Origin of the sequence: Bartonella sp. HY761, assembly GCF_026743145.1 — a bacterium.
Lineage (GTDB): Bacteria > Pseudomonadota > Alphaproteobacteria > Rhizobiales > Rhizobiaceae > HY038.
In genome coordinates this window covers 576,714-634,384 of the sequence record NZ_CP104887.1, presented here as the reverse complement: position 1 = coordinate 634,384, position 57,671 = coordinate 576,714, and the positions used below count along the sequence as shown (strand labels likewise).

Sequence of the window (57,671 nt, the reverse complement as noted above, 5' to 3'; positions counted from 1 at the left end):
TGCCCCGCAATTAAAATATCAATATCTCCACCGATTTTTTGCGCTGCAAGCAATGTCTTTGCCGTTTGTTCGGAAAGGTTTACATTATCATGTTCAGCTAAAATAAGAATTGCCATTTTCATCCCTTCCTTAAAAAATTCCGGCTTCATTTTTAAGTTTAGCTACCAACTCTTCAGCGCTTGTAACCTTAATACCTGCTTTGCGCCCCTGCGGCTCTTCAACTTTTAAAACGCTTAGACGTGGGCTTGCATTAACACCAAGTTCTTCAAGACTCAATTCATCAATTGTCTTTTTCTTCGCCTTCATAATATTAGGAAGGGAAGCATAGCGCGGCTCATTCAAACGAAGATCGACCGTTAAAACGGCGGGCAGCGTCACTGCAATTGTTTCAATACCGCTATCAACTTCGCGGCTAACAATTGCCTTATCACCAGCCATTTCCAATTTTGAAGCAAAGGTTGCTTGCGGCCATGCCAATAATGCAGCAAGCATTTGACCGGTTTGATTGCTATCATCATCAATTGCTTGTTTGCCAAGAAAAACCATATCAGGCTTTTCATTTTGAGTTACGGCCTTTACCGCTTTAGCTACATTTAATGGTTCAACAACATTATCGGTTTTAACCAAAATGGCGCGATCTGCCCCCATAGCAAGACCAGTACGCAAAACATCTTGGGCAGCTTGCGGCCCGACAGACACCAAAACCACTTCATTAAAATTCCCGGCTTCCTTTTGGCGGATCGCTTCTTCTACTGCAATTTCATCAAAGGGATTCATCGACATTTTAACATTGGCAAGGTCAACACCTGAACCGTCACTTTTTACGCGAACTTTAACATTATAATCAACGACACGCTTCACACAGACCAAAACCTTCATGTTGGCATTATCCTTTCCAATTAGGGTTTACATAGTGCGCCAATATATGAAATATTACTGACAAAGATGCCACATTTATGGCTTATAATATTTCCAACCGAAACCTTACAATAGCAAACCTACTAAACCCATTCTGATACCCTATGTAAAGCGTGAAATATCTCTTTACATAACTCTTTTTGTACAAAACCACCCTTTTTTAGGAGAATTTTAATCAAGTTTTCAGCTACAACCTTTAGTGAAAGAATGATACATTTAATTTAAAGGCGCAAATTGAGTTGCCAAATTAAAAATTATTCAAATAAAAATTATTTTGCCGGAAAACTAATTAATTTAACATTAATCAAGCGCTTGAGTATTTAAAATTAAGCTAATAAATTGTAAGACTGCCAAAGCGGACAAAACAATCAAAAACCAGTATATGCTTTATATTTCTTTGTAAAAGTGGAATTAGTTTAATTTAATTAGGAATCTTGATTAATAAAAAAATTAAAAATTAAATATACTTTCTAAATTAGGCATAAAAAAGAAAATTTATTTAATGTAATTTCTAATTAAATCAATAATTTATTTAATTTTATAATATTTTGCATATAAATAAATTCTATTCAGTCGGGAATTATTTATGTTTACTATAAGACAAATGCGCTATTTTGAAGCTTTAGCCACAATTCGGCATTTTGGCGCCGCTGCTGATAAAGTTGGAGTATCACAACCAGCATTATCAGTACAAATTGCCGAAATGGAAAAAGCAATTGGCCTACCCCTTTTTGAGCGTATGCCAAAAGGCGTTATATTAACGACTACTGGACGTGACTTTTTGCCGATTATTCGTTCTATATTGAAGCAAGTGAAAACTCTTGATGAAATGTCGTCGCTGTATCGCGGTCCCTTTCATGGGATTTTACGTATTGGCATTATTCCCACTCTTGCTCCTTATCTCTTACCTAGCCTTTTACCTGTAATCAAACAAAACTACCCCAATCTTTCATTAGAATTACATGAAGCGAAAACAACGACATTAGCAAGTGAATTAGCTATCGGCAATTTAGATTTAGCACTGGCTGCCGAACCTTTTCCTATAGATGCTGTAAAATCTAAACACTTATTTTCTGACCCGTTTTACCTTGGCACCTCGAAACAAGAGCAGCGTTACAATAACGGCGTAGATAATGTCGATGATATAGATATTACACAATTACTTTTACTTGAAGAAGGCCATTGTTTACGTGATCAAGCGCTCGATATTTGCAGCGCCAATAATTATTTACAAGAATATGGTGCAACCAGTCTTACCACGCTATTGCAATTAGTTGCTAATGATTTTGGCGTAACGCTTATTCCACAAATTGCTTGTATCGATGATAGCAATTTAAAAAATTTGAAAATTTTAAACTTCAAACATAGCCATCCTAAACGTGACATTTCATTATTTTGGCGAGAACGCAGTCCTCGCGATAAGGAATATGAACAATTTGCCGAAATTTTGATCAATGTGGTAAAGCCATTACAAAAGAAAGCAAATCAAAATATACAACTACAAGAATAATGTCTTTAGCAAAAGTGATGAATAGTTTTGAATAAAAAGTGCTCATTGCAAGCACATCTTAATTAAATTTTTAAAAAAAGCTATCGGTTAATTTACCCAATAGCCCAATTTATTATATATGTTTTGTCATCAAAAATAATTAATGCATTATGCCCTTGCCAAACTACATTTAAGCGCAATATGGCAAGGGTTTATTTATGCAGTTCCCGGTTAATTCAACGTGAAGCTAACACCGGCACCAACACCAAAATCACCACCGGCAGATGTAGCTGTAACATTAGCACGTACTTTACCTGTTTCAGATGTATAGCCAGCACCTACTGCAAAAGCACCTTCACTCTTCCAGAAGCCACCACCAGCTGCAATACTTATCTTGCCAGGGGTTGAATCAAAACGTAAGCTAGAGGCTGCAAGTCCGATAGCGGCAGCTTGTCGTGCTTCTTTACGAACATCATTAATACTACCATTGAGCTGATTAAACTTAGCATCGGTATAATAATTAGCTTGTTCAACCGAATTCTGAGTCATGCTTTCAATTCTCTGATCTGTATAAGCTTTGGAGTCATTAAGTGTGACTTGCATTTGCTCCTTGGTATAATCATAAAGCTGACCACCATTTACCGCCTGCTTTGAATCTTTCTCAATCTTGCCATCTGCCACATTATTTATAACAACTGGCTTACTGGCATCAGCTCCTTTCAGACTAATTGAATTGGTTTTATTACCATTTTCGTCCTTATCATAGGTTACAGCATTAGTTGCCACATCATTGACGTTACTTTGAATTTGGTCAATCCTTTGATTAGTATCCCAAAGCTGTCCACCATTTACTGCATCTTTTGAGTTTTGAGCGATTGTACCATTTTCTACATTAACAATCTTATTTGGTTGGTTATTCTTGGATCCGGCATCATAACCTCCAGCACTTTCGTCATAACGCAAGGCATCCTCATCTGGACCCATATTATCTATTTGGCTTTGCACATCACTGACACGTTGGTTAACATTATCAATACTACTGCTAACGCCAGTAAGGGCATCACCAACATTTCCATAATTTGCGGTGGTCTTATTGCCGCTTGTATCAATTTGACTAATCAAAAAATTAGGGGCGGTCCAAGTACCATTAACAAAGGCTGCACCAGCACCTAGGAAACTTGCTATCTGACTATTTGATGAGTAAAGTTGTCCACCAGTTACTGCATCACTAGAATTTTCTTCCAATGACCCATCTGCAATATTCGTTATTTTACTCTTGGTTACTTCACCATCAACTGTACGGCCTGCGTTAAAAGCACCTGCTGTATCATCCCAAAGCAATGCATTGGAACTAAGATTGCTTACATTGCTACTAACTGCTTCCACCTTATCATTTACAACATTAATGTTGGTATCCAACTGAGTTAATGCACTGTCAACACTATCATAAGTAGAAACTAATGAACCAGAACGCAACATCCGCGCATCATTAGCAACGATGGTTGAAATCTGAAAGCTTGGCAACACACCATTGGCAAGATCAGCACCACCACCAAGTGCACTTGACGTAAGGTTCGCAACTGAGTTTATACTCTCATTGGTCGAATATAATTGCGAACCATTGATAACATCAGTTGAAGTTGCGCTTATATCGCCTGCCGCAACATTGGTGATTTTACTAGCTGTTGCTTCACCATTGTCATTATTGCGAGAAGCATTAAACGCATTTATCGTCGTATCCCATTTAAGTGCATCTGTGTCTATACTATTAATCTGCCCTTTAATTGCATTTAAACTTGTATCAACACCGCTAAAAGCTGAACTTACATTGTCATAAGCTGTCCCTTGAATGCTAAAGCTTGGCGCTGTACCATCTGTAATATCACCACTGCCAAGTGCAGCGTTAATATTTGTAGCATGGTCATTAACCTTGCTATTAAGCGCAGTTACATTGCTATTGGTCGTTGCCAAATTTGCATTGGTTGTATCAAGATTAGTATTCGTCGTTGCCAAATTGGTATTGGTTTCGTTTAATTGCTTACCAGTTACTGCATCTGTTGAAGTTTCTGATAAGGTTGCATCAGCAAGATTAGTTACTTTCTTACTCGCAGCATTAATACCTGATGTTGTCACACTTGGACCATCAGCAATTGTAAGACCAGTTGCGGTAAGGGCTGTTGAGCCATCACCAACAGTGATTGCAAGACCATTCGTATTCAATAAAGAATTACCGGCTTTAACACTGCTTACATCAATATTTTCTGCAAGTTCAAAGCTGATATTGTTGTTGTCTGTTCCTTTTGTAACCAACAAATTACCAGAACTTCCAGCACTAAAATCAACGGTTGCACCATTACCAATCTTGGTAGAATTTTCACCACCAACGGAAAGGCTCCAAGAAGCGCCGCTGATTGCATCACTTAACTGACCATAATTTACCGCGTCACTATCAGCAGTACCATTGGCAACGCCAGTAATTTTTTGAGCTGAACCGTTACGGGTCGCCGAAAATACACCGCCGCTATATTGTAAAGCATTGGCTTGAAGGCTAGCAATATCAGTAGAATTTGTTGCAATATTGGTGGTGTTGGTTGCAATATTATCCTTATTGGTTGTGATTGCGCTATCAGCTGCAGATAATGCAGCAGCAACGCTGTTCTTTACAACGCCTTGAATGCTAAAGCTTGGCGCTGTACCATCTGTAATATCACCACTACCAAGTGCTGCGTTAATATTTGTAGCATGGTCATTAACCTTGCTATTAAGCGCAGTTACATTGCTATTGGTCGTTGCCAAATTTGCATTGGTTGTATCAAGATTAGTATTCGTCGTTGCCAAATTTGTATTGGTTTCATTCAATTGCTTACCAGTTACTGCATCTGTTGAAGTTTCTGATAAGGTTGCATCAGCAAGATTAGTTACTTTCTTAGCTGCAGCATTAATACCTGATGTTGTCACACTTGGACCATCAGCAATTGTAAGACCAGTTGCGGTAAGGGCTGTTGAGCCATCACCAACAGTGATTGCAAGACCATTCGTATTCAATAAAGAATTACCGGCTTTAACACTGCTTACATCAATATTTTCTGCAAGTTCAAAGCTGATATTGTTGTTGTCTGTTCCTTTTGTAACCAACAAATTACCAGAACTTCCAGCACTAAAATCAACGGTTGCACCATTACCAATCTTGGTAGAATTTTCACCACCAACGGAAAGGCTCCAAGAAGCGCCGCTGATTGCATCACTTAACTGACCATAATTTACCGCGTCACTATCAGCAGTACCATTGGCAACGCCAGTAATTTTTTGAGCTGAACCGTTACGGGTCGCCGAAAATACACCGCCGCTATATTGTAAAGCATTGGCTTGAAGGCTAGCAATATCAGTAGAATTTGTTGCAATATTGGTGGTGTTGGTTGCAATATTATCCTTATTGGTTGTGATTGCGCTATCAGCTGCAGATAATGCAGCAGCAACGCTGTTCTTTACAACGCCTTGAATGCTAAAGCTTGGCGCTGTACCATCTGTAATATCACCACTACCAAGTGCTGCGTTAATATTTGTAGCATGGTCATTAACCTTGCTATTAAGCGCAGTTACATTGCTATTGGTCGTTGCCAAATTTGCATTGGTTGTATCAAGATTAGTATTCGTCGTTGCCAAATTTGTATTGGTTTCATTCAATTGCTTACCAGTTACTGCATCTGTTGAAGTTTCTGATAAGGTTGCATCAGCAAGATTAGTTACTTTCTTAGCTGCAGCATTAATACCTGATGTTGTCACACTTGGACCATCAGCAATTGTAAGACCAGTTGCGGTAAGGGCTGTTGAGCCATCACCAACAGTGATTGCAAGACCATTCGTATTCAATAAAGAATTACCGGCTTTAACACTGCTTACATCAATATTTTCTGCAAGTTCAAAGCTGATATTGTTGTTGTCTGTTCCTTTTGTAACCAACAAATTACCAGAACTTCCAGCACTAAAATCAACGGTTGCACCATTACCAATCTTGGTAGAATTTTCACCACCAACGGAAAGGCTCCAAGAAGCGCCGCTGATTGCATCACTTAACTGACCATAATTTACCGCGTCACTATCAGCAGTACCATTGGCAACGCCAGTAATTTTTTGAGCTGAACCGTTACGGGTCGCCGAAAATACACCGCCGCTATATTGTAAAGCATTGGCTTGAAGGCTAGCAATATCAGTAGAATTTGTTGCAATATTGGTGGTGTTGGTTGCAATATTATCCTTATTGGTTGTGATTGCGCTATCAGCTGCAGATAATGCAGCAGCAACGCTGTTCTTTACAACGCCTTGAATGCTAAAGCTTGGCGCTGTACCATCTGTAATATCACCACTACCAAGTGCTGCGTTAATATTTGTAGCATGGTCATTAACCTTGCTATTAAGCGCAGTTACATTGCTATTGGTCGTTGCCAAATTTGCATTGGTTGTATCAAGATTAGTATTCGTCGTTGCCAAATTGGTATTGGTTTCATTTAATTGCTTACCAGTTACTGCATCTGTTGAAGTTTCTGATAAGGTTGCATCAGCAAGATTAGTTACTTTCTTAGCTGCAGCATTAATACCTGATGTTGTCACACTTGGACCATCAGCAATTGTAAGACCAGTTGCGGTAAGGGCTGTTGAGCCATCACCAACAGTGATTGCAAGACCATTCGTATTCAATAAAGAATTACCGGCTTTAACACTGCTTACATCAATATTTTCTGCTAGTTCAAAGCTGATATTGTTGTTGTCTGTTCCTTTTGTAACCAATAAATTACCAGAACTTCCAGCACTAAAATCAACTTGGCTTCCAAGGCCAACATTGCTTGCATCACCGCCACCAACGGATATGTTCCATCCTTGGGCAGCATAAGCACGCATTTGTTTGAGCTGTGCGATATTAACTGCATCAGTATCATTAGTACCTGCTGCAAGACCAGTAATTTGTCTTGTTATGGTTGAACCACTGCCAACACTGACTGAACCTGTGGTACTAACCCAAGTACCACCAGTCGTTGTAGATGCTGCGTTGCTGAAAGGATCAAAACCTGATACGCCAGCATCAATCGAAGCGATAGAATTTGCCCCAAGAGCAACGCCACCGACGATTGAACTTTGAGCACCATCACCAATTGCTATAGATAGATTTTTTGACGCAGAAGATCCTCTGCCAATGGCTAACGCCGAAGTGCCAGCTGCACTTGATTCACCTGCTATGGCAATAGCATCATCTCCAGTTGCAGATGCGCCCTTCGTTGCATTGCCGCCAAGTGCTACTGCACCTGCACCGCTAGCAATTACCCCAGCATCGGAACTGCCGTTGGCGGTAGAACCCAATGCTGTCGCATTAATACCTGTAGCTTGCGCGTTGGAACCAATAGCAATCGCGTTTTTTACTGACGCATAAGATAAGGTACCCAAAGCAAGAGCATCAGTGTCCAATGCCTGTGCCGACAAACCAAGCGCGATCGTGCCGCCCGCATTTGCTACCGAGCTCTGCCCCATCGCAATACTTGCTGTACCATTAGCTTGTACATTCATACCAATAGCGGTTGAAGACACGCCTAGAGCTTTGGAATTACAACCAACGGCAAAAGAGTTAACGCCATATGCATTGGTTTTATTATTAACTTGTGCGCTATTTGCAAAACCATGGAAAGTTACATTGCCAAATGATTGCTCCGCGCTTTGATAACTAATTATACCTGAATTAGCTGCCGCGTTCGAAGGGTCGGCATAGTCTCGGCTAACCGATTGAGAACCAAAGCCATACATTCCGCCCAAATAGGTACTCGCATCCGTACCATAAACGCCAGAATAAACAGTATCACCAGCAAAAATAGAGCAATCACCGTCACCCACCATAGCGATACCTGTGTTACTTGTATTAGCGCCACCACCACCGCTAGAACCAGGTCGTGTTTGTGGGGGCGAACTTGCAGCTATACCACTATCTGATATTGCAATAGCAGCCTGTGCAGTTCCAACCTGAAATGATGTGAAACAAACACCGGCAGACAACAATGCAGCAGCAGCTTTCTTTATATCAAACCGAGGGAAATAACTATTGTTAAGCTTGACCGCAGAAGCACTAGATGCCAATTTTTTCAATTTAATGTTTGTGGAATTTCTCATGATAACATCCATTTCTATGATCAAAGCGCCAATAATTGTAACCGCATAACATTTATCGCATTTCAACAACAAAGTATTAAATCAAAAAAAACGCAAATTTTTAAATAACTAAATTATAATCTACTGAAAACGAATTATTTTTCAAATATAACCTTAACTTTATTTAAATTAAACAAATATTTTAAAAAGAATATATTTTGATTAAAATCTAATTTATTAACGACTTAATTATAATTAACTAAATCATTTATTTACGACCGATTTTTTTGATTTAATAACAAATGAACGTCTACAAAGACATTTGGTTCCATTTTTTTTAAGAAACTTATAACACTATTTTAACTAGCAATTTAAAAGACTAAATCGCCAACAAAATTGGACACTAAAATGAAGAAAAATACTTCACCCTAAAGCTTTGATAAGGTGTAAAAAGTGGGGGCTTCCATAACAAGATTTTATGGATATTAAATAATGCGATTAAGATTTTACATATTTAAATAGGATGTACCGGTTTAAATGGGAGATTCCGGCACGGTGCGAATATCGACAATTTTTTCAATGGCCTATTTGAAAACCACTACATCTTAGCAAGCAGGAAATGTTTTCGCAAAAATTTTAATTGAACTCTTAAACGAAAAAAGGCCCCTCTTGAAAAAAGGAGCCTTTTCAATAAATATAATTTTTAAAAGAAAAATTTTAAATGCCAACACAAACGCTGGATGTAAAAACCTACTTACTTTTTAAAAATAGCAATCATATATGTAAATTGCCAATCTATTTTTTATCAGTTAAATTAAGCGAAGTAACAATGACACAGCTCGTTTCGGATGCAGGCATAAGCATTACATTAAAATTATTGGGTAGTTTGAATACTGCAGTTGCAGTCAAATCCTTAAGGCGTTCACTACCTGCGGGTAATTGCTGTGCAATTTCACCACATGATTGCATTTGCAAAATTGTCCGTGTCAAAACACCAGCACAGCCATTAGGTGTTGGAGCAGCAAAAACAACGCCTGTACCACGGCCATTAGTAGATGTATACACCTGTCCGATCAACGCGCCAATTGGATTTTCATCAGCGCCCTGTTGGCTACCTGTATAAATTGCATCATAAGTTGAACCGCTAATAACTGCATCACCCAGATTAGAGAAAAGCGCTGCACATTTTTTGGCACCAATTTCCTGGGCTTGTTTGGCAAATTCATTATTAATCATATTTGTTGCATTGCCTGTTTGCGGCTCGGTTGCAGCTGGTGCTTGTGGTGTGGTTGAGCCACTCAATTTATCGGCAACCAAAAATCCAGCAATACCAATAAGAATAAGCACTAGTAGAATAAGCCAAAATACTGGCTGAGCCAAAAATGACTTTTTCTTGGGTTTGGTTTGATAGATAGAAGATGGCGAATTATTATTTTGATCTGATGTCATTTTTTCCTGCTTTCCCCCCGACAATATCCACAAAGCGGAATGCAACCAAGGGCAAAATATGTGCAATTTTTTAAATCTTAAACAAAATTAAAAAATAGCATCAATACAAATAGAAGAATTATTGCAATAAGCGATCAGCAATCACTCCAATTACCTTTCACTTTTACAAATTTATCTCGCAACAAATGTTATAATCTAGAAACCTTGATACTAATTTCAATGTCTAATAACCATAGACAAAAAGTATTTATGTCAATATGCTTTTAGACTTATTTAACAAGTAATCCAACAACTACTTTATCGATTGCACTGCTTCTTTTAGGCCTTTCAATGGCGCATAAAATTGAAAATTACTGCCATCTTGCAACGGATAAGAAATAAACGCCATCGCTCCTGTATCAATTGCTGCGCTAAGCACTGGTCCAACCCGCGTCTGTGCTAGACAAAGCGATTCATTACAATCAACATAATCGATATTTACTGGCTCCTTGCGATTTTGAAAGAACATTTGTATTGGCTTGGTTTTATCAGCTGTCGGCAATGCCCGAAGCAAAAAAAACGGCTGCCCATTATCACTCGCAGCTAGCGACCAACTAAAAACCACATTGCCTGTGCGATCGACAATTGATTGCGTAACATTGCAAACCTGCTTTTTAGCAGGCAAGTCCTCGTCACAGATAAGCGTCCAATTATTAAATTGCATAATCGCACGGCGAATCTGACCAGGTTCACCATCGGGCACTGAAAGCTCAGGCGGATGAGGAAAGTAGTTTTGTTCTGGCTGTTGTGAAAAGCTTTCGCCTCCCCCCATTAGGGAGAAGGCGAGAGCGATTATTGTAAATTTAAGTTTTTTCAAAACCATAATTAATTCAAGGTTATGCTTACACCTGCACCAACACCCCAATCGCCGCCAGCTGTTGTTGCGGTAATATTAGACCGCACTTTACCGGTTTCAGAGGTATAACCCGCACCGAATGCCAATGCACCTTCGCTCTTCCAGAAGCCACCACCGGTAGCTACGCTGAATTTACCTGGTGTATCATCATAACGCAAGCTAGCAGCGGCAAGGCCGATTGCTGCGCCACGACGGGCTTCTTTACGTGCATTTGTAATGCTAGTGTTAAGCTGGTTGAACTTCGTATCTGTATAGTAGTTAGACTGTTCTACAGAATTTTGTACGATGTTGTCAACACGCTGATCAGTGTAAGCCTTCGATTCATTAAGTGTAACTTGAGCTTGCTCTTTGGTGTAATCATAGAGCTGGCCACCATTAACTGCCTGTTGTGAACCTTTTTCAATCTTGCCATCAGCAACATTATTAATGGTTACTGGCTTGCTTGCATCAGCACCCTTTAGACTAATCGAGTTGGTCTTGTTACCGCTTGCATCCTTGTCATACATGACAGAATTATTGGCAACATCGTTAACATTGGTTTGAATGCTATCGATCCTCTGGTTTGTATCCCAAAGCTGACCACCATTGACTGCGTCTTTCGAACCTTGTGCAATTGAACCATCTGCAACATTAACAATCTTGTTAGGCTGATTGTTCTTTGCACCAGCATTATAGCCACCAGCTGTCTCATCATAACGAAGAGCATTTCCATCTGGGCCCATATTGTTGATCTGGTCCTGAACATCAGTCACGCGTTGGTTAACATTGTTGATGCTGCTATTTACACCACCAAAGGCATCATTAACATTGCTATAGGTACCGTTGGTTTGTGTACCATTTGCACTCACCTGGCTAACGATGAAGGTTGGAGCAGTCCAAGTACCGTTGGTAAAGGCTGCACCACCACCAAAGAAGCTAGCGATTTGGCTGTTAGAGGAGTACAATTGTCCCCCTGTTACAGCGTCACTAGAGCCGGCAGTAAGTGAACCATCAGCGATATTGGTAATTTTGCTCTTGGTTGTTACGCCATCCTTGGTATGGTTTGCACTAAATGCACCAGCTGTTTCATCCCAAACCAATGCGTTATTGGAAAGGTCTGTAACTGTTGCCTTAACATTTTCAACCTTGGTGTTAACAGTGTTAACATTGGTGTTGAGCTGAGTAAGCGCATCGCCAACATTATCAAAGTTAGTAACAGTGTCACCATCAGCAAAAGCTTCAATACCAAATGCACTAGCTGAACGAGTGGTTGCACCAGAGCCAATTGATGAAATCTGATAGCTAGGTGCTTTACCGTTTGCCAAGTCTGCACCGCCACCAAGAGCAGCAGATGTAGTATTAGCAATGGTTGTGACACGAGTATTTGTGGTAAATAGCTGCGAGCCATTAATTGCATCCGTCGAAGTTGCACTAACTTCGCCTGCAGCAACATTGGCGATCTTGCTTGCAACTTTAGTACCAGTACCATTGTCATGAGCTGCACTGAATGCACCCAATGTAGCATCCCACATAAGAGCGTCGTTATTAATACCAGCAATCTGACCCTTAATATCGGTAAGATTGGAGTTAACGCCGCCAAATGCTGAGCCAACATCACGATAAGCTTGGCCCTGAACATTATAGGTAGGCGCAGTGCCACCGATAATGTCAGCCCCACCACCAAGATAGGTGGCTACGCGTTCTGCGTGATCATTAACAGTCGTTCTAACCGCTGCAATATTGGTGTTTGTTGTAAAGAGTTGCGAACCATTTACAGCATCAGTTGAATCTGCAGCTACACGACCTGACTTAACATTGGTGATCTTACTTGCAACTTTCGTACCTGTACCATCATCATGGGCAGCGCTAAATGCACTTAAGTCACTATCCCACTTCAAGGCATCTGTATTGATACTTGCAACCTGATCTTTAATATCAGTCAAGTTTGCATTAACACCACCAAATGCTGCACTAACATTATTGTATTTAGTACCTTGAACATTGAAGCTTGGTGCAACGCCGTTTGCTACATCTGCACCACCACCAAGATATTTATTGGTATTTTGTGCAACTGTATTAACACGGTCTGTAACACTTTCTACATTCAAATTGGTTGCATTAAGCTGTGAGCCATTAACTGCATCGGTTGAAGACGCATTAACATTGCCTTCAGCAACACCAGTAATACGGCGTGCAACACTAGTACCAGTAGCATCAGGACGGGCAGCATTGTAGGCACTTAATGAACTATCCCACATCAAAGCGTCTTTATTGACGTTAGCGATCTGGTTTTGAACATTAGTAAGGCTTGTATCTACACCGTTAAATGCATCACCAACATTGCGGTAAGTGTCGCCCTGAACCTTATAGGTTGGTGCTTCACCAGTTTGAACATTGGCACCACCACCAAGATAGTTAGAGGTGTTGGTTGCAATATTGGTCAAACGCAAGCTCGTGTCATTAACATCTTGCTGAGTTTTCCAGAGCTGTGAACCAGTTACAGCATCGCTAGAGTCAGCTGACAAAGTACCGTCTTGAAGATGTGTAATCTTACTATTGGTCTTTGTGCCTGTACCCTTATCACGAGCCGCATCATATGCACCCTCGCCAACACTCCACATCAATGCACTATTGTTGATTGTGCTGATCTGGCTGTTAACATTGTTAAAGGCTGCATCTACACCACCAAGTGCTGAACCAACATTATCGTAGGTACCGCCTTGTACTGAATAGCTAGGTGCTTGACCCGTTTTCACATCAGCACCACCACCAAGATAGCTGCTGGTATTTGCTGCAACTTGGTCAATATTGCTGTTGGTTGCGAAGAGCTGTGAGCCATTAACTGCGTCTTTTGAAGTAGCTGACAAGGTTGCATCAGCAACATTTGTAACTTTCTTCGATGCCGCATTAATGCCTGAAGCTGTTACACTTGGACCATTGGCAATTGTAAGACCATTGGTATCAATGCTTGTATTACCAGCTTTGATGCTATCTGCAGTTACATTGGTTGCAGCTACATCTGTTGCAGTTACGCTATCAACAGTGATGTCTTTGGCAAGATCAAATGTCACATCACGACCATTAGCCGATTTGCTTACATTGATGTTGCTGCCGGACTTCAAGTCAACGCTGTCACCAGCACCCACTTTCGTGGAGTTTTTACCATCTGTTGACAAGTTCCAACCAGAATTGCTTACAGCTGTATCCAATTGGCTCTTATTAACTGCATCAGTTGCTTCGGTACCATTCGCAACATTGGTAATACGTTGTGCTGCACCATTACGGCTTGCACTAAATGCGTTTAGACCATCATTCCACTGCATGGCGTCGCGCTGCAAGGTTGCAATGCTTGTGCCGTGACCAGTTAAAGTTGAATCAACCGCAGTCAATGCACTACCAACATTGTTAAAGCTGTTGCTACCGATATTATAGGTCGGCGCTGTACCACTTGCTAAGTCTGCACCGCCGCCAAGATAGAGGCTGGTCTTATCAGCAACACTTGCGATACGTGCCTGATTAGCAGTCACTTCCTTATTGGTTGCGAAAAGCTGTGAACCCGTTACCGCATCGCTAGATGTTGCAGACAAGGTTGCATCGCCAACATTGGTGATTTTACCGTTAGAAGTGTTACCTGCAGCATCGGTACGCTGTGCGTTAAATGCATTTGTTGTTGCATCCCACTTCAAGGCATCAGTGCTGATGCTTGCAACATCATTCTTAATGCTGTTTAGGCTAGTATCAACACCACCAAAGGCAGAGGTAGCATCACTATAAGTAGTACCCTGAACCTTGAAGCTTGGTGCAACACCTGCTGCTACATCTGTTGTGCCACCAAAATACTTATTGGTGTTACTTACTGCTGTACCAAGACGGGTATCAACATCAGCTACACGATTTTGAACATTGGTAACGTTAGTGTTGGTTGCATTGAGTTGAGCTCCGTTCACCGCATCAGTAGATGTTCCTGATAAAGTACCAGCAGCTACACCAGTAATCTTCTGCGCAGCACCACCACGTGTTGCATCAAATGAATCTGTACCATTCCATTGCAATGCATTGGTCTGAAGACCTGTAATTGCTGTTGTATTGCCTTCAATTGCTGTTTTGTTAGCAGCGATTGCAGTTTTATTAGCAGCTACATTGGTGTTGGTTGTGTTGAGCTGGCGACCAGTTACTGCATCAGTTGATGTAGTGCTTACATCACCATCAGCAAGATTGGTTACCTTCTTCGCACCTGCATTGATACCTGTGCTGGTTACACTTGGGCCATTGGCGATTGTTAGACCGTCATTGTTGAGTGTAGCTGCACCAGTTTTAACACTGGTAAGATCAAGGTCCTTAGCAATATCAAAGCTTACAGCATTGCTGTCCGCAGTCTTTGACACAGTCAAGTTGGTGCTGCCTGCACGTAGGTCAACAGTACCGCCATTACCGATTTTGCTGCTATTTGCACCATTTGCTGTCAAGTTCCAACCAGTTTGGCCGATCTTGTCATTCAACTGTGCAACGTTAACTGCATCGGTGTTATTAGTACCAGCTGCAACATTGGTAATCTTCTGTGTACCAGAACCATGACTTGCGTCATAAGCACCGAGTGAAGAATTCCACTGTAGAGCGTCAGTTTGCAGAGCTGCAATTGATGTAGCCTGACCAGTAATACTGGTGTTAACTGCACTAAATGCATCCGCAACATTATTTGCGCTACCGTTTTGTGTTGCAAAGCTTGGTGCTGTACCTGCTGCTACATCTGTTGTGCTACCAAAATATTTATTGGTGTTGCTTACTGCTGTACCAAGACGGGTATCAACATCAGCTACACGATTTTGAACATTGGTAACGTTAGTGTTGGTTGCATTGAGCTGAGCTCCGTTCACCGCATCAGTAGATGTTGCTGATAAAGTACCAGCAGCTACACCAGTAATCTTCTGCGCAGCGCCACCACGTGTTGCATCAAATGAATCTGTACCATTCCATTGCAATGCATTGGTCTGAAGACCTGTAATTGCTGTTGTATTGCCTTCAATTGCTGTTTTGTTAGCAGCGATTGCAGTTTTATTAGCAGCTACATTGGTGTTGGTTGTGTTGAGCTGGCGACCAGTTACTGCATCAGTTGATGTAGTGCTTACATCACCATCAGCAAGATTGGTTACCTTCTTCGCACCTGCATTGATACCTGTGCTTGTTACACTTGGGCCATTGGCGATTGTTAGACCGTCATTGTTGAGTGTAGCTGCACCAGTTTTAACACTGGTAAGATCAAGGTCCTTAGCAATATCAAAGCTTACAGCATTGCTGTCCGCAGTCTTTGACACAGTCAAGTTGGTGCTGCCTGCACGTAGGTCAACAGTACCGCCATTACCGATTTTGCTGCTATTTGCACCATTTGCTGTCAAGTTCCAACCAGTTTGGCCGATCTTGTCATTCAACTGTGCAACGTTAACTGCATCGGTGTTATTGGTACCAGCTGCAACATTGGTAATCTTCTGTGTACCAGAACCATGACTTGCGTCATAAGCGCCAAGTGAAGAATTCCACTGTAGAGCGTCAGTTTGCAGAGCTGCAATTGATGTAGCCTGACCAGTAATACTGGTGTTAACTGCACTAAATGCATCAGTTACGTTATTTGCAGTGCCGTTTTGGGTAGCAAAGCTTGGAGCAACTCCACCAGCAACATCAGTTGTGCCACCAAAATATTTATTGGTGTTGCTTACTGCGGTTGCTAGGCGATTTGTAACATTGGTTACATTGGTGTTGGTTGTTGTCAACTGACCAAAGTTTACAGCGTCACTAGCAGCAGTGCCGTTTGCTACACCAGTAATCTTTTGCGCAGCGCCACCACGTGTTGCATCAAATGAATCTGTACCATTCCATTGCAATGCATTGGTTTTAAGACCAGAAATATCTGATGTATTGGCGTTAATTGCTGTCTTATTGGCAGCAATTGCTGTCTTGTTAGCTGCTACATTGGTATTGGTTGCAGATAATTGATCAAAGTTGACTGCGTCACCTGTTGCAGTACCTGCTGCTACACCAGTGATCTTTTGCGCTGTACCATCACGAGTTGCATTAAATGCATCTGTGCCATTCCATTGCAATGCATTGGTTTTAAGACCAGAAATATCAGTGGTGTTGGTTGCAATTGCTGTTTTATTAGCGGCAATTGCTGTCGTATTAGCTGCAACATTAGTATTGGTTGTTGTCAACTGACCAAAGTTAACCGCATCACTAGCAGCAGTACCTGCAGCAACATTAGTTACTTTTGTATTGCCTGCATCAATGCCAGTCTTGGTTACGCTTGGACCACCAGTGATGGTAAGACCATTGGTATTGAGTGTAGCGTCACCAGTCTTAACACTTGTAAGATCAAGATCTTTAGCAATGTCAAAAGCTACAGTGCTGCTATCGGTTGCCTTAGCAATGGTAAGATTGCTGCTGCCTGCACGAAGATCAACAGTACCACCATTACCAACTTTACTTGCATTAGAACCGTTAGCAGAAAGGTTCCAACCGGTTGAGCTGATAGCTGTCGTTAACTGGCCCACATTTGCTGCATCAGTTGCACTTGTACCAGCAGCAACATTTGAAATGCGCTGTGGTGCATTACCACCATGACTTGCATCATACGCACCAAGTGAAGAACTCCACTGTAGAGCGTCGGTTTGAAGAGCCGCAATTGATGTAGCCTGACCAGTAATGCTGGTGTTAACTGCACTAAATGCGTCGGTTACATTATTTGCAGTGCCATTTTGAGTAGCAAAGCTTGGGGCAACGCCGCCAGCCACATCTGTTGTACCACCAAAATACTTATTGGTATTGCTTACAGCTGTTGTTAGGCGATTTCCAACATTTGTTACATTGGTGTTGGTTGTTGTCAACTGACCAAAGTTAACCGCATCACTTGCAGCAGTACCTGCAGCTACACCAGTAATCTTTTGTGCAGCACCATTACGTGTTGCATCAAATGAATCTGCACCATTCCATTGCAACGCATTGGTCTTAAGACCAGCAATGTCAGTTGTGTTGGCAGTAATTGCAGTCTTATTAGCAGCAACATTTGTATTGGTTGTTGTCAACTGACCAAAGTTAACCGCATCACTTGCTGCAGTGCCATTTGCTACACCAGTAATTTTTTGTGCAGCACCATTACGTGTTGCATCAAATGTACCAGAACCATCCCATTGTAGAGCATTGGTTTTAAGACCGGCAATATCAGTTGTGTTGGTAGCGATTGCATTCTTATTGGTGGTAATTGCAGTGGTATTGGCAGCAACATTGTTGTTTGTTGTTGTCAATTGACCAAAGTTTACAGCATCACTTGCTGCAGTGCCTGCTGCTACACCAGTAATCTTTTGTGCAGCACCATTACGTGTTGCATCAAATGAATCTGTACCATTCCATTGCAATGCATTGGTTTTAAGATCAGTGATATCAGTTGTATTGGCTGTAATTGCTGTTTTATTGGCAGCAATCGCAGTCGTATTAGCTGCAACATTATTATTGGTTGTTGTCAATTGGCCAAAGTTAACTGCATCAGTTGCAGCTGTACCTTGTGCAACATTGGTAATTTTTTGATTACCAGCATTAACACCAGTTGTGGTAACGCTTGCACCACCAGTAATAACAAGACCAGTATTATCAAGCTTAACATTACCAGCTTGGATACTATCAAGATCAAGATTACGTGCAATATCAAAAGTTACGTCATTGCTGCCTGTTGCTTTAGCAATAGTCAAATTGCTGCTGCCTGATTTTAGATCAACCGTAGCGTCTTTGCCAATTTTTGTCGAATTAGCATTATTTACGGAAAGATTCCAACCAGTTTGACCAATTTGCTCATTCAATTGACCAAGATTAACAGCATCATTGGTGTTAGTACCATTAGCTACATTGCTAATTTTTTGCGGTGCATTCGAACCATGGCTTGCATCATAAGCACCAAGATTTTGGTTCCATTGAAGAGCATTGGTTTGAAGCGCAGCAATTGATGTGCCATGGCCTGTCAAGGCTGTATCAACTGCACCAAATGCAGAGGTTACGTTGTTGGTTGCATTGCCTTGGATGGTAAAGCTTGGTGCAGTACCTGCAGCTAAATCTGTAGAACCACCAAAATATTTATTGGCGTTACTAACAGCTGTACCAAGACGAGTATCAACATCAGTTACGCGGTTACCAACTGCAGTAACATTTGCATTGGTTGCGTTAAGCTGTGCACCATTTACAGCATCGGTTGATGTTGTAGATAAAGTACCCGCTGCAACATTAGTAATTTTTTGTGCTGAGGTTGTACCATGACTTGCATCATAAGCACCAGAAGTCGCATTCCACTGAAGTGCATCAGTCTGAAGACCTGTGATTGCAGTCTTATTTGCATTAATTGCATTTCTGTTGGTTGTAAGAGCAGTATCAACAGAAGTGAATGCATCGCCAACGCTATTTTTAGTTGCGCCCTGGATTGTGAAGCTTGGCGCAGTACCGCCAGAAACTGAAGCCCCACCACCAAGATAACTATCGACGTTAGAAGCATAAGTTCCAACTTTGGTATCAAGAGCAGTAACGCGGTTACCAACAGCAGTTACATTGGTGTTGGTTGCATTCAGTTGCTTACCGTTAACTGCATCAGTTGATGTAGTTGATAACGCACCATCAGCAACATTGGTGATTTTTTGTGCTGTACCACTACCATGGCTTGCATCATATGCACCAGAAACGGCGTTCCATTGAAGTGCATCTGTTTGTAGGCTAGTAATTGCAGTCTTGTTTGCAGTTACATTATTATTAGTAGCGTTAAGCTGAGCACCATTTACTGCGTCAGTTGAAGTTGCTGACAATGTGCCTGCTGCAACGCCAGTGATTTTCTGAGAACCGCCGTTACGAGTTGCATCGAAAGCACCTGTACCATCCCATTGCAATGCGTTGGTTTGAAGAGCGCCAATTGCATTAGTATTAGCTGTAATTGCTGTCTTATTAGCAGTTACATTGGTGTTAGTTGTATTAAGTTGAGCACCATTTACTGCGTCAGTTGATGTTGCTGACAATGTACCTGCTGCAACACCAGTGATTTTCTGAGCTGCACCACCACGATTTGCATCAAAGCTATCTGTACCATTCCATTGCAAAGCATTTGCCTGAAGATTTGCAATATTAGCATTACTTGCAGCAATTGCAGTCTTGTTGGCAGTCACATTGGTATTGGTTGCATTAAGCTGGGCACCATTAACAGCATCTGTTGATGTTGTTGACAAAGTACCAGCAGCAACATTGGTGATTTTTTGAGCTGTACCACTACCATGACTTGCATCATAAGCACCTGAAGCAGAATTCCACTGTAGAGCATCTGTTTGCAAGTTAGTAATAGCTGTTTTGTTGGTAGCTATTGCATTTTTATTGGTAGTAAGTGCGGTATCCACGGCTGAGAAAGCATCACCAACGCTCGTTTTAGAAGCGCTTTGGATGGTATAAGTAGGTGCAACACCAGCAGCAACATCAGCACCACCACCAAGATAAGTGCTTACATTATTAGCCTGTGTAGCTACTTTTGTATCAAGCGCAGTAACGCGATTGCCAACAGCGGTTACATTGGTATTCGTTGTATTGAGCTGTTTGCCATTCACCGCATCTGTAGATGTAGTTGATAAAGTACCATCAGCAACATTAGTGATTTTTTGCGCTGTGCCTGTACCATGACCTGCATCATAAGCACTTAGATTTGCATTCCATTGCAATGCATCACTTTGAAGAGCCGTAATTGAGTTCTTATTCGTGGTGACATTGGCGTTTGTAGCATTAAGCTGAGCACCATTTACAGCATCAGTTGAAGTTGCAGACAAGGTACCTGCAGCAACACCTGTGATCTTTTGTGATGCATTATTGCGTGTAGCGTCAAAAGCACTTGTGCCATCCCACTGCAATGCATTGGTTTGAAGACCGCTAATTGCTGTCTTATTTGCTGAAACATTGGTGTTGGTTGCATTGAGCTGAGCACCATTTACAGCATCAGTTGAAGTTGCAGATAATGTACCTGCAGCAACACCTGTAATCTTTTGTGCAGCACTATTACGTGTTGCATCAAAGGAATCTGTGCCATTCCATTGCAATGCATTGGTTTGGAGATCAGTAATAGCTGTCTTATTCGAAGCCACATTGGTATTGGTGGTATAAAGCTGAGAACCATTGACGGCATCTTTTGAAGCAGCAGATAATGTACCTGCAGCAACATTAGTAACCTTCAATGAAGCTGCATCAATGCCAGTTGCTGTAACACTAGGACCATTAGCGATAGTTAAACCATTATTATTAATAGTTGAATTACCAGCGACAAGACTATTTGCTGTAACAGCACCAGTTGCAGTAACACTGGTGAGGCTCAAGTTCTTTGAGATATCAAAAGTAATATCATTAGTTCCAGCAGCACGAGCAATTGTTAGATTGCTACTACCAGCCAACAACTTAACCGTTGCACCATTACCAATAGCAGTGCCTGCTTCACTACCAACTGCCAAACTCCAAGCAGAAGAATTAATCGCATTGGTTAACTGGCCATAGTTAACAGCATCTGAACTAGCAGTACCATTTGCTACATTGGTGATTTTTTGAGCTGAACCACTACCATGACTTGCGTCATAAGCAAGGGAAGCACTATTCCATTGCAATGCATCAGTTTGCAATGCAGAAATATTAGTATTTTGCGTAGTCAACGTTGAGTTAACTGCACCAAAAGCAGAATTTACGTTGTTGTAGTTAGCGCCTTGAATAGCAAATGTTGGCGCAGTACCTGCAGCAATATCTGCACCACCACCAAGATAGGTGCTAGCGCGTGTTGCATAAGTACCAACCTTAGTATCAAGCGTGCTAACACGGCCATCAACGGTCGTTACGCGACCATCAACAGCAGTTACATTAGCATTTGTTGTATTAAGCTGCGAACCGTTAACTGCATCCTTTGATGTAGCAGATAACGTACCATCAGCAACATTGGTAATTTTTTGCGCAGATGTTGTACCATGACTTGCATCATAAGCAGATGATGTTGCATTCCACTGTAGAGCGTCAGTTTTAAGACCTGTCAATGTTGTATCAACAGCTCCTAAAGCAGCACCTACATTGCCATAAGCTGTACTTTGAATTGTAAAGCTTGGTGCAGTACCAGCAGCAATATCTGCACCACCACCCAAATAGGTGCTAGCGCGCGTTGCATAAGTACCAACCTTTGTATCAAGCGTGGTAACGCGGCCATCAACAGTTGTTACATTTGCATTGGTTGCAAACAATTGTTTACCTGTAACTGCATCGGTTGAAGTTGCAGACAATGTTGCATCAGCAAGATTAGTTGCTTTTTTACCAGCATTATCAATACCGGTTGTTGTAATGCTTGGGCCACCTGAAATGGTTAAGCCCGTTCCAGTTAAGCTTGTTGTCCCAGCCGTCGCACCAGATCCAACTGCAATCGCAACACCACTGGTTGAAACCTTTGTGTTACCAGTAGTTACGCTATCAATGCTAATATCTTTAGCCAAATCAAATGAAAGATTTGTGCCGCTTTTAGCAACAGTTAAATTTGTGCTTCCTGCACTGAAATCTACAGTTGCGCCGCCGCCAACAGATGTTTTGCCGGTTGCATCGCCATTAGCGGACACATTCCAAGCAGAACCAGACTGAACGGCCTGCAACTGGCTATAATTAACCGCATCATTGGCACTGGTACCATTCGCAACATTGGTAATTTTTTGAGTTGTTTTTGTGCCTGTACCAGCTGAATCATAGCTAGCATCAAATGCTTTTGTGGTTGAATTCCACTGCAGAGCATCTCTTTGCAAGTTAGAAATATTACTAGCGTTGGTGGCAATATTTGTTTTGTTTGTTGTAATTGCTGTATCAACAGCTGAGAAAGCATCACCAACACTGGTCTTAGATGTACCCTGAATTGAATAGCTTGGTGCTTTATTATTTGCAATATCTGCACCACCACCAAGGAAGGTATTGGTACGAGTTGCATACGTACCAACCTTAGTATCAAGAGTAGATACATTCGTATTAGTAGTATTTAACTGCGAACCGTTAACAGCGTCTTTTGATGTAGTCGAAAGCTCACCATCAGCAACATTAGTGATTTTTTGAGCAGTCTTTGTACCTGTACCATCCTTATCATAACTTGCGTCAAAGGCTGATAAGCTTGAATTCCATTGTAGCGCATTAAGATTAAGATTATCAAGTGCACTATCAACTGATGCAAATGCATCGCCCACACTGCTCTTATTCGCACCTTGAATGGAATAAGTAGGCGCAGTACCAGCACCAACATTAGCACCGCCACCCAAATAACTACTAATGCGTGAAGCATTGGTGGTTGCTGTGGTATTGGTTGCAAAAAGTTGCTGACCAGTCACTGCATCAGTTGACGTTGCAGACAAAGTTGCATTTGCAAGATTGGTTGCAGATTTGCCTGCACCATCAATACCAGTCGTTGTAATAGACGGGCCATTGGCGATTGAAAGACCAGTACCAGTCAAACTTGTTGTGCCTGCCGTTGCACCAGAACCAACCGTGATAGCAAGACCACTTGTTGTTAACTTAGAATTGCCAGTCGTAACACTTGTAATATTGATATCTTTAGCAAGGTCAAAAGTTACATTATTATTATCTGCACCTTTTGATACAAGCAAATTCGTACTACCTGCACTTAGATCAATAGCGCCTGCTACACCAACATTGGTTGAATTTTCACCGCCTGCAGTTAAATTCCAGCCCTGAGCTGCATAATCACGTAATTTGCTAAGCTGTGCAACATTAACCGCATCAGTACTAGCAGTACCAGCAGCAAGGCCAGTAATTTGGCGAGTAACGGTTGAACCATCACCAACGCTTACCGCACCATTTGTGGCAACCCATGCACCACCAGTTGTAGCTGATGCCTTATTTGTGAAAGGATCAAGACCAATGCCGCCAGCAGCTGTTGAGGCTTTAGAAGATGAGCCGATAGCAACACCACCGCTAGCTGTAACAGAGGCTGAATTACCAAGAACAAAGCCATCAGCTACATTGACACTACCATTATTACCAATGATACGAGCGCCAGCGCCAGCTGTACCGATATTGCCATTATTACCAAAAATACCGGCATTAGCGCCAGCAATCGTATTATCATTACCTAAAGAGTAAGAGCCATCGCCTGTAATCGTGGTTGGATCACCAATCGCACCAGATTTTGCGCCACTTACAGTGTTTCCGACACCAATAGCAATAGATGAGGCACCACTTGCCGTTGAACCATTACCAACAGAAATAGCGGAAGCTCCACTTGCAGTTGAACTTAAACCAATAGCAACGGATGACACACCACTTGCAACGGATTGACCCGCAATAGCGACAGAATCTGCACCGGTTGCCTGCGCACCTTTCGTGGTATTACCACCAATAGCAGTTGCACCAACCCCACTTGCTAAAACGCCAGCATCAGTACTACCGTTTGCAGTAGAACCAAATGCTGTCGCACTAATACCTGTTGCCTGAGCATTTGCACCAATCGCAATTGTATTTCTAACAGTCGCACTAGAGAGGGAACCCAAAGCAATAGCATCTGCAGCCATAGCCTTTGCAGAAATACCCATAGCTATAGTACCACCAGCATCGGCTATGGCGTTTTGCCCCATAGCAACACTGCCAGAACCATTTGCTTGAACATTACTACCAAGAGCAGTTGACGAAATACCACGAGCTTTCGCGTTACAACCGACAGCATACGAATTAACACCAAAGGCTTGCGTCTGATTTTCTTGCTGATCAACCCGCCCCATATTTAGGCCATTACTGTAATTCTGACCGGTACCAGCATTATACCAAACCTGCACACCAATATTTAAAGCAGTATTTGAACCAGCATTTGCATTTACTCCATAGCCCGCTGGCGTGGTTTGAGAGCCAAAACCCAACATACCGCCACCATAATTGGCATCCACACCATAAACACCACCATATGTATCATCACCTGTAAAGACAGCACAGTCACCATCTCCAACCATAGCAATACCGTTATTACTAGCCGACGAACCTCTAGTAGTACTAGTCTTATAAGAACTTGTACCCACCTGAACAGGAGCACTATTATCTTTAGTGGCAGAACCACCAAAGCTAGTCGTCCAATCTGTCATCACGATAGCACCTTGAGCCACCTCAACTGTAGAGCTCAGAAATCCAGCACCAACAGACAACACGGCTGCCGCTGCAAGACCAACACCTGCAACGCCAGACAATAAGCCTTCGCGACGACGATGACGATTTTCAACTGCTAAAGAAGGATTTTTATTCTTAATAGTTTTTGTCATTTAACCCACCCAATGTAGATACACATATAAAATTCTTAACTACGTACTTACGCAGAAACTCATAAATAAAATTAAGTCAGTGCAACCCAAGACACTCCGCCAAGAACACACTTGAACTAGACTCACTTAAGCATGCTGAATCACAAATGCGTGATCCTTTACACTCCAACACTCGCAAAACGCCGAAAACCTCGAACATAGCCGCGAGCACAACTTCACTTTCATAAAGTTACAGCTGTGTATATTCCATTAACATAATTTAATATTTCATGCAATATTGCATAATAATACAAATACATAATAAATATATAATATAAAAATAAAAACGGATTGGCAATTAGAATAAAATGTTAAATAAATACATATATAAATAAATAGATAATTAGATATCAAAACTCCAAGGGATTAAAAATCAATAAATATATAAAACAATACATAAATATCATTTAAATTTATAAATAATATGGAAAATTAATTAATAATATTAGAACATTAAAATTATTTAACTTGAAAACTATTTTCTTATTATGAAACAAAGCTAAATTGGCACGAATTTTTCTTAAACGCGCAACTTTAAATTTGGTTCCCAAAAAAATTTTTTTTCAAGATTTCAACAAAAAAAAGCCATCGTGACATAATGGCAACATAAATGTCTCGATTTGCCACAATCAAAGCCAATAATGGATTTTGTCGTCGCAATAGCTCGGCAACAATGCGCTAAGGCATCGCCCCAAAATAGCTAATTATAATTGGGTTGAAATTTGCTCGATTTTTCTAGCAAAAAATCTAAGCTGTATTGATCGAAAGAGACTTGTTCAACCTACCAACAACCATATTAAAGAACCAAATTTAAAAGGGAGGTAAAAAACGATTTTTGCGGCCTTATGCAAGTAGGCTAACGTTTTTCTAGCTGTCTTTAAATTTGAAAAAATAAATTCCATTATCTTGGCTAGCAGCTTAAGTCATTATTGCAGTCTTGGTGCTTTCCCATCTTACCACTCAAGAACCTAGCCATAATAACAAAAAAAGCCCCTTTCAAAAAAGGGGCTTTTTAAATGTTGTACTAAAATTTAATTTTCAACGTGCTTTATAAGTTCAACCATATCATCAATATCTAGATTTTGCTTTAAGAATTCAGGATTATCGGGCAACTTAATATCTAAACCCAATTTACGCTCAAATTCTAGATTACCTTCTGCCATGGCAAAATCCATTACATGACCAGCCTTTGTCCCATCATCAGAAATGAAATGAACATGAAACTGCGAAACAGAAATGGTTGAAAAATAACTTGGAGAAAAAAAGCCAATCAGTGTGCCAGAAACATTTTTCAATTCATTAACCACTTGATCTGACACAACTTCTAGTACAGATTTATAAGGTTTTTTTTGCTCCAAAGGGCGGCGAATTTTAATTCTATCAAAACTACCTTTATATTTTACCGCCAAAAATATATTATCAAATTTCGTATACGACGATAAAACATCATGCAATTGCTCTTTGGCAACATTTTTTATAGATATGTTTTTTTCCGCATTAAAACTGGTTACTTGCGCAAAGGGTAATTTTTCTGCTGAAGACATGGTACGAACGATGCCGTCGCCACGCGCTTCTATCATTTTTCCATCAATAATAATGACTTCGCCTCCAAACGCATGAGAGCAGCCTAGTCCAAAATCGCCGCTTTTAAGAATAGTTTCAGCAGAAAATACACCATCATATAGTCCAGACATTAAAGCATTAACTGTAGAAAACTGAGAAATAGCTTTGGTCATAATTTTTCCAATTCAGAATTTGACTTATCCAATTAAATACGACTAATCACACCACTAATTAATTGTTCATATAGCAAAGACTAGACATTCAGTTAATTAGAGCTAACACCGTCAATTGCTATAGGAATAAGCACCGCCATTTAAATGGCATTTACCAATTTTAACAGCTTGTTATTGCTAAGGTAATTTCTTTTTGCTGCAAATTGAGGTATTTTGGTAATCGTTTCTATTTCCAATATAGCTATATTTTTTCGACCATCAATTTAATAAATTTCAATCTTGATTTAGTGGGATTTAACCTAGAATGAAAAATATACCTCTAAATTTACTCAATATTTTCGCGATATCTGCACGTTTGCAGTCTTTCAAGCTTGCTGGTGAAGCACTGTTATTGACAACAAGTGCTGTTAGCCAATCAACTAAAAAACTAGAAGATTTGCTCGGAGTGCGTTTATTCATTCGCAATTCCAACAGTGTTGAATTAACTGCAAAAGGCCAGGCCTTATTATCCTTTGTTAACGCAGGGCTACAAGAGATTGAAAAAGGCATAGATCACATCACCAACAAAGAGCACTTCATCACTCTTTTTTGTCCACCGGGCTTTGCCAATTTTTTAATGCAGCCTATAATTCTTGAACTACTAGAAAAAGGTTACGAAGATATTCGGCTTATCACCAATGAAGAAAAAGACGTTCTGGACATAAAAAATTACGATGTAGCTGTTTTTCTTGATGAAAAAGCAGCCCACATTTCTCACGCTTTAGATTTGGGACCAGATTATTATTATCCGTTCTGCCATCAAAATATCTATGATAAAATCAAAACGATTGAAGACTTTAAACAGTTTATACTTATTCGCAATGAATTTGCCCGAACAACTTGGGAAGAATGGTTAAGTTTTAACCATATACCAATCAATATAACAAAATCCATGACGGTTAACCGTGCATCGCAATTGGTATCTGCTATTGAAAATGGAATGGGTATTGGCCTTGAATCAATTCGAATTTTATCTCCAAAACTAAAATCAGGCGAATTTAAACTATTAGAATTTGACGGACTTAAACCTATCATAAAACATATGACATGGTTAGCCATTGCCCCCCATAATACTCATAATAAACCAATCAACCATATCGCCCAAATGATAATTAGCCAGTGCTCCACTGACAAAGATGGTATTTTGATAAGCTCTAGGTCGGAACACAATGGTAATTAATCGAAAATAAAATGAATAAGTGAGTAATGTTAAGCTATGTCTATTTTGAAAAAATCGACACGAAAGCTAATCCGCAATAAAAAACCGCAGCTCTTTTATATTTTTGAAGAGCAGCCGCCAAGCGCTATTGATTGTATGAGCGCAGTCTATAATATTTTTTCTCATTATCCACCAGCGCGCGGTCGCGGCAATTATTGTCGAACCTGTGCAAGCGACGAATTTGTTGAAATTATCGTTGAAGCATGCAAATCCCCCAGTAAAGCACCAGCAAGTAGCTTTAGCGGGATTTATTGGGAAGGCCCCCATTGTATGGGTGGCATATGCAATATAAAATTTTGGCTGCCGCGCACCGTTGAAACATATATATTAACGCCAGTCGATAATGGCATTTTTACAAACATAGTTGAGCGTTATCAAAGCATAGGACTGTCTCTCTGGCCTTTTGATGAGCAGGAGGTTTTGCGGCTTACTTTTTGCCGCGCACTGATTAATTTTGTTGAAAGCGGCAACCCTGCACCGTTAAACGGCACATTATTAACGAAAAGCCGCGACAGATGCAAAGAATTGCAACAACATGCCGATATTTTTACCATGATTATTGGCATGCTCATCTATTTGCGTATTGAGCCAAAAGGCATTTTTGCTTACTTAAAAGCCCATCAAAATGAAAATATTGATTTTTTCCTATGCCGAGAGATAAGTGATGATTTTTTAAGCATCGATGAAGAAGCCTATTATAATGCTGAAACAATCAATAACAATGACAATTTAAAACTTTTAACCAAGCTATTAAACAGACGGGCACGCACTGCCCTTTTTAATGCTATTTGCATTGAAGACTTATTTGATAAATTGGATAAATATGAAAAATTAGGTAACACAATTTTATGCCAATATATCGAAAATGCCTTGCAAGACTATAATAGTCAAAAATCTAATAATGAAGATTTAAACGAAGATGATGATAGTTTATTATTGCACAAACTGTTAGATACTGCATTATAATGAAATATTTTAATTATAGTAGGCGTAATAAAATGCCAAAATCTTTATTCTATACCTTTGATATACAACCACCAAACGCTCATGAATGTATGCTTAAAATTTACGAGGCTTTTGCTGATTACAAACCTGCCGTGGAACGAGCACAATACTGCCCAACTTGCACACGTGATGATTTTATTGAAACGATAGCCAAGGCGAGTAAATCACCCCATACCGCACCCGTTGATAGCTTTTGCGGGGTTTATTGGGAAAACCCAACCTGCATGGGCGGCGCGGACAACATCAAATTTTGGCTGCCGCGCACCATTGAAACCTATATGCTGACATCGCTACAACACATGCCATATAGCGGCATACATGAAATATATCAAAATCTTGGCCTTTCAGCTTGGCCAGATCATGAACAAGAGGTTTTGCGCCTTACATTTAGCCGTGCCCTCATAAATTTGATTGAAACTGGCGACCCCTCGCCGCTAAAGGGCGAATTATTAGATAATCAAGATGATAGGCGTTTAGCTTTACTGCATATAAGCGATATTTTTGTGATCATTATCGCGACTTTAATCTATCTACGTGTCGAACCAACAAATATTTTCAAATATCTTTTAAACAATGATGATGCGCGCGTTGATTTTTTCCTGTGCAGCGAAATAAATTACCCTTGGCTTAGCATGGAGCACTTGGATAGGTTTTCTAAGCAAATTTATATTAATAATGATGACTTAAAACATGTGACCGAAATATTAAGTAAACGTGCGCGAGCAAGCCTATTTCAATTAATATCGAGCGATGATCTCCAGCAACTGTTAAAAAAATATAAGGCGAAAGGCGACGAAATATTATGTTGTCAAATTAAACATGCCCTGCAACAATATGAACAACAAAAAATCATTCAAGATGATAAAGACCAAATCGCAGATGAAAGGACTTTGCGTCACTTATTGCAAAAATTCCCTTGTGAAAAAGACTTATCCGCTTAAATTGACTATTTATCATCTTCAAAGGAACAAATATGCAGCAAGTCTTTTACCCATTGGATTTATCGCCGCCCTCGGCCGAAAGCTGCATGCACGCCGTTAAACAAGGCTTTAGCCAATATGCGCCCTATCGTGAACGCCATGATTTTTGTGACTCTTGCATAGCTGAAGAAGTCTTTCCTGAATTTCAAAATGCAATTGATCACCCCAATACTGCAAAACCTTGGGTTTACGAACTCTTTTTTCATCAACATATTGATTGTGTCGGCACGATTAATAATTTAAAATTCTGGCTACCACGCACATTAGAAACATCAATTTTAGATTCCAATAAACACTTTACCTTTGAAGTTTTTGAAAAATACAAAAGTCAAAATATCGGCTTTTGGCCTCCTCACGAAACAAAGGCACTAAGACAAGTTTTTACGCGGTCTTTAATTGGCGTGGTTGAACACATAGATGCGGCACCCTTAGGGCCCCAGTTGCCTGATTTTGCCTCCAATGATTATGACAAAGCTTGGCCGGCCAATTTTGCCTTGCAAGCCATTATCGGCAGTCTCATTGCTTTACGCGTTAATCCGCAAGATATCTTTGCCTATGTTTTTACGCATTGCGATGAGCGGATTGATTATTTTTTAGCGCACATCATCATTGTTGAGATGGAACCATGGTGGCTTGGTGATTTAGAGAAAGGATTACCAGATAATTTAACTAATTATGATAAGGTCAATATATTTTTAGATCAAAATGCCATGCAAGCTGTTTTAAACCATGTATCCAAGGACTATTTAGCCCAACAATTGATTAAATACCAAACAGCTAAAAACCAACTTTTGGTACAAAACTTCGAGCTTGCAATTGGATATTATGATGAAAGAAAAAAACGCCTTCAATTAATAAGTCAACAAAACGGGGAAGAGTCTATTTTAAAATTAATTCAACAAGGTTAACTTTCTATACCAGCATAAAGGCAGCAAAACATTGAACAATAAACAAACCCTTTTTTACCCATTAGATTTATCGCCGCCCTCGGCGGAAAACTGCATGCACGCCGTTAAGCAAGCCTTTAGCCATTATCAACCTTGCCGCAAGCGCGAGGATTATTGCGACACATGCGTTTCAGATGAAATGCTTACACAAATAATAGACAGCATTGATAATCCCGATTGTGCTGATAACTTAGCCTGCCGTCTGTTTGTTTATGAATGTAGTAGCTGCGTTGGCGGAATAAATAGCTTTAAATTCTGGCTGCCCCGTATATTAGAAAAATTGATACTTGATGACCGTGTTGGTTCTGCTTTTAAAGTTTTTGAAAAACTCGCTTGTGAAAATGTCAGTTTTTGGCGCCAATGCGAACAAGATGCCTTACGCCAGTTATTTTGCCGTTGTTTGTTAAATTTCATTGCCCATAATGATCCTGCGCCGCTTGGTCCTGCCATCGGCCAATTTAAAACCAATGATTATACTACAATGCGTCCAATAGCATTTAGCTTAAAAGCAATTGTTGCATGCCTTATTTATTTGCGTGTTGCCCCTAGGGAAATTTTTAATTATCTATTTCAACAGCGTGACGAAAGAATTGATTGTTTTTTTGCTGACTTTATCGATGACCCGCTGTCAGCATGGTGGTTATTTGGCCTTGGTGAAGATTCACCTATAAACCTGCCAGAAGGCCTATCCGATACCGATATTGCGCTTATCTATTTACATCAGCTTGCACATCACAGCTTTTTTGAAATTATTTCAAAACCGTATTTAGAACAACAGCTTATGAAATATAAGACTGATGGAAATAGCCTATTATATAAAAATTTAACATATGCGCTAGAATTATATGATGAGACAAGTAGCTCTATCCCATTGATACGCAAAAAAGATGGTGAAGAAGCGATGTTAAAACTATTAGCCGAAAACTAGCGGTAAAATCCTATATGGAAAAAGGGCAGTGATTTTAAGTCATCAAATCCATAAAACTTGCCTAAAACTCCTTTCAATTAAGGCACAATCTTAAGCTGAAAAAATACGACCTAACAAGTCAAAATAACGACATATTTATATGAATAATTTCTTGCTATTCCAATAAAAGGGTATAGGATTTATTCGGGAGGCACCTAGTAAGAGGGCCTAATGTTTAAGTCACTTTATAATCTTTATGAGAGATTTTCTCTCTTCGTTCCATTCCGCGTTATTCCCGGTTTTTTTTGTGTTGTGGTCTATTGGGGGCTTATTTTTACACCCACACCAACTGGACTAACCGATGATGCATGGCATTTTGTTGCAATATTTGTATCCGCAATATTAGGCATTATTTTAAAAGTTATGCCTATTGGCGTCATGTCAATGATTACAATAGCTGTTGTGGTTCTTTCAAGGGTTACATCGCCCACATCAAAAGAGGCTGTTGCAGATGCCCTTGCTGCCTTTAACAGTCCCCTCATTTGGCTGATTGTGGTTTCAATCATGGTGTCACGTGGCTTAATCAAAACGGGACTTGGCGCCCGCATTGGCTATTATTTCATCCGCCTTATTGGTAAGAGGACTTTAGGCATTGGATATGGACTTGCATTTTGTGAATTGCTATTAGCACCCTTTACCCCAAGCAATACGGCGCGTGGTGGTGGTATTATACATCCTGTCATGCGATCCATTGCTGCGGCCTTTGATTCAAGCCCTGAAAAAGCGACGCAAGGCAAAGTTGGTACATATCTTGCTTTGGTAAATTATCATGCCAATCCAATCAGCTCAGCCATGTTTATTACAGCAACAGCTCCCAATCCGCTTGTGGTAAAATATATTAGCCAAGCAACCGGTGGTAGCCTATCCTTATCATGGAGCAGTTGGGCATTATGCATGCTTTTACCCGGCCTCATCGCAATGATCGCTATGCCATTTGTAATTTATCTCATATCCCCGCCTGAATTAAAGCATACACCAAATGCCGTTACCTTTGCTCATGGCGAACTTACAAAACTTGGATCAGTTAAAAGCTCTGAGATTGTGATGCTAATAACTTTCGCAATTATGCTTTTATTATGGGCAGGCGTTCCAGCCGCAATATTTGGCGATTCTTACCTCTTTGATCCAACTGCTGTTGCTTTTGTTGGTTTAGTAATTTTATTGCTAAGCGGCACATTATCATGGGATGATGTTTTAAAAGAAAAAAGCGCGTGGGATACATTGATTTGGTTTGGCGCTCTCGTAATGCTTGCCGGTCAACTTAATAAGCTTGGCGTTGTTGGATGGTTTTCAGATGGCTTGCGTACTGCAATTGAAACAAGTGGTATGAGTTGGCCAGCCGCAATGGCGATCCTTATTCTTACCTTTATGTTTTCTCACTATGTATTTGCAAGTACAACAGCCCATATCAGCGCCATGATGCTGGCTTTCTTAACCGTTGGCGTGCACCTTATCCCAGCAGAATATATCAATTTATTCATGCTGTTAATGGCCGCGGCATCAGCAATCATGATGTGTCTTACCCATTATGCCACTGGCACATCACCGATTATCTTTGGTTCAGGTTTTGTCACTTTAAGTCGTTGGTGGACTGTCGGCTTCATCATGGCGGTAGTAAATCTTGCCATTTTCGCAATAATCGGCGGAGTATGGTGGAAATTCTTGGGATATTGGTGATACCTTCCCCAAAAAAAGCGAGAGCATTTGCACCATAAGTGTCTCCCCAAATGCTTTAAATCTCTATTTTTTAAAGGCGCTTCACTCTTTTTGTAAGCGCCTTTACCTTGTTTGTAAACAACCAGAAAAGCTTAATTACGGTCTTCTTGCTTTTTCTTTGATGAACGGCCATCAAGTTCCCTATAAACTTCCGTCAATTGCGATTGCGGTGCTGCACATCTTTTGGTAGCTGCCATTTGAGTTAAAACACCATTGCGGTTACGCAAAGCTGCGATTTCAACCGCTTCAGGCGATTTTGGATCCATAAAGAACAATGCTGGGAAAAATACAATGCTAGCAGCCCCAAGAGCGACATTTTTGCCGCGCCCTACATTGCGCTCATGCAAAGTTGCTTTCACCTGACGCTCATTGGCTTCGAACTCGCGAGAAATTCCTGCACAATCCATGATGCTATCGGTTGGATTGGTAATAGCAATTTCCTTGGCAGCACGCCCACCACAACCTGCTAAGGTTGAAAGCGAAAAACCAATAACCATTGCCGACACAGCACATTTTTTTAAATTCATCTTTATCCCCAGTAGAATATTGAAATAGTTTTGTTAAGCGTAGAAATATTAAAGCAAACTAGGTCTTTAATTATAGCTCAAGAAATTGCAGTAAAACTTAAACACAATGCAATAATAAAAGCACCCAAAAGCCTTATGTATATCGTCATTTTGAAAACGTTTTTCTTCATTTACTGTAAGATTAAGAAATTGTAAATTATTTTATAAAGACACAACCACTGTTACACAATATTTCAGCTATTAAAACAAGATCTACACTCTAAGCTTTGCGTTTATTGCTAAAAAATTGCGTCAAAAGATCAGATGATTCCTGTTCACAAAGACCAGAATAGACATCTGGGCGGTGATGACAGGTTGGTTGATTAAAAAAAACCGGTCCATATTCGACAGCGCCGCCCTTTGGATCACTTGCGCCATAATAAAGCCGGCGAATTCGCGCAAAAGAAATGGCGGCTGCGCACATAGCACAAGGCTCAAGCGTTACGTATAAATCGCATTCTGGCAAGCGTTCACTTGACAGTGCTTCACAAGCCATTCTTATTGCACGGATTTCAGCATGTCCCGTTGGATCAAAAACATGGCGGGTCAAATTATGGGCTTTGGCTATTAATTTGCCTTGATGAAAAATAACCGCGCCAACGGGAACCTCATCCAGTTCAAATGCAAGCTTTGCCTCTTGCAAGGCAAGCTCCATAGGTGTGCTTTGTTTTTTGCTTGTAACAACCATATTTAAGTTAATTCAGCCATTTATTGTTCATTTCAAGCAATAGCAATAAAACATATTATAAAAGCTGTGAAGAGCTTGCTAACAAAATAGCGCAGGCCTATGGGTTTAACTTGTTTAAGCTACGCTTTTTGCGGGGCTTATACTACGCTTTATTTTTTCACCTGATGGCATAACAACACCAGTTGCATTATCTAACCAACCAGTAACCAATTCAAGTGCTTGGAAACGTTGGCGCTCAAAAGGCCCTGGCATAGATAAATGAGCCGCTTTGCTAGCACAAAAACCAAAACGGCGATAATAATCAGCATCACCAACAAGAAGAATAGCACCATGCCCTAAGAGCTTGGCGCGTGAAATAGCTTCAACCATCAAGCGCGCGCCAATGCCCTGCCCTGCAAAATCTTGACGAATAGCAAGAGGACCCAATAAAAGCGCATTGATCAAACCACCATTTTTATTTGCCAAGCAGATATGCCAAAGGCGAATGCTGCCAATAAGCATACCGCTTTCATCACGCGCAACAAGGTTTAACCCAACAGCCGGCAAGCGATTTTTACGAATTTTTTCTGATGATTTGCGTTTACGGTTTGCCCCCATCACACTATCAAGCAAAGCTTCGCGCTGTGAAACTTCATCACAGCGTTCATCATCAATAATAATCTTTGCACTTGCACTGTTGTTGATAAGTGCTGCATCACCATTATTTGAAATACTTTTTAAGCTTTGAGCCAACATGTTCGATCGCCCTATAAGATGACATGTCAAAAGAACCGCAAATCACCTTATTGGTAATTTACAAGACAAATGCATATAATTTTTTTAAATATTAAACTTAACGCCCCACTTTTGCGTGAGGCGTTTAAGGTTGATCACAATAGAAATTACTGCTCACTTAAAGAGCAAAATCTCTAAATCACGTAAGAGCGGATAGGTTCAAAACCATTAAATGCAATAGATGCATAAGTAGTCGTATAAGCACCTGTACCCAAGATCAACAATTCATCACCAATGGTCAAGCTTAAAGGCAATGGATAAGGTGTCTTTTCATACATAACATCGGCAGAGTCACAGGTTGGGCCAGCAAGCACGCAAGGCGCAGTTACATCACCATCATGAGGCGTTACAATTGGATAGCGAATAGCTTCATCCATTGTTTCAGCAAGACCGTTAAATTTACCAACATCAAGATAAACCCAACGTTGCTCATCATTAGCCGACTTTTTAGAAATCAACACCACTTCGGTGCGGATAACCCCTGCATTACCCACCATGCCACGGCCTGGCTCAATAATGGTTTCTGGAATACGATTGCCGAAATGCTTGCTTAAAGCTTCAAAAATAGCATTACCATAGGCTTGCGCAGTTGGTACATCTTTCAAATAGCGGGTTGGAAAGCCACCGCCCATATTCACCATTTGCAATTTAATGCCTTCTTTAGCAAGCGCTTCAAACACACCAGCCGCATCAGCCAAAGCACTATCCCATGCATCAAGATTGGTTTGCTGTGAGCCAACATGGAATGAAACACCATAGGCGGATAAACCAAGCTCATCGGCACGGCGCAACACATCAATTGCCATGGCAGGCACACAACCAAATTTGCGTGATAGCGGCCATTCAGCCCCTTCACCATCGGTTAATACACGGCAAAACACTTTTGCATCGGGCGCAACACGGGCAATTTTTTCTACTTCTTCAACGCAATCAACAGCATAGAGCGAAATACCCAAAGCATAAGCACGAGCAATATCACGCTCTTTTTTGATGGTGTTGCCGTAAGAAATTCGCTCTGGTGATGCACCTGCATCCAAAGCCATTTCAATTTCTTCAACTGAAGCTGTATCAAAATTAGAACCCAAATCAGCCAAAAGGCGCAAAATTTGTGGCTCTGGATTAGCCTTTACAGCGTAAAAAATACGCGATTGCGGAAGTGCTTTTTCAAAACCGTGATAGTTTTCGCGCACAACATCAAGATCCACGACAACGCATGGGCCTTCTGGGCGGCGGGTTTTAAGAAAATCAAGAATGCGTTGTGTAGCCATTGGAACTCTCCACTTTTGGTTTCCAAATGTAAAGCATCGCAGCCCTTTGTCATCAAGGGGCTGTAAAACTTCAGAACAAAGTGCATGAAATCCTCCCATTTTAAAAAATAGGATAGAATTCAGGCGATGAAGGAACAGCGCGGCGACCGCATTGTTCAGCTTTGTCTGCCTCTTATTGGAATTGGAAAACCATTTCCGCAATGAAGGCAATGAGGGTGTGCCTCTACAGTATTTCCGGCTTAGCCGTATCACTAGAAAGGCCCGCACCGTCGTTGCTTCGAGATGTCCTCGCTCTTTTGGTTGGCCAATGAGAGCGACTGGAGCGGTTAGTTCCAGGTACCTTACCGATTACCCTCACCATTCGAGGAACCGGCGGACACCCATAGGCTCGTGCGACTTTGGGCAATTGCCATATAGTCATAAAAAAATGACTTTTCAATGACAATTTTTCAAATTTGGGATTTTTTTTTAAATTTAATTTTCAGACCTTGCTAAATATCAGAAAAACATAAATAATTTAATTTTTCAACTATATTTTAGTATTAAACAAGCAAACTAAAGTATAAAACTATTTCTTTCATGACAAGCAATATTTACGTAAATGTATATTTTTTTGCAAAATAATAAGTTGCAAGCAATCAATATCTTATGGTCAAAAAACAATGGTATTTTTAACGGGCTATAGCAGAAAATCTCCCCTTAATAGCCCGCGCTTTTTTCACCATATCATGCACCTTAATCCATCAAAGTGCGTTTATTAGAGCGCATTTCGATCTGATTGGATCAGATCCGCGCTCTAATACATTGTTTACACCGCGTTTTTTGTCCGAAAACCGCTTCACACTTTTCGGAAAACGCTCTAATCAGTAAGTTATAAAATTAACTGCATCAATACCAAATCAAGCCATTTGCCAAATTTTATACCAACCTGCGGCATATGCCCTGTAACCTTAAAACCAAATTTTTCATGCAAGGCAATTGAGGCCTTATTTTCAGCTTCAATTCCTGCAATTAAAACATGGACATTGTTATTTTGCGCTTCCTTAATCAAAGCGCCAAGCAAGGCTTTACCAATACCCTTGCCCCGGGCATTCTTATCAATATAAATCGATAATTCACTTGAATGAACATAGCCGGGGAACTGGCGAAATGGACCATAACTTGCATAGCCACAAGTTATGCCGTCAACCTCAGCAACCAGTACCGGAAACCCTGATTTTTGCCTGTCCTGCAACCATGATTTGCGGTTTGCAATATCAACCACATGCTCGGTCCAAATAGCATCACTATTTAAAATTGCTTCGTTAAAAATATCGGTAATAACTGGCAAATCATCCTCAGTGGCGGCGCGAATATGAAGCATATAATCTTTCCCCTTTAAATTAAGAAATAAAATTATACAGCATTTAAAAATGACGCAAGGAGTTTTTAATAATCAATTAAAAATCATCGGCCTCAAAGCGGCTCTACAAGTGCACCCAATATGCCGACGCGGTGAAACTCATGTCTTATATGACCCTGTAACCGCGCTAATATTCACGCGCAGCACGCAATTTTTTGCTATTGGTGCTATCTAAACTATGGGCAACTACCGATAGAACAATTATCAATAAATCATATGAATGTCAGAACCCATTAATTATCATAAATAACGACTTACGAACTGTCGGCTATTTTTAATGACAAAAAATACTTATAAAAAGCTTTGTGGATCAATATCAATTTGTATCCTTACCGAGCCACGTGGTGGTGGCGCGGTTGCAATGATGGCTTTAATAAAGCTTTGAATATCAGCGCGTTTTGAGCCATGAATAAGTAAGCGAAAGCGGTGGCGACCTCGAATAATCGCAAGCGGTGCCTCAGCCGGTCCAAGAACACTGATTTCATTGGTTTTTGGGGCGGCTTGACGCAAGAGCCTTGCATAATTTCCAGATTCTTGCCGGCTTTCAGCTGAAATAATAATGGCCGCCAAGCGCCCAAAGGGAGGCAAGTGATCACGCTCACGCGCTGCAATTTCGCGCTCATAAAAGGCTAGTGCATTACCCGATATAATTGCCTGCATCACCGGATGGCTAGGCTGATAGGTCTGAATAAGCCCTTCTGCCGCTGCACCTGAACGCCCAGCGCGTCCTGTTACCTGCGATAAAAGTTGAAAAGTGCGTTCAGCCGCGCGCGGGTCACCATTCGCAAGACCAATATCAGCATCGACCACGCCAACAAGGGTCATGTTGGGGAAGTGATGGCCTTTAGCGACAAGCTGTGTGCCAATGACGATATCTACTTCACCCTTGGTCACTGCTTCAAGTTCTAGGCGCAAACGTTTGACACCGCCAATAAGGTCGGTCGAAAGCACCAGAATACGCGCATCGGGAAATTCTGCCTCCGTTTCCTCGGCAATCCGTTCAACGCCCGGACCACAGGCAACCAAATGGTCAAATGTTCCACATTCGGGACAGCTTTCCGGCGTTGGTACGTGATAACCGCAATGGTGGCATAATAATTCACCACGAAAGCGGTGCTCCACTAACCAGCTTGAGCAATTGGGGCAGGAAAAACGGTGTCCACACACACGGCAAAGGGTTAGCGGCGCATAGCCACGCCGATTAAGAAATAATAGGCTTTGCTCACCCTTTTCAATAGTCTTATGAATAGATTCAATCAGGCGCGGCGATAAAAAATGGCCGCTCGCTGGTGCGTTTTTTCTTAAATCAATTGCATGAAGATCAGGCATTGCAGCAGCAGCAAAGCGACTGGTAAGCTTAATTTGCTTGTAACGCCCTTGCAGCGCATTAACCTGACTTTCAACTGATGGTGTTGCCGATGATAAGATGACCGGAACTTTGGCAATAGCACCACGCGCAACAGCCATATCACGCGCATTATAAAAAACGCGATCTTCTTGCTTAAAAGCAGCATCATGTTCTTCATCAACAATAATCAGCCCAAGTTGCTTAAACGGCAAAAATAAAGCAGAACGCGCGCCGGCAACCACCTTAACTCTGCCTTCTGCCACTTGCCGCCAAACCCGTTCGCGTTGGCGCGGCGACATATCAGAGTGCCATTCAGCAGGTGGCGCACCAAAACGCGCATGGAAACGGTCAAGAAATTGTTGGGTAAGGGCAATTTCAGGCAAAAGAATTAAAACTTGCCGGCCAAGCTCAATCGCACGCGCAACCGCCTCAAAATAAACCTCGGTTTTGCCAGAACCGGTGACACCATCAAGTAAGGTGGTGCTAAAAGCATTATCAAAAACCGCAATTTCCAAAGCATCGGCAGCGTATTGTTGGTCTTGTTCAAGCTTTGGTGGCGAATAAGCAGGATCAGGATCGGCAACAACGGCAGGCGGTGGCAGCTTTACTTCATCAAATAGGCCTTGCGCAATAAGCCCGTCAATAACGCTAGTGGAAACACCCGCAGCATGAGCAAGGCCGGATTTTGTCCAAGGTAAGCCATCTTGAATATGGTCTATCACGCGTAATCGCGCCGGAGTTTGCCGTTCAACTTCATTCCCATTCCAGCGAAAACCTGTAATCATCGGCTCTGGCTCAAAAGCGGTTGGAACACGCAAGGCCATGCGTGCCACCATACCGGGCGGCGATAGCGTATAATTTGCAACAAATTTGATAAATTGTAAAAGCTCGGCTTTTATTGGCGGGCAATCAAAAACTTGATGTATTGCCTTTAACTTTTTTATCGGTACATTATCGGTTGCATCATCGGTAACAAGACCCGCCACCTGTCTTGGACCAAGCGGCACTTGCACAATAGAGCCAACCTCAACATTCATGCCTTCCGGCACGGCATAGCTATATGGCCGCTCAGTCGGTACAGGAATGAGCACAGATACATTTTTTGTTGGTTGAAACAGATCGTTTGTCATATGGCCTTTATGATACACATGCTTTTTGTTTGAACAAAGCTTTTATCGATTAACTAAAGCATTTTCATAAAACTGGAAAGCGGTTTACGCTATAACAAACTGAGATTTTTATCCATGTTTATTTTGAATGATAAAAAACATCAAAACGCAAATATAGTAATTTATATAGAAATGATTATGGAAAAACAGAATAAGAATATTATTGGCATTAAGACCTATAATTGTGTGAATTAAATTATCATTTAATAAATTGTTGTCACCACAAGGCTATCCTTGTAGGTGCCGGATATTGGATTATTTGCTTCAGAGGCACGTATAACCGCTTTCACTTTAACTGTTGTCGAGTTGGAGGTTGTCGTTCCTTGATGAGAGTTACTACCCTTGGTGGTTCCCCACTCAGTTTGAGTGTTGGGCAGGTAAATATGATAGGGTATTGCTTTATTGCGATCTTCTATACCATCCTTGCTCACAAAATACATTTTTCGTGCGTTAATATTGCCAGATTTACCGCCATTAATTTGTATTTCATAAGGAGCATTCACATTGCACTTAAGATTTACTGCGCCATCCTTATCTAAATCACTAACAATACCCACATAGTCACCAAAGTTAATATTGGTGACGGATACGCTACATCCTGCTAAAACCTTAGCCGTAACAGTAAAAGATTGTTCCGTAAAATTATTACCAAGAAAATCAGTACAGCTATTAATGATGCTCGGTATGATTGGTTCTATCGCAGAAATAAGACTAGAAGCGGGGCCAGACCAGCTGACAAAGACAAAAGTATTTGAATAGGTGCCCACGGGCAGATGAGCTTGCTGGGACGTGCTAAGTTGCATGCTAATGTTAAAATTTTCCTCAAGATCAATAGGATTCAACAAACTATTGCTGGTAACGCCACTTTTTTTAATCGGGTTCGGTACGGATCTCCTCCACCAAGCAAGCCAGTGCCTAATATTGTCGGACTTGTTGGAGTTGATCGATCATATACCAATAAATCAATAGATTGTGTCGGGTCCAATGTACCATTAGCTCTCTGCAGATAAAGCTTTCGCGACGTTTGACTAATGGAAGCAGATTTAAGCCCTACACACATATCGGCATAATAGGTATAGGGCCCAAAAAGAATAGGGCCCCAAAATGCTAGAGTTTGACATCGAATACTCATATTTTGAGAATTGATCATTGGTTGAGAGCTTGAAAGTGGATTAATAGTACCAAGATTTATGACACCCAATGGTGCTACCAAATTACAGCTTGCAACATTACCAAGAATCGACGCTTCTGATTGATTTATAAATGGTAAATTATTAATAGGAATAAGCATAAGCATAGATAAAAAATAATTAAATATAAATTTATGATTAAAATATTTGTAATTCATTGTTTTATCTTTTCTTGTGTGGTGTTAATTTGCCTATTATTTATTGAAAGCGCATTTGTATATTTTGCTATACATTATTGATTATTTTGCGCAGGCCTTATCGTCTTGCATGAAATAGTTTGCAAACCAGCATTGATGCCGGTTGCAATATTATCCAACAATACTGCTTCGCAGATACTGCCATCAATTTTCATAATATGAAGAGTTGCGGGAAGCTTCACTTTGGTGAGGGGAATAATGACAGAGCCATCATAGCCAATGTCAAATGCAATATCGGTTCCAACGACTTGCGCAAGCGATCCTACCTCGACAAAATTTCCATTGGTCTCTTTAAAGGAGACGTAAAGATACTTATTGCTGCCACTACCGCCAAAATTGACAATAACCCCGGTCATTTGCGCAGGCCGCACCATAATTTCGGTTGCCTCAACAATGGCATCTTCTGGCATGGTTTCCATATCGAGGGCGATACTCGTCGTATTATAGGAGCTAAGATTATGGGCTACATAGCGACCATTGCCCCAAGTCTTACCAGAGTTTTGATTGTCTACCATAACACCAACGCCACTAATGCCTGCATTGATAACCGCAAATGCATCATTAACGCGCTGCGTTGGAATGAGTGTCCCGTCGGCAAATACGATGCCGCCATCAGCTGAAAGTGTTGCACGCCATTTATCATCATATTGGTCAACTGATGCAGAAAGCAAAGCAATGCTAGTGCGATATTGTCCTTCCGCCCTTCTGTTGGCACCTTTACCTTCTGAATCCTTAATCGACCAACCGACGTCGCCAACATTACTACCAAGATTTTTATAAATGCGCGTATCAATTCTTGTACTATTATAATCATTATTGACACCGGTTGAAACGCCAATACCATTATCAAATCGATAAGAAAGACCTGCAAAAAAGCTATATTTTTTATCGTCATTAAGATTTTTAAAACCAGCTGCATAGCCGTTTAATTTGTTGCCAAAGGATCTATTGGCGGAAAGGCTAATGAACCGGTTGCTATTTTGATCATGATAAATGGTTTCGGTAAAGTTGACGGTTATGTTTGTTGGGTCAAAATGCAAACTAGTACCCCAAGACAGCTGATTAATTGCTTTTGGCAATTGCCCAAAGCGTTGCGAACTATAGACAGCGTTTAAATTATCTAGATTAAAGCTATTGCCTGACAACCGTTCATTTGCTTTTCTATCAACAATCAATGCCATATCATTAAAATCGCCAAAGTTGCGCTGGATTAAGCCAGTTATCACAATGCCCCAACGCTGAAATTGGACACTGGCATTTAACTGTTGCCCTATTTCCTTCTGATAGTTACTTGCTGAGCCGGCGAGAGACAGTTGTGCAAAATCGGCTATGGTAAAGATGGCTCCTATGCCGCCATTATAAAAGCTGGATCCTATTTCACCGTGGCCTTCAAGAGTTAAACGATTGGTTAAACCATAACGGAAAGTGCCCGAAACAAAGAAATCTTTTGTGTAGTCAGCTGACTCACTGCCATAATTACGTCGTGGTGTTCCAGCTTCTAGTGAAAAATCCCATAAACCACGTGCTAGTAAATCGGCAGACGCATAAAAGGAAAGATTTTGCACGGTTTCACGTCCTAATGCATCTCGCAATACAAGGCGAGCGTTATTAGGGCCACTTAAAACAGGCATATCAGTTAGAGAAAAGGGACCTGATGGCACGTTTTCGATAGAACGCTGTGCAGTATTTAAATAAAGGTCGACTGAAGATGGGACAGCCGCAGAACCCGTAAGTTCTGGCAGCGCCATGGTAACAAGATTATCTCTGAGTGAAAAATTTCGCCTTAATTGTATGCCACCAAGACGGGTGGAGCGAGACCAAGCGAGGCTGCGGGTGATCACATCGCCGATTTGATAAGTGAGCATACGTTTTTCATCGGAAAAAGTCCAATAACTATCTAAGTGAATAAATTGAGTTTTATCACCATCAAAACCTTGTGAAGAATAACGAATAAGTTCTGATGTATAAAATGTACCAAATTTCCCTGTAATGCGGCTATCGACCGTTGCTGAAATGCCTTGAAAATTCCAAAGATTGTCAAATTTGTTATTACCTGAATCAGCATAAATACTATAATTAAATAAAGCAGCTAAATCCGACTGGGGCTTAATTCCATTTTCATCATTCTCTCTTGCCGCGCTTGCTTGTGGATCAAGACTCACGACAAAGGGAGCTAGTGTATTTTTATCAGTGGTAACAAATTCAAGGGTTTCGGTTATAGTATTATAATCATATTTAACCGCTCTAAGCTTATCAAGCGTCACCCAGCCCTCTTTATTAGTGGCTAATCGTTGCGGTAAAAGCCCTATTTTACGCAAAACTCTATCGCGCATCATTAATACGCCACCATCGCCTTGCCTTACTGCAAACATTCCTTGCCGAATTTCGCCATTAAGTGAAATATATACATAAATATCTGAATTACGAAATATCGTTTCTTGGGGAGTAGTAGCCTGATAGTTGGGTTCTTCTTCTGGCGTAGGATCAGCCACAGGTGCAGTTGACGCAGAATTATTTAAATCCGCAATATCGTCAACCAAAACCCATTGTGTATCATCGGAAGCATTTTGAGCTTTAATATTTGATAGCGAAGAAATGACAAATCCTACTGCTAGTGGTATGAGCGCGAAGAGACGGATACTAAAACAGAATTTTCCATTTTGACTTGGTCGGTTTGCCATCCTTTATGCCTTTGTGAAGCCTGATTGCGCCAATTGCAACACCGCATTTAACGGTCTTGATTGATCTACAATGGGAGTTCCATGGCACCTTGATCTGTGATGAAACGAATAGCATTTGGCATGCCGCCGCCTTGTGTTGGTATAAAAAATTGAATTGCAGAGCCGGGTAAAGCGTAACCAGCTAAATTGCCTTTGCTGCCAATTATTGAACCATTGGCGACAAGGCTAACATCGGAAATTCTAATCCGATTTACACCACGATTGCTAACCGTGATATTAAAGCCGCCACTTGCAGCTTTTGCTGTAAAGATTAAATCTTCCTGCTGTTGATTATTAGATGCAGGGCCTACGCCAGGGCGGAAAAAACAGGAATGATTTGCCGCAAAACCATGTTAACGCCAGGTGTCACAATGCCAGATTTAGCAGTGCGCAAAGATGAAATAGGTATTTGATCAACGAAAACGCGATAACTTTCTTCACCCTTTAATGGCTTTTTCGAAATACGGGTTACCCGGGCTGTTGCACGCCCATTTGGTAGCACTTCAATAAAAGGCGGATTTACAATAACTTCCTTGGTTGGTGCATAATAATCTTTGCCATTTCGCTGCTGCCAACGAAATACGCGTACTTGTAAGCGAATAGGCATTTCGCTACCGTTAAGAACGATGACATTATCACCAACTTGCGGCGGTTTAATATCTAATGCAAGGGGCATAATGGTGAGCGTAACCCCACCTTTCAATTGTTGTGAATTCGCTGTTGTAAGGGAAAAAAATAAGATACTTAATCCAAAAAAATACGTCCAAAAACGCATGTAACACCTATGATTATCAAGTTTTGTACAATCTTGGCGCAGTTATGCTGCCCCAAGAATAATTTTTGAAACAATTTTAATCTTAGTAAGAAAGAGTTGCAGTTAATGTATCAGTATATACGCCGTTAGCAGGCTGGCTGGCCGGAACAGGGATGCAAACCGTAAAATAATGGGTATGATTACCAGTTATTGGGCTAGTAGCCGTTGACGTGAGTGAACCAGAAAACATTTGTCCATCACTAGAGCCCCAGAGCGTACCGGCGCAAGTAGTTGAAGAAAGGTTGCTGGCTTGGTAAACTGTGTAATCAATTGTATTATTACCACTTGTTAATTTACGCGCTTGTGTTGTTGCACCTGTACCGGTACCGTTATTTAATGCCAAAGAATAGGTGCCAGCCGGTATTGAGGTAGTCGTTGCATTTTTGCAATTTACGACAACTGCTTGCGATTTTGAAATAGTGGTTGTAATCGCTGCATATTCGCCAAAATCAATTTTGCCTGAATTTTGTGGAAACTGTACTGTACAACCATCTTTAATAGTGATTTGCACATCAAAACTATTTGTTGCAGTTTCTGCGTGGGACACAACAATAGATAGAGCAATAATACTAGCTGTAGCCAAGTACTTTATAATGAATTTCATTAAAAACTCCTAAGTTTTTATTTAAGATTGTTAAATTTTCTGTATTAAGAATACAGAATATCTTATGCAGTATAATTTTACTGCAATACAATTTTTCGCCCTTATTGCGATAATTTTGCTACGCCACTAAACATGGCTTAAATATTCAAAAGCACATAAAATGTTTACGCTCATTTATGCATTAAATGATGCCATATATTTTTTTGTTACGTCAAAAAAATACAATCGCATTAATACAACATCAATTAATACTATAAAAAATGCCTTTATGCAATTAAAAATAATAAATAAAATAATTAAAGTACTTTGATTTTAAATTTTATACTTATTATAAATGATTATTTATAAATATAATTATAGTTTTATTACTAATATTATTATTTAATAAATTATTTTATAATATAATTTATCAATGATATTGGAGGAAAATGTCGAATTCATCATTTGAGGTAGATATTATTTGTGCCGATAAGCACAAATGTATAAATATTTAAACAAATATGTTTTATCAGCCTTGCTAATTTAGTGGGCGAAATGGCTAGAAGGATTAATTATGGAGCAGTATCATCATCATGATTGGGATATTGATGTAAAAGCTATGGATGAAATCCAAAAATCCTTGTCTCAAAAAATCATCACCAAGGATTGCTTTGACCCAATTGAAATAGTTGTTGGTGTTGATGCTGCTTATGATGAGATAAGCGGAAAAGCTGTAGCTGCCGCTGTCGCTATTGATGCTAATTCACTGGAAATACGAGAGGAAAGCATTATTGAGACAAAGGTCGACTATCAATATATACCTGGCTATCTTTCTTTTCGCGAATTGCCATCTATTTGCCAAGCTTTAGAAAATTTAAAAACAAAAGCTGATTTAATTGTCACCGATTCACAAGGATTGGCACATCCACGAAGATTTGGGTTAGCTTGTCATTTAGGCATTCTATTTGATAAGCCAACTATAGGTTGTGCAAAAAATCATCTTATTGGGCTTTACGATGTTCCAGATAGAATACGTGGATGCCAATCGCCATTAATTGATAATGGCGAGGTGATTGGGGCATGTTTAAGGACGCAAACTGATGTTAAGCCTCTATTTGTATCTATTGGACATAAGATTTCATTGCAAACCGCTTGTGATTGGGTATTAAAGCTAGCCCCAAGCTATCGGTTGCCAGAAACAACGCGGGCATCAGATCATCTTGTGAGGCAAACTATGAAATCCATTAAATTGTAAGACAATTCGTCGTTGCTATCAATGTTTGATGTTAACCAATGTTTATATTTCATGTTAGTTTTTTTCGCATAAAGGCCAGTAAATAGCAAAATCCACTGGCCTTTGTAAACTTTACTTACCTTATCTTACGCAAAAAGCAGTGAAGACAATTTGCGTCGCGCGGACAAAGTAACAGGATTAGTTGCGCCCCAAACTTCAAAAAACTGTAGCAATTGTTTTTTGGCTTTTTCATCTTCCCATGTCCGGTCCTCACGCATTAAGTCAAGCAGCATATCAGCAGCTTTTGCGTGTTCACCTTGGGCGTTAAAAATAAGGGCTAGATCAAAACGCGCCGAAAAATTTTTGGGATCTTCATCAATTTGTTTTTGCAATGCAATTGGGTCGCCAAGCGTTTTAATTTGCTCTGCAATGGCAATACGCGCCAAAACCGCACTTAAAGCTGCATCACTTTTTTTATTTTCAGGGGCGGTCGCAAGAATAGCCTTGGCTTGTTCCACCTCACCGGCTTCTAGAAAACACGTTGCAAGGCCGGCAATTGCAGGAATATTTTCAGGCTCTTGCTGTAAAATTGCCGAAAAAATATTAAGTGCTTGAACAAAATCACCATTTTTAAGCAATTCTTGCGCAGCTTCAACCGCTTCTTGCATATCTGGCTTTTGATCTGCTAATGAATGACGGCTGATAAATTCACGCACTTCGCTTTCTGGTACATTGCCCATAAAAGCATCAACTGGCTGCCCATTAACAAATGCAACAACTGCCGGAATAGATGAAATGCCAAGCTGCCCAGCAATTGATGGATGATCATCAATATTCATTTTAACCAACCGAACAGCGCCTTTGGCTTCATTGACTACTTTTTCAAGTGTTGGCCCAAGCTGTTTGCATGGCCCGCACCATGGCGCCCAAAAATCCACGAGAACGACATGTTTTTTAGACACCTCAAGCACGTCTTTTTGAAAGGTTGCAGTCGTCGTATCGCTTACCCATTGGCTTGGTTGGCTACCTATTGCGCCGTTTGCAAGACCATTGATTGTACTCATTTTTTCCAATTCCTGTTTCTAAGCGATTAATCTTTTATCTATCAATGATAGACACTCAAAATATTTTTCTTATAAAATCGTATTCTCAAAGATAGTTTTCAAGGCTTCAATAAAGCTATTCACTGACTTTAATAATGTGTAGTTCATGGCCAGTTGCTTTGATAAAACGTGCAAGGTCATCATTACCAATGCTCATGGTCGCATCATTGCTCATGGGGTGACCATTAATCAATGGTTGATTAAATAATGGCTCATCAATAATAATTTTTACTTGCTGATTTTTGTCGTTAATAGCGCCAAAAATACTAACTGCACCAGGATAAAGACCTAAAAATTCATCAAGTTTTTCTGGCGAGCCAAAAGAAACACGCCCCGATGCACCAATTTTATGATGAATGGATTTAAGATCGATAATGGCATTGTCTTCAACTGTTATCAAAAAATAATTACTCTTTTTATCTTTTAAAAACAAATTCTTACTATGAGCACCACTAATGGTTTCTTTAAGATGTTCCGCCTCGCCAACAGAAAAAACCGTCTCATGATCATAGGTTTTGACACGAATGCCAAGATCATTCAAAAAAGCTTGAAGTTCTTTGCGTCCTGCTTTCAATGTGGCTCTCCCTCACTATAGTCTTGCAGCTTTTCATAAAAATCCCAAAAGCCTTAGCAATCAACTCATTTTAGAAAAGCAATTTGTATTGTTTGCGCTCATAAGTCAAAACAAAATTGGGCATGATGGTGTCGCAAGCTTTAGCGAGGGTTAGAACCTATTGATTTTACATGAAGTAACAAGATATTCTATTGATAGAGGAGTTTTGCAGTCTCTATAAATTTTTTGATAAGCGAAAAATTTTTATGTTCTTTAAAATAGATAATATATTCATCAATAGTTATATCTGCGTCATTAATTGGAATGAAACAAAGTCGGTCATCATTGCCAAATTCCCGATCACCGACAATGCTGGCTCCAACCCCCAAGGCTACTGCTTCAGCTACGCCCTCGCGCGATGATGTTGCAACAATATTTTTTAATGAAAGACCGTGGTGGTTTATATTTGCTTCAAAAACTTCTCTCGTTCTTGAGCCAATCTCACGCAATACAAAAGGTAGATTTTTGATTTCCTGCATCGAAACCGAAATTCGTTTTGCTAAGGGATGGTGACAAGAAACACAAAGGCCAAGGCGCATGCTTAAAAAATGTTCGGCTGCAAGTTCCTGATTTTTTGACAAAAAAGCACTAATAGCAATATCAACACGTTGATTAATAAGTTGCTCAACAACATGCACAGAATTATCAATCGATAGTGAAAAAGTCAAATTTGAATGACAGTTTTTTAAATGGGTTAAAATTGGCAAAACCAATATTGGACCATCAGCCGCCACCCTTATACGTCCAGTATAAACAAGCCGCTCACCTTTTAAAAATTCCTGCGCCTGTTGCTCGGCATCAAATAGCTTGGTGGTTATTTCAAAAAGATCTTTACCAACAGCGCTTAACACAACACCATTCATTTTACGTTCAAACAGGTTAAGACCATATTTGGTTTCTAATTGGCGCACATGAGTTGACAAAGTTGATTGGCTAATGGCCATTTGACGTGATGCGCGTGAAAAACTGTTAGAAAGCGCAACATAGTGAAAAGCCTTTAGTTGTGTAAATGACATAGTCCCCCCTAAGTCCTTGCGAATAACACGCCTAAACACCTTACTTTACGCTAAGATCTTTTATTTACAGTTGTATGACACATTAAAAAATGAATACCCCATATAGAAATAAACTATCGGTTTTTCATAGCTTAGCAAAACAAATGCAACCTGTTTGTCATATTCCCACCATAGCTTTTAACGGCAAAATACCTGCTTTTACTTGCTTTGAGGAAAACCTTTATGAGTACAATATCAGCTAATTCAAATACACCACCTTTAATGACATTGCCGTTAGATACATCGCCTTTTAATACAGCGGCAGATGGCTTTTTGAAAATTGATGCGCTCAACCCAAATCAAGCCATTCATGTCAATACGGGCGGCACGGGAAAAGTCACATCTTTTAGTTTGATTTTTGATGTTTATGTTCCAGCCCAGACTGCCACAAGCGGCTGGGTTTCATTTTTTCAATCTGACGTAACCAATACAAATGATGCTGATATTTTTGGCAAAATGGGCGGAACCAGCTATGGTATTGGCATAGGCGGAAATTATCGCGGCGTTGCCGAACTTGATAGTTGGAACCGCATTGGTATAACCATTGAAAAAAATGCTGATAACAGCGTTACCATGCATAAATATATCAATGGTATCCATATAGATGACCAACAAATTACCGGCAGTAATGCTGAGCGTTATATTATTGATAATGAAAAAGGATTTTTGATTTTTTCTGATAATGATGGCGAAACATCGCCCGCACAGCTTAGCAATTTTTTCTACGGTGAAAGAGTGCTTACCGCCGACGAGATGGGCGCTCTTGGCAATTTTCAGCCAAGCGGTATTATTCCAGATAGTCTTCATGATGAAGCAGTAAAATTTAACGGCAGTGAATTTCGCTTTAATAACGGCACAGCAGAGCCAATTTTTGGCAGTGCCTCATTAGAAGGCATTAACACAACCCTTACCGTTGAGAAAGATAGCGGCGGATCTGGTACAACCGACCCAGCGCTTGTGCAAAAAGTTGTATCAATTCGTGATATTATGGTAACCCCAGACGCAGAAAATGTCACAATAGACCTTTCACAATATTTCTCTGGTGAGGGATTAACCTACACTATTACCAATAAAAATGGCGATGTGGTTGCTGCAACGCTGGTTGACAATCAGCTTATCCTTGATTTTAATACTCTTGGTCATTCCGATATTTCAGTTACAGCAACCGACAGTAGCGGAAAAACATCAGTTGTCGATGATTTTCGTGTGCGTGTTGCAGGTCCTAATGCCTATACAATTGCAGTTATTCCAGATACGCAAGATTATACCGCAAGTGACGGTCTTGCCCATATATTTGGCGATATGATGCAATGGTTGGTTGATAATAAGGATAGCCATAATATTAGCTTTGTTTCCCATGTCGGTGACGTTACGAACAATAATACCACTCGTCAATGGGATATTGCAGAGGCTGCTTTACGTAAGCTTGATGGTAAAATTCCCTATGCTTTATTGCCAGGCAATCATGATCAGGCAACTGGCGGTAGTGCCGCAGATCACACATCTATCCACCTTGATGAGCGTTTTTCGCCAGATAAGCAAAAAGCCACCAATCCCAATAATTTTGGTGGCGCTTATGATCAAGAAACCAATAGCGCGCGTAACACCTATAGCACATTTACCGCACCAGATGGAACAAAATGGTTATCCATTTCACTAGAATTTGGGCCACGCGATGATGTTATTCGTTGGGCAGGTGATGTGATTGAAGCCCATCCTGATTATAAAGTGATGCTAACCACCCACGCGCTGACAAGTTATGCTAGCCGGCAAGACAATATTTCGCTTCCCCTTTATGATGAAGGCGCAGGCTATGATTATGGAATAGGCAAGGATCAACGCGGCTCAACTGATGGTGAAACCATTGCACGAGAATTATTAACCCGTTACCCTAATATTGTGATGACATTTTCGGGTCATATTTTTGGTGATGGCGCACAAACCGATATTTCTTATAATCAATATGGCCAACCAGTTTATCAATTTCTTGTCAATTATCAAAATGGTGTATCACGCGAAATCACCGGAAATGGCGATGAATCAAAGGGTAATAATGGCGGTAATGGTGCTATTCGTCTGGTGACGATTGACCCTGACAATAATCGTATCACCACTGAGACCTATTTTGTTGCTTTGGATAAATATCTTGATGGATATCGCACCCAAGAAGAGCTTGATCGCGATGGTCTAACTGGTCCATATAAGGATCATCAAGAAGTTATTGAAAATATTGATCTAGGTCCTGCACAAGCTTATGCATTGGCAAAGGCGGGGGATGACATTATAGCCCAAGCAACTGAGGGCGCCGAATTTGCACGCGTTAATCTATCTGCTGCAAAATCGCTTTTGCCAGATGCGGTTACATCATGGATATGGACCGATAAAGACGGTGATATTGTTGCAAATGGTAAGGATGCAATTGCAGAGCTTGGCCTTGGTAAACATAACTTAAAACTAACCGCCATTGATAAAAATGGTATTCAAACCACCGATACAATCCAAGTTATTGTGCGCGGCGATCGAACATTAATGGTGGAAGACTTTAACGATGGTGATGCTAAAGGTTGGGCGACCGATTATGGTGCAGCTGATGGCGATACGGGTAAATTTTTGTTAAAAGGCACTGTATTTTCTCGCCCTGCACATGAAGATGGTTTTGCCGCGCCCCAAGCTTCCCTTTACGATCAAAGTGATGCTGCCAATAATAAGCTGGTTTATATTGGTGAAGGCTCTAAAGACTGGAGCAATTATGTTTTTGAAGCAACTCTCACTCAGCTCGACAATGATGCTTTAGGTGTTTACTTCTACTATCAAGATGCCAATAATTACTATCGCTTCAGCATGGATGGCGAAAATAACCAGCGTCGATTAATCAAAGTAGAAAATGGTCAAGAAACGCTGCTAGCGGTGGTAAATGAAGGTACGCCTTTTAACATCCGCTTGCCAATAACCATCGCGATAACCGATAATAATATCAACGTTTTTATCAATGATAAAAATGTTTTTGGCGGACCCGTTGTTGATGATACAATGACCATAAAAGGCGGTACAGTTGGCGTTTACTCAAGTGGACAACGCTCATCTGTATTTGATGATCTTGTGGTAACCAAAGCCATTACCACTGCAAAAGCTGGAATTGATCAAAATGTTTATGATTTTGATGGTAACGGCACTGCTGCAGTTACTTTAGATGCAAGTGCTTCCTTTAGTACCAAAAACATTGTCGATTATAGTTGGACTGATCTTAATGGCAATGTGATTGGTACTGGCAAAACTTTAACCACCGAACTTCCTGCAGGAAACAATCAATTACTGTTAAAAGTCACCGATAGTGATGGTTTGGTTTCAACAGATCGCATTGATATTAACGTGGTGAATAAGTCAAAAATATTAATGCATGAAGACTTTTCAAACCAAGACTCGCTTTCACGCTTCACAATTATTGATGAAGGTGAATTTGGCGGCATTGGCAGCGATGGCCGCAAATCGCAATGGATTTGGCAAGATGGTAAATTGGTGCAAACAACCGAACTTGCTAGCCGCCAATTAACTTGGCAAGGAGCAACCGCAAGCGACTATTGGCAACGCGGCTGGAGCCCGCTTGGCGATGGTGTCAATGTGTTGCGCCTTGGTACTTATGCCTTATATAATGATTCAGCCGCCATGGCTTGGCAAAATTATGCAATTGAAGCCACAATCACCACGCCTGATGATGATGTGCTTGGTTTCCTTTTCCGTTATACAGACGATAAAAACTATTATAAGCTTGAACTTGATGCCAGTGGTACTTTCGACCGCAACGCACGAAATGGCGCCGGAAGCATTTTTAATTTGATCCGCATGAAAGATGGTGTGGAGCAAATCCTTGCGCAAATGCCGGGTAAATATCAACCCGATGAGCCAATGAGATTGCGGCTAGAAGTTTCAGGCGATAAAATCATGGCTTATCTTAATGGCGAACAGCTTTTTGCAGAGCCAATTGGCGATCGCGGTCATGATACAGGTACTTTTGGCCTTTATTCTTGGGGCAATGCCGGGCTTGCTTTTGATGATCTTACCGTAAGCGATTTATCAACCATAGACCCAAATGCCAAAATCGGCACCGATGCTAGCGATATAATGGCCGGCGGCGATGGTGATGATGTAATTTATGGGCTTGCCGGCAATGATACTTTGCTCGGATTTGGTGGCAACGACCAATTATATGGCGGCGATGGCGATGATGTTTTGATGGGCGGCACCGGCAATGATCGTCTTGAAGGTGGTAATGGTAATGATGTGCTTATGGGCGAAGATGGCGATGACTCGCTTTTTGGCGGCAATGGCGATGACATTATCGAAGGTGGGCGTGGTGATGACCTATTGGTAGGTGGTGATGGCTCAGATACCTATATTTATGGGCGCGGCGATGGCTCGGATAATATTACCGAAGCTGCACAAGATAGCGGGCAAGATGTTTTGGCATTTCATGATATTAACCGCAGCGAAGTCACCTTATATAAATCCCATGATGCGGTTGAATTGGTTGTGAATGATGGTTCAAAAATTCAGCTTAACCTGCAAATGCGCGATGGCGGCGTTGAATTGATTACCTTTGCTGACGGTACGGTATTAAACCGCGAGCAAATCTTGTCTAATCTTACCAATCGCGGCCCATCAGCGGGTAATGATGTGCTTGCAACAATTGATGAAGATACACCTTCATTCCTCATTCCATTTAGTTCTTTACTTGCAAATGATTATGACCTTGATGGTGATAGTTTAACAATTTCATCAATTAGCGCACCCATTGGTGGAACAGCGGTGATTGAAGGGGATGCTATTCGCTTTTCTTTAACCCAAGATTTCAACGGCACTGCCTCATTTAACTATGTGGTGAGTGATGGTCGTGGTGGCACCAGCCAAGCAAGCGCCTCTTTTGTGGTTCGCCCAGTTAATGATGCACCAGTTACATCATCAATTGACGTTGAAACTAAGGAAGATGAGGCAATTAGTGGACAAGTCGTTGCAAGTGATGTTGATGGCGACATATTAAATTATACCATTAAACCTAATAATGGCCCTAAAAATGGTACCGCAACCGTTGATGCAAAGACTGGCGCATGGACCTATACACCTAATCTAAATGTTAATGGCTTTGATAGCTTTATTGTCCTTGTCAGTGATGGCAATGGTGGTTTTGCTGAAAGCACCATCAATATCACCATTACACCAGTTAATGATGCGCCTATTGCGGTTGCTGATTTTGGCAGTGTTGCGGAAAATGAAACAGCTTTCTTTGACCTTACCGCCAATGACATTGATGTCGATGGTGACACAATCAGTTTAACCGGTTTTCAAGTAACCAATGTCGAAGGCATTGCGCTTACTCCACAACAAGCCCAAGCCGCATTTTCAATTGTTGATGGTAAATTATTTGCCGATCCTGCAAATGTATTTGCGGCATTAAATAAAGGTGAGTTTGCCACAGTCACACTAGAATATACCATTAGCGATGGGAATGGCGGCACAGCCACAGGCACCGCAACCATCCGTATTGATGGTTATACCCCTTATAACATCATTAATGGTACAAACGCGGCTGATATTCTCATCGGTACAAATGGCGATGATATGATCGATGGACTTGATGACAATGATACAATCATAGCTGGCGATGGTGATGATCTTATCAGCGGTGGCAAAGGCAATGATCGCATCATGGCCGGCGCGGGAAATGATATTGTTGACGGCGGTGATGGCAACGATATCATTATGGGCAATGATGGCAATGACGTCTTGAATGGCGGCGATGGCAACGACCAAATCAATGGTGGAACCGGCGATGACTACATAATCGGTGGCAAAGGCAATGACATATTATGGGGCGGCGATGGCAATGATACATTTGTTTTCCAAGCTGTTGATAATGGTCATGATTTGATCATGGATTTTAAGCCCGGTGCGACTAATGGCGATATCATTGTTCTTGCCAAAGAAATCTTTGCCGATTTTGATGCATTAATGACATCAGGTCATATAACAGACACCGTCAATGGCGCTCAAATTGTTCTCAATGACGGATCGACAATAACCGTAAATGGTGTTCGCGTTCAAGACTTTACCATTGATGATTTCCGCTTTGCTTAGGCCATGATTACTGCCCTGAAACATCATGAAGTGAACATGCACTCAATGAGTTTTTAAAAAAGATTTCAGCAAAGGTCAAATATTGCCTTTGCTGAAATCACTTTGTCAAAAGGCGTTGATAAAAACAGCAGATGCAAGGGTTTTTGAGGGAAAATAATTTATGATTAATAAGCCTAATACGGAAAATAAATCAAAGAGTTTAAGTGGCATATTTTCTGGCTGCATGACAGCATTTATCGGTGTTGCTGTTTTAAGTGCCTTTGTCAATTTGCTTTATTTAACCAGTTCCCTATTCATGATGGAGGTTTATGATCGAGTTCTGCCAAGCCGCAGCATACCAACCTTAATTGCCCTATTGGCACTTGTTATTGTATTTTATGCGTTTCAAGGCGTTTTTGATAGTTTACGCGGACGATTATTAATCCGCATTGCTGATCGTCTTGATCAAGCTTTAGCACCGCGCATTTATGATATTATTATGCGCATCCAACTAATCATGCCAATTAGCGCGCGTAACAACCAACCCATGCGCGACCTTGATAGTATTCGTGCCTTTTTATCAAGTAGCGGCCCCATCGCCCTTTTTGATTTACCATGGTTGCCATTTTATATTGCCATTTGCTTTTTCTTTCATTTCTGGCTTGGGGTGACAGCCCTTGCCGGCGCGATTATTCTGGCATTGGTTACCCTTGTCACCGAAATGGTTACACGGCGCCCAGTGGAGGAAGCCGCACGCCAAGCGATAAAACGTAGCCGCATGATTGATATGAGTAGGCGTAATGCCGATATTGCAACGGTCCATGGTATGCTACCGCATTTAAAGCAACGCTGGCATGAAGAAAGCCGCAGCTATGCCCGCCATCAGCGCCAAGCAAGCGATATTTCATCCGGTTTAGGCGTTTTAAGCAAAGCGCTGCGTATGCTATTGCAATCGGGTATTTTAGCAGTCGGTGCCTGGCTAGTTATACAACAACAAGCAACACCGGGCATTAT

Annotated in this window: 31 protein-coding genes (2 of these 31 cut by a window edge); 10 read left to right on the top strand and 21 right to left on the bottom strand. The window is 40.8% G+C overall.

Annotated features, from left to right (window positions below; translation table 11 throughout):
* Window positions 1-116: the start of an electron transfer flavoprotein subunit alpha/FixB family protein gene (locus tag N6A79_RS02540; protein ID WP_268546857.1), read on the bottom strand. The gene continues 817 nt to the left of window position 1, outside the view; 116 of the gene's 933 nt are visible here — the first part of the coding sequence; its start codon is at window positions 114-116; the stop codon falls past the left edge of the window.
* A gap of 13 nt (window positions 117-129) precedes the next feature.
* Window positions 130-879, bottom strand: coding sequence for an electron transfer flavoprotein subunit beta/FixA family protein (locus N6A79_RS02535; RefSeq protein ID WP_268546856.1), 750 nt, complete (start codon window positions 877-879; stop codon window positions 130-132).
* Between the two features lie 625 nt (window positions 880-1,504).
* On the opposite strand from N6A79_RS02535, the gene N6A79_RS02530 reads away from it, so the two are divergent.
* Window positions 1,505-2,428 carry a hydrogen peroxide-inducible genes activator gene (locus N6A79_RS02530; protein WP_262079774.1) on the top strand — a complete coding sequence of 308 codons (924 nt, stop codon included), beginning with the start codon at window positions 1,505-1,507 and terminating at the stop codon, window positions 2,426-2,428.
* A 210-nt stretch (window positions 2,429-2,638) separates the two neighbouring features.
* Here N6A79_RS02530 and N6A79_RS02525 read toward each other — a convergent pair whose 3' ends face one another.
* The 5 genes from N6A79_RS02525 to budA all read right to left on the bottom strand — a co-directional run bounded on the left by N6A79_RS02525 (window position 2,639) and on the right by budA (window position 26,952).
* Window positions 2,639-8,557: a YadA-like family protein gene (locus N6A79_RS02525; protein ID WP_268546855.1), complete on the bottom strand. Its 5,919-nt coding sequence runs from the start codon at window positions 8,555-8,557 to the stop codon at window positions 2,639-2,641.
* Window positions 8,558-9,331: 774 nt separating this feature from the next.
* Window positions 9,332-9,985 carry a hypothetical protein gene (locus tag N6A79_RS02520; protein WP_182418755.1) on the bottom strand — a complete coding sequence of 218 codons (654 nt, stop codon included), beginning with the start codon at window positions 9,983-9,985 and terminating at the stop codon, window positions 9,332-9,334.
* Window positions 9,986-10,277: 292 nt separating this feature from the next.
* The gene (locus N6A79_RS02515; protein ID WP_182418754.1) at window positions 10,278-10,847 is read right to left on the bottom strand and encodes an invasion associated locus B family protein; all 570 of its coding nucleotides are present in this window, start codon (window positions 10,845-10,847) and stop codon (window positions 10,278-10,280) included.
* A gap of 2 nt (window positions 10,848-10,849) precedes the next feature.
* A complete protein-coding gene (locus N6A79_RS02510; protein WP_268546854.1) occupies window positions 10,850-25,177 on the bottom strand; it encodes a YadA-like family protein in 14,328 nt (4,775 codons plus the stop codon).
* 1,070 nt (window positions 25,178-26,247) lie between these two features.
* Window positions 26,248-26,952: an acetolactate decarboxylase gene (gene budA, locus N6A79_RS02505; protein ID WP_268546853.1), complete on the bottom strand. Its 705-nt coding sequence runs from the start codon at window positions 26,950-26,952 to the stop codon at window positions 26,248-26,250.
* A 304-nt stretch (window positions 26,953-27,256) separates the two neighbouring features.
* On the opposite strand from budA, the gene N6A79_RS02500 reads away from it, so the two are divergent.
* The 6 genes from N6A79_RS02500 to N6A79_RS02475 all read left to right on the top strand — a co-directional run bounded on the left by N6A79_RS02500 (window position 27,257) and on the right by N6A79_RS02475 (window position 33,786).
* Complete coding sequence (locus N6A79_RS02500) at window positions 27,257-28,171, top strand: LysR family transcriptional regulator (RefSeq protein ID WP_268546852.1); 915 nt, start codon at window positions 27,257-27,259, stop codon at window positions 28,169-28,171.
* Window positions 28,172-28,207: 36 nt separating this feature from the next.
* Entirely contained in the window at window positions 28,208-29,176 is a 969-nt protein-coding gene (locus N6A79_RS02495; RefSeq protein ID WP_268546851.1) for a hypothetical protein, read from the top strand.
* Window positions 29,177-29,208: 32 nt separating this feature from the next.
* Entirely contained in the window at window positions 29,209-30,156 is a 948-nt protein-coding gene (locus N6A79_RS02490) for a hypothetical protein (RefSeq protein ID WP_268546850.1), read from the top strand.
* 32 nt (window positions 30,157-30,188) lie between these two features.
* Window positions 30,189-31,103, top strand: a complete 915-nt coding sequence (locus tag N6A79_RS02485; protein ID WP_268546849.1) for a hypothetical protein — start codon at window positions 30,189-30,191, stop codon at window positions 31,101-31,103.
* Between the two features lie 94 nt (window positions 31,104-31,197).
* Window positions 31,198-32,070, top strand: a complete 873-nt coding sequence (locus N6A79_RS02480) for a hypothetical protein (protein ID WP_268546848.1) — start codon at window positions 31,198-31,200, stop codon at window positions 32,068-32,070.
* Between the two features lie 210 nt (window positions 32,071-32,280).
* A complete protein-coding gene (locus tag N6A79_RS02475; protein ID WP_268546847.1) occupies window positions 32,281-33,786 on the top strand; it encodes a DASS family sodium-coupled anion symporter in 1,506 nt (501 codons plus the stop codon).
* Window positions 33,787-33,917: 131 nt separating this feature from the next.
* Here N6A79_RS02475 and N6A79_RS02470 read toward each other — a convergent pair whose 3' ends face one another.
* The 11 genes from N6A79_RS02470 to N6A79_RS02420 all read right to left on the bottom strand — a co-directional run bounded on the left by N6A79_RS02470 (window position 33,918) and on the right by N6A79_RS02420 (window position 46,565).
* Window positions 33,918-34,352, bottom strand: a complete 435-nt coding sequence (locus N6A79_RS02470) for a hypothetical protein (protein ID WP_268546846.1) — start codon at window positions 34,350-34,352, stop codon at window positions 33,918-33,920.
* A gap of 259 nt (window positions 34,353-34,611) precedes the next feature.
* Window positions 34,612-35,079, bottom strand: coding sequence for a nucleoside deaminase (locus tag N6A79_RS02465; protein WP_268546845.1), 468 nt, complete (start codon window positions 35,077-35,079; stop codon window positions 34,612-34,614).
* A gap of 114 nt (window positions 35,080-35,193) precedes the next feature.
* The gene (locus N6A79_RS02460) at window positions 35,194-35,814 is read right to left on the bottom strand and encodes a GNAT family N-acetyltransferase (protein ID WP_268546844.1); all 621 of its coding nucleotides are present in this window, start codon (window positions 35,812-35,814) and stop codon (window positions 35,194-35,196) included.
* Window positions 35,815-35,987: 173 nt separating this feature from the next.
* A complete protein-coding gene (locus N6A79_RS02455) occupies window positions 35,988-37,121 on the bottom strand; it encodes a type III PLP-dependent enzyme (RefSeq protein ID WP_182418743.1) in 1,134 nt (377 codons plus the stop codon).
* 871 nt (window positions 37,122-37,992) lie between these two features.
* On the bottom strand, window positions 37,993-38,484 hold the full coding sequence (locus tag N6A79_RS02450; protein ID WP_262079760.1) for a GNAT family N-acetyltransferase: 492 nt from the start codon (window positions 38,482-38,484) through the stop codon (window positions 37,993-37,995).
* 330 nt (window positions 38,485-38,814) lie between these two features.
* Window positions 38,815-41,001, bottom strand: coding sequence for a primosomal protein N' (locus tag N6A79_RS02445; RefSeq protein ID WP_268546843.1), 2,187 nt, complete (start codon window positions 40,999-41,001; stop codon window positions 38,815-38,817).
* A 242-nt stretch (window positions 41,002-41,243) separates the two neighbouring features.
* Entirely contained in the window at window positions 41,244-41,885 is a 642-nt protein-coding gene (locus N6A79_RS02440; protein ID WP_268546842.1) for a Csu type fimbrial protein, read from the bottom strand.
* Window positions 41,879-42,388 (bottom strand): hypothetical protein, encoded by a 510-nt coding sequence (locus N6A79_RS02435; protein ID WP_268546841.1) that lies wholly within the window; start codon window positions 42,386-42,388, stop codon window positions 41,879-41,881. The genes N6A79_RS02440 and N6A79_RS02435 overlap by 7 nt, the downstream gene beginning before the upstream one ends.
* A gap of 74 nt (window positions 42,389-42,462) precedes the next feature.
* Window positions 42,463-45,108, bottom strand: coding sequence for a fimbria/pilus outer membrane usher protein (locus N6A79_RS02430; protein ID WP_268546840.1), 2,646 nt, complete (start codon window positions 45,106-45,108; stop codon window positions 42,463-42,465).
* 346 nt (window positions 45,109-45,454) lie between these two features.
* Window positions 45,455-45,823 (bottom strand): fimbrial biogenesis chaperone, encoded by a 369-nt coding sequence (locus N6A79_RS02425; protein ID WP_268546839.1) that lies wholly within the window; start codon window positions 45,821-45,823, stop codon window positions 45,455-45,457.
* A gap of 181 nt (window positions 45,824-46,004) precedes the next feature.
* Complete coding sequence (locus N6A79_RS02420; RefSeq protein WP_268546838.1) at window positions 46,005-46,565, bottom strand: spore coat protein U domain-containing protein; 561 nt, start codon at window positions 46,563-46,565, stop codon at window positions 46,005-46,007.
* 553 nt (window positions 46,566-47,118) lie between these two features.
* Here N6A79_RS02420 and nfi point away from each other — a divergent pair.
* Window positions 47,119-47,799 (top strand): deoxyribonuclease V, encoded by a 681-nt coding sequence (nfi, locus tag N6A79_RS02415; RefSeq protein WP_268546837.1) that lies wholly within the window; start codon window positions 47,119-47,121, stop codon window positions 47,797-47,799.
* 125 nt (window positions 47,800-47,924) lie between these two features.
* On the opposite strand, the gene trxA is transcribed toward nfi, so the two are convergent.
* The 3 genes from trxA to N6A79_RS02400 all read right to left on the bottom strand — a co-directional run bounded on the left by trxA (window position 47,925) and on the right by N6A79_RS02400 (window position 50,510).
* Window positions 47,925-48,842: a thioredoxin gene (gene trxA / locus N6A79_RS02410; RefSeq protein ID WP_268546836.1), complete on the bottom strand. Its 918-nt coding sequence runs from the start codon at window positions 48,840-48,842 to the stop codon at window positions 47,925-47,927.
* Between the two features lie 115 nt (window positions 48,843-48,957).
* Window positions 48,958-49,455 (bottom strand): prolyl-tRNA synthetase associated domain-containing protein, encoded by a 498-nt coding sequence (locus N6A79_RS02405; RefSeq protein ID WP_182418738.1) that lies wholly within the window; start codon window positions 49,453-49,455, stop codon window positions 48,958-48,960.
* A 188-nt stretch (window positions 49,456-49,643) separates the two neighbouring features.
* Window positions 49,644-50,510, bottom strand: coding sequence for a LysR family transcriptional regulator (locus tag N6A79_RS02400; RefSeq protein WP_182418737.1), 867 nt, complete (start codon window positions 50,508-50,510; stop codon window positions 49,644-49,646).
* A gap of 222 nt (window positions 50,511-50,732) precedes the next feature.
* On the opposite strand from N6A79_RS02400, the gene N6A79_RS02395 reads away from it, so the two are divergent.
* Window positions 50,733-56,678, top strand: a complete 5,946-nt coding sequence (locus N6A79_RS02395; RefSeq protein WP_268546834.1) for an Ig-like domain-containing protein — start codon at window positions 50,733-50,735, stop codon at window positions 56,676-56,678.
* 160 nt (window positions 56,679-56,838) lie between these two features.
* Window positions 56,839-57,671: the 5' end (the start) of a type I secretion system permease/ATPase gene (locus N6A79_RS02390; RefSeq protein WP_268546832.1), read on the top strand. 898 nt of this gene lie beyond the right edge of the window; only the first 833 of its 1,731 coding nucleotides appear in the window; the start codon lies at window positions 56,839-56,841; its stop codon lies beyond the right edge, outside the window.

Coding starts and splice junctions, on each gene's coding strand:
- N6A79_RS02535 (WP_268546856.1), bottom strand. CDS start 879: ATGAAGGTTTTGGTCTGTGTGAAGCGTGTCGTTGATTATAATGTTAAA.
- N6A79_RS02530 (WP_262079774.1), top strand. CDS start 1,505: ATGTTTACTATAAGACAAATGCGCTATTTTGAAGCTTTAGCCACAATT.
- N6A79_RS02525 (WP_268546855.1), bottom strand. CDS start 8,557: ATGAGAAATTCCACAAACATTAAATTGAAAAAATTGGCATCTAGTGCT.
- N6A79_RS02520 (WP_182418755.1), bottom strand. CDS start 9,985: ATGACATCAGATCAAAATAATAATTCGCCATCTTCTATCTATCAAACC.
- N6A79_RS02515 (WP_182418754.1), bottom strand. CDS start 10,847: ATGGTTTTGAAAAAACTTAAATTTACAATAATCGCTCTCGCCTTCTCC.
- N6A79_RS02510 (WP_268546854.1), bottom strand. CDS start 25,177: ATGACAAAAACTATTAAGAATAAAAATCCTTCTTTAGCAGTTGAAAAT.
- budA (WP_268546853.1), bottom strand. CDS start 26,952: ATGACCAAAGCTATTTCTCAGTTTTCTACAGTTAATGCTTTAATGTCT.
- N6A79_RS02500 (WP_268546852.1), top strand. CDS start 27,257: ATGAAAAATATACCTCTAAATTTACTCAATATTTTCGCGATATCTGCA.
- N6A79_RS02495 (WP_268546851.1), top strand. CDS start 28,208: ATGTCTATTTTGAAAAAATCGACACGAAAGCTAATCCGCAATAAAAAA.
- N6A79_RS02490 (WP_268546850.1), top strand. CDS start 29,209: ATGCCAAAATCTTTATTCTATACCTTTGATATACAACCACCAAACGCT.
- N6A79_RS02485 (WP_268546849.1), top strand. CDS start 30,189: ATGCAGCAAGTCTTTTACCCATTGGATTTATCGCCGCCCTCGGCCGAA.
- N6A79_RS02480 (WP_268546848.1), top strand. CDS start 31,198: ATGCACGCCGTTAAGCAAGCCTTTAGCCATTATCAACCTTGCCGCAAG.
- N6A79_RS02475 (WP_268546847.1), top strand. CDS start 32,281: ATGTTTAAGTCACTTTATAATCTTTATGAGAGATTTTCTCTCTTCGTT.
- N6A79_RS02470 (WP_268546846.1), bottom strand. CDS start 34,352: ATGAATTTAAAAAAATGTGCTGTGTCGGCAATGGTTATTGGTTTTTCG.
- N6A79_RS02465 (WP_268546845.1), bottom strand. CDS start 35,079: ATGGTTGTTACAAGCAAAAAACAAAGCACACCTATGGAGCTTGCCTTG.
- N6A79_RS02460 (WP_268546844.1), bottom strand. CDS start 35,814: ATGTTGGCTCAAAGCTTAAAAAGTATTTCAAATAATGGTGATGCAGCA.
- N6A79_RS02455 (WP_182418743.1), bottom strand. CDS start 37,121: ATGGCTACACAACGCATTCTTGATTTTCTTAAAACCCGCCGCCCAGAA.
- N6A79_RS02450 (WP_262079760.1), bottom strand. CDS start 38,484: ATGCTTCATATTCGCGCCGCCACTGAGGATGATTTGCCAGTTATTACC.
- N6A79_RS02445 (WP_268546843.1), bottom strand. CDS start 41,001: ATGACAAACGATCTGTTTCAACCAACAAAAAATGTATCTGTGCTCATT.
- N6A79_RS02435 (WP_268546841.1), bottom strand. CDS start 42,388: ATGAATTACAAATATTTTAATCATAAATTTATATTTAATTATTTTTTA.
- N6A79_RS02430 (WP_268546840.1), bottom strand. CDS start 45,108: ATGGCAAACCGACCAAGTCAAAATGGAAAATTCTGTTTTAGTATCCGT.
- N6A79_RS02425 (WP_268546839.1), bottom strand. CDS start 45,823: ATGCCCCTTGCATTAGATATTAAACCGCCGCAAGTTGGTGATAATGTC.
- N6A79_RS02420 (WP_268546838.1), bottom strand. CDS start 46,565: ATGAAATTCATTATAAAGTACTTGGCTACAGCTAGTATTATTGCTCTA.
- nfi (WP_268546837.1), top strand. CDS start 47,119: ATGGAGCAGTATCATCATCATGATTGGGATATTGATGTAAAAGCTATG.
- trxA (WP_268546836.1), bottom strand. CDS start 48,842: ATGAGTACAATCAATGGTCTTGCAAACGGCGCAATAGGTAGCCAACCA.
- N6A79_RS02400 (WP_182418737.1), bottom strand. CDS start 50,510: ATGTCATTTACACAACTAAAGGCTTTTCACTATGTTGCGCTTTCTAAC.
- N6A79_RS02395 (WP_268546834.1), top strand. CDS start 50,733: ATGAGTACAATATCAGCTAATTCAAATACACCACCTTTAATGACATTG.